The 56,310-nt window shown below is 70.8% G+C and carries 54 protein-coding genes and 2 riboswitches (2 of these 56 only partly in view); of the genes, 35 read left to right on the forward strand and 19 right to left on the reverse strand.

What is annotated here, in order from left to right; translation table 11 throughout:
• Positions 1-596, forward strand: the 3' portion of a protein-coding gene (locus ACZ6MZ_RS27205) for a carbohydrate kinase family protein (protein WP_389789094.1). 379 nt of this gene lie to the left of the window's left edge; 596 of the gene's 975 nt are visible here — the last part of the coding sequence; the start codon falls outside the window, past its left edge; the stop codon is at positions 594-596.
• A 36-nt stretch (positions 597-632) separates the two neighbouring features.
• On the opposite strand, the gene ACZ6MZ_RS27210 is transcribed toward ACZ6MZ_RS27205, so the two are convergent.
• Positions 633-2,015, reverse strand: coding sequence for an aminotransferase class V-fold PLP-dependent enzyme (locus ACZ6MZ_RS27210; RefSeq protein WP_469354925.1), 1,383 nt, complete (start codon positions 2,013-2,015; stop codon positions 633-635).
• Between the two features lie 270 nt (positions 2,016-2,285).
• On the opposite strand from ACZ6MZ_RS27210, the gene ctaC reads away from it, so the two are divergent.
• From ctaC to ACZ6MZ_RS27230, 4 genes are all read left to right on the forward strand, one after another.
• Positions 2,286-3,248, forward strand: a complete 963-nt coding sequence (gene ctaC, locus ACZ6MZ_RS27215; protein WP_384181666.1) for an aa3-type cytochrome oxidase subunit II — start codon at positions 2,286-2,288, stop codon at positions 3,246-3,248.
• Positions 3,245-4,984: an aa3-type cytochrome oxidase subunit I gene (ctaD, locus tag ACZ6MZ_RS27220; RefSeq protein WP_384181664.1), complete on the forward strand. Its 1,740-nt coding sequence runs from the start codon at positions 3,245-3,247 to the stop codon at positions 4,982-4,984. The genes ctaC and ctaD overlap by 4 nt, the downstream gene beginning before the upstream one ends.
• A complete protein-coding gene (locus ACZ6MZ_RS27225; RefSeq protein WP_384181662.1) occupies positions 4,981-5,379 on the forward strand; it encodes a cytochrome c oxidase subunit 4 in 399 nt (132 codons plus the stop codon). The genes ctaD and ACZ6MZ_RS27225 overlap by 4 nt, the downstream gene beginning before the upstream one ends.
• Before the next feature lie 174 nt (positions 5,380-5,553).
• Entirely contained in the window at positions 5,554-6,807 is a 1,254-nt protein-coding gene (locus tag ACZ6MZ_RS27230) for a L,D-transpeptidase (protein WP_384181660.1), read from the forward strand.
• Between the two features lie 72 nt (positions 6,808-6,879).
• On the opposite strand, the gene ACZ6MZ_RS27235 is transcribed toward ACZ6MZ_RS27230, so the two are convergent.
• The gene (locus tag ACZ6MZ_RS27235) at positions 6,880-7,281 is read right to left on the reverse strand and encodes a hypothetical protein (RefSeq protein ID WP_384181658.1); all 402 of its coding nucleotides are present in this window, start codon (positions 7,279-7,281) and stop codon (positions 6,880-6,882) included.
• 196 nt (positions 7,282-7,477) lie between these two features.
• Between ACZ6MZ_RS27235 and ctaE the strand changes: the two genes are divergently transcribed.
• From ctaE to ACZ6MZ_RS27265, 6 genes are all read left to right on the forward strand, one after another.
• The gene (gene ctaE, locus ACZ6MZ_RS27240) at positions 7,478-8,098 is read left to right on the forward strand and encodes an aa3-type cytochrome oxidase subunit III (protein ID WP_469354929.1); all 621 of its coding nucleotides are present in this window, start codon (positions 7,478-7,480) and stop codon (positions 8,096-8,098) included.
• 71 nt (positions 8,099-8,169) lie between these two features.
• Entirely contained in the window at positions 8,170-8,979 is an 810-nt protein-coding gene (qcrC, locus tag ACZ6MZ_RS27245) for a cytochrome bc1 complex diheme cytochrome c subunit (protein ID WP_384181654.1), read from the forward strand.
• The gene (gene qcrA / locus ACZ6MZ_RS27250) at positions 8,976-10,028 is read left to right on the forward strand and encodes a cytochrome bc1 complex Rieske iron-sulfur subunit (RefSeq protein ID WP_389789101.1); all 1,053 of its coding nucleotides are present in this window, start codon (positions 8,976-8,978) and stop codon (positions 10,026-10,028) included. Before qcrC ends, qcrA begins: the two co-directional genes overlap by 4 nt.
• A complete protein-coding gene (gene qcrB / locus ACZ6MZ_RS27255) occupies positions 10,025-11,653 on the forward strand; it encodes a cytochrome bc1 complex cytochrome b subunit (RefSeq protein ID WP_469354931.1) in 1,629 nt (542 codons plus the stop codon). Before qcrA ends, qcrB begins: the two co-directional genes overlap by 4 nt.
• A gap of 209 nt (positions 11,654-11,862) precedes the next feature.
• Positions 11,863-12,927: an anthranilate phosphoribosyltransferase gene (trpD, locus tag ACZ6MZ_RS27260; RefSeq protein ID WP_469354933.1), complete on the forward strand. Its 1,065-nt coding sequence runs from the start codon at positions 11,863-11,865 to the stop codon at positions 12,925-12,927.
• Positions 12,928-13,059: 132 nt separating this feature from the next.
• Positions 13,060-13,177: riboswitch (SAM riboswitch) on the forward strand.
• 201 nt (positions 13,178-13,378) lie between these two features.
• Positions 13,379-14,779, forward strand: coding sequence for an aminotransferase class V-fold PLP-dependent enzyme (locus ACZ6MZ_RS27265; RefSeq protein WP_469354935.1), 1,401 nt, complete (start codon positions 13,379-13,381; stop codon positions 14,777-14,779).
• Positions 14,780-14,812: 33 nt separating this feature from the next.
• On the opposite strand, the gene ACZ6MZ_RS27270 is transcribed toward ACZ6MZ_RS27265, so the two are convergent.
• Positions 14,813-15,094, reverse strand: coding sequence for an Lrp/AsnC family transcriptional regulator (locus tag ACZ6MZ_RS27270; RefSeq protein ID WP_384181644.1), 282 nt, complete (start codon positions 15,092-15,094; stop codon positions 14,813-14,815).
• On the reverse strand, positions 15,091-15,765 hold the full coding sequence (locus ACZ6MZ_RS27275; RefSeq protein ID WP_469354985.1) for a rhomboid family intramembrane serine protease: 675 nt from the start codon (positions 15,763-15,765) through the stop codon (positions 15,091-15,093). Before ACZ6MZ_RS27275 ends, ACZ6MZ_RS27270 begins: the two co-directional genes overlap by 4 nt.
• A gap of 177 nt (positions 15,766-15,942) precedes the next feature.
• On the opposite strand from ACZ6MZ_RS27275, the gene ACZ6MZ_RS27280 reads away from it, so the two are divergent.
• The 5 genes from ACZ6MZ_RS27280 (at position 15,943) to ACZ6MZ_RS27300 (ending at position 21,499) form a co-directional block, all read left to right on the forward strand.
• Positions 15,943-16,185, forward strand: a complete 243-nt coding sequence (locus ACZ6MZ_RS27280) for a hypothetical protein (protein ID WP_384181642.1) — start codon at positions 15,943-15,945, stop codon at positions 16,183-16,185.
• A gap of 36 nt (positions 16,186-16,221) precedes the next feature.
• Positions 16,222-17,586, forward strand: a complete 1,365-nt coding sequence (locus ACZ6MZ_RS27285) for an NYN domain-containing protein (protein ID WP_469354938.1) — start codon at positions 16,222-16,224, stop codon at positions 17,584-17,586.
• Positions 17,587-17,905: 319 nt separating this feature from the next.
• Positions 17,906-18,928, forward strand: coding sequence for a C40 family peptidase (locus ACZ6MZ_RS27290; RefSeq protein ID WP_384181638.1), 1,023 nt, complete (start codon positions 17,906-17,908; stop codon positions 18,926-18,928).
• 246 nt (positions 18,929-19,174) lie between these two features.
• Positions 19,175-20,221 carry a C40 family peptidase gene (locus ACZ6MZ_RS27295; protein WP_389789111.1) on the forward strand — a complete coding sequence of 349 codons (1,047 nt, stop codon included), beginning with the start codon at positions 19,175-19,177 and terminating at the stop codon, positions 20,219-20,221.
• A gap of 33 nt (positions 20,222-20,254) precedes the next feature.
• Entirely contained in the window at positions 20,255-21,499 is a 1,245-nt protein-coding gene (locus ACZ6MZ_RS27300) for a hypothetical protein (RefSeq protein ID WP_469354941.1), read from the forward strand.
• Here ACZ6MZ_RS27300 and ACZ6MZ_RS27305 read toward each other — a convergent pair.
• Positions 21,456-22,709 carry a glycosyltransferase 87 family protein gene (locus ACZ6MZ_RS27305; protein ID WP_469354987.1) on the reverse strand — a complete coding sequence of 418 codons (1,254 nt, stop codon included), beginning with the start codon at positions 22,707-22,709 and terminating at the stop codon, positions 21,456-21,458. The genes ACZ6MZ_RS27300 and ACZ6MZ_RS27305 overlap by 44 nt on opposite strands.
• Before the next feature lie 99 nt (positions 22,710-22,808).
• Between ACZ6MZ_RS27305 and ACZ6MZ_RS27310 the strand changes: the two genes are divergently transcribed.
• A complete protein-coding gene (locus ACZ6MZ_RS27310; RefSeq protein WP_469354942.1) occupies positions 22,809-23,966 on the forward strand; it encodes a glycosyltransferase family 4 protein in 1,158 nt (385 codons plus the stop codon).
• Positions 23,967-24,496: 530 nt separating this feature from the next.
• Here ACZ6MZ_RS27310 and ACZ6MZ_RS27315 read toward each other — a convergent pair.
• Positions 24,497-26,293, reverse strand: a complete 1,797-nt coding sequence (locus ACZ6MZ_RS27315; RefSeq protein WP_469354944.1) for an AMP-dependent synthetase/ligase — start codon at positions 26,291-26,293, stop codon at positions 24,497-24,499.
• A 231-nt stretch (positions 26,294-26,524) separates the two neighbouring features.
• Between ACZ6MZ_RS27315 and ACZ6MZ_RS27320 the strand changes: the two genes are divergently transcribed.
• The 6 genes from ACZ6MZ_RS27320 (at position 26,525) to ACZ6MZ_RS27345 (ending at position 31,511) form a co-directional block, all read left to right on the forward strand.
• Positions 26,525-27,301: a metallophosphoesterase family protein gene (locus ACZ6MZ_RS27320; RefSeq protein ID WP_384181628.1), complete on the forward strand. Its 777-nt coding sequence runs from the start codon at positions 26,525-26,527 to the stop codon at positions 27,299-27,301.
• Positions 27,302-27,411: 110 nt separating this feature from the next.
• A complete protein-coding gene (locus ACZ6MZ_RS27325; protein WP_384181626.1) occupies positions 27,412-27,861 on the forward strand; it encodes an SRPBCC family protein in 450 nt (149 codons plus the stop codon).
• Between the two features lie 5 nt (positions 27,862-27,866).
• Positions 27,867-29,054 carry an ArsA family ATPase gene (locus tag ACZ6MZ_RS27330; RefSeq protein WP_384334142.1) on the forward strand — a complete coding sequence of 396 codons (1,188 nt, stop codon included), beginning with the start codon at positions 27,867-27,869 and terminating at the stop codon, positions 29,052-29,054.
• Between the two features lie 91 nt (positions 29,055-29,145).
• The gene (locus ACZ6MZ_RS27335) at positions 29,146-29,643 is read left to right on the forward strand and encodes a DUF5304 domain-containing protein (RefSeq protein WP_386877854.1); all 498 of its coding nucleotides are present in this window, start codon (positions 29,146-29,148) and stop codon (positions 29,641-29,643) included.
• 65 nt (positions 29,644-29,708) lie between these two features.
• On the forward strand, positions 29,709-30,650 hold the full coding sequence (locus tag ACZ6MZ_RS27340; protein ID WP_384181620.1) for an ROK family glucokinase: 942 nt from the start codon (positions 29,709-29,711) through the stop codon (positions 30,648-30,650).
• A 108-nt stretch (positions 30,651-30,758) separates the two neighbouring features.
• Positions 30,759-31,511 carry an endonuclease/exonuclease/phosphatase family protein gene (locus ACZ6MZ_RS27345; RefSeq protein ID WP_469354948.1) on the forward strand — a complete coding sequence of 251 codons (753 nt, stop codon included), beginning with the start codon at positions 30,759-30,761 and terminating at the stop codon, positions 31,509-31,511.
• Between the two features lie 3 nt (positions 31,512-31,514).
• Here ACZ6MZ_RS27345 and ACZ6MZ_RS27350 read toward each other — a convergent pair whose 3' ends face one another.
• A complete protein-coding gene (locus tag ACZ6MZ_RS27350) occupies positions 31,515-32,078 on the reverse strand; it encodes a hypothetical protein (protein ID WP_384181616.1) in 564 nt (187 codons plus the stop codon).
• Complete coding sequence (locus ACZ6MZ_RS27355; RefSeq protein ID WP_384181614.1) at positions 32,071-32,850, reverse strand: alpha/beta hydrolase; 780 nt, start codon at positions 32,848-32,850, stop codon at positions 32,071-32,073. The genes ACZ6MZ_RS27350 and ACZ6MZ_RS27355 overlap by 8 nt, the downstream gene beginning before the upstream one ends.
• Before the next feature lie 149 nt (positions 32,851-32,999).
• Here ACZ6MZ_RS27355 and ACZ6MZ_RS27360 point away from each other — a divergent pair, with 149 nt between their 5' ends.
• From ACZ6MZ_RS27360 to ACZ6MZ_RS27375, 4 genes are all read left to right on the forward strand, one after another.
• A complete protein-coding gene (locus ACZ6MZ_RS27360; protein WP_389676635.1) occupies positions 33,000-33,734 on the forward strand; it encodes a lysophospholipid acyltransferase family protein in 735 nt (244 codons plus the stop codon).
• A gap of 236 nt (positions 33,735-33,970) precedes the next feature.
• Complete coding sequence (gene macS / locus ACZ6MZ_RS27365) at positions 33,971-35,149, forward strand: MacS family sensor histidine kinase (protein WP_469354949.1); 1,179 nt, start codon at positions 33,971-33,973, stop codon at positions 35,147-35,149.
• Positions 35,146-35,835, forward strand: coding sequence for a response regulator (locus ACZ6MZ_RS27370; protein ID WP_384192522.1), 690 nt, complete (start codon positions 35,146-35,148; stop codon positions 35,833-35,835). Before macS ends, ACZ6MZ_RS27370 begins: the two co-directional genes overlap by 4 nt.
• A gap of 156 nt (positions 35,836-35,991) precedes the next feature.
• Entirely contained in the window at positions 35,992-37,020 is a 1,029-nt protein-coding gene (locus ACZ6MZ_RS27375; RefSeq protein ID WP_389792213.1) for a 6-phosphofructokinase, read from the forward strand.
• Positions 37,021-37,523: 503 nt separating this feature from the next.
• On the opposite strand, the gene ACZ6MZ_RS27380 is transcribed toward ACZ6MZ_RS27375, so the two are convergent.
• Together ACZ6MZ_RS27380 and ACZ6MZ_RS27385 are read right to left on the reverse strand one after the other, a co-directional pair.
• Positions 37,524-39,482 carry an anthranilate synthase family protein gene (locus ACZ6MZ_RS27380; protein ID WP_469354950.1) on the reverse strand — a complete coding sequence of 653 codons (1,959 nt, stop codon included), beginning with the start codon at positions 39,480-39,482 and terminating at the stop codon, positions 37,524-37,526.
• Positions 39,483-39,598: 116 nt separating this feature from the next.
• On the reverse strand, positions 39,599-39,655 hold the full coding sequence (locus ACZ6MZ_RS27385) for a trp operon leader peptide (RefSeq protein ID WP_360166934.1): 57 nt from the start codon (positions 39,653-39,655) through the stop codon (positions 39,599-39,601).
• Between the two features lie 108 nt (positions 39,656-39,763).
• Here ACZ6MZ_RS27385 and ACZ6MZ_RS27390 point away from each other — a divergent pair, with 108 nt between their 5' ends.
• Together ACZ6MZ_RS27390 and ACZ6MZ_RS27395 are read left to right on the forward strand one after the other, a co-directional pair.
• Positions 39,764-41,116 carry a class II 3-deoxy-7-phosphoheptulonate synthase gene (locus ACZ6MZ_RS27390; RefSeq protein ID WP_384192528.1) on the forward strand — a complete coding sequence of 451 codons (1,353 nt, stop codon included), beginning with the start codon at positions 39,764-39,766 and terminating at the stop codon, positions 41,114-41,116.
• Between the two features lie 156 nt (positions 41,117-41,272).
• Positions 41,273-41,545: a (2Fe-2S)-binding protein gene (locus ACZ6MZ_RS27395; protein ID WP_469354988.1), complete on the forward strand. Its 273-nt coding sequence runs from the start codon at positions 41,273-41,275 to the stop codon at positions 41,543-41,545.
• Between the two features lie 63 nt (positions 41,546-41,608).
• Here ACZ6MZ_RS27395 and bfr read toward each other — a convergent pair whose 3' ends face one another.
• A complete protein-coding gene (gene bfr, locus ACZ6MZ_RS27400) occupies positions 41,609-42,088 on the reverse strand; it encodes a bacterioferritin (RefSeq protein WP_389792219.1) in 480 nt (159 codons plus the stop codon).
• 155 nt (positions 42,089-42,243) lie between these two features.
• Here bfr and ACZ6MZ_RS27405 point away from each other — a divergent pair, with 155 nt between their 5' ends.
• Complete coding sequence (locus ACZ6MZ_RS27405) at positions 42,244-42,876, forward strand: sulfite oxidase-like oxidoreductase (RefSeq protein WP_384192536.1); 633 nt, start codon at positions 42,244-42,246, stop codon at positions 42,874-42,876.
• Positions 42,877-42,912: 36 nt separating this feature from the next.
• On the opposite strand, the gene ACZ6MZ_RS27410 is transcribed toward ACZ6MZ_RS27405, so the two are convergent.
• The 5 genes from ACZ6MZ_RS27410 to thiO all read right to left on the reverse strand — a co-directional run bounded on the left by ACZ6MZ_RS27410 (position 42,913) and on the right by thiO (position 48,046).
• Complete coding sequence (locus tag ACZ6MZ_RS27410) at positions 42,913-43,767, reverse strand: deoxyribonuclease IV (RefSeq protein ID WP_469354953.1); 855 nt, start codon at positions 43,765-43,767, stop codon at positions 42,913-42,915.
• 5 nt (positions 43,768-43,772) lie between these two features.
• Complete coding sequence (gene pknB / locus ACZ6MZ_RS27415) at positions 43,773-45,710, reverse strand: Stk1 family PASTA domain-containing Ser/Thr kinase (protein WP_469354955.1); 1,938 nt, start codon at positions 45,708-45,710, stop codon at positions 43,773-43,775.
• Between the two features lie 120 nt (positions 45,711-45,830).
• On the reverse strand, positions 45,831-46,628 hold the full coding sequence (locus ACZ6MZ_RS27420) for a thiazole synthase (protein WP_386877847.1): 798 nt from the start codon (positions 46,626-46,628) through the stop codon (positions 45,831-45,833).
• 6 nt (positions 46,629-46,634) lie between these two features.
• Entirely contained in the window at positions 46,635-46,859 is a 225-nt protein-coding gene (gene thiS, locus ACZ6MZ_RS27425) for a sulfur carrier protein ThiS (protein WP_389792226.1), read from the reverse strand.
• A complete protein-coding gene (gene thiO / locus ACZ6MZ_RS27430; protein ID WP_469354957.1) occupies positions 46,856-48,046 on the reverse strand; it encodes a glycine oxidase ThiO in 1,191 nt (396 codons plus the stop codon). The genes thiS and thiO overlap by 4 nt, the downstream gene beginning before the upstream one ends.
• Positions 48,044-48,157, reverse strand: a riboswitch (TPP riboswitch). (Overlaps the previous gene by 3 nt.)
• Positions 48,158-48,287: 130 nt before the next feature.
• Here thiO and ACZ6MZ_RS27435 point away from each other — a divergent pair.
• The 5 genes from ACZ6MZ_RS27435 to ACZ6MZ_RS27455 all read left to right on the forward strand — a co-directional run bounded on the left by ACZ6MZ_RS27435 (position 48,288) and on the right by ACZ6MZ_RS27455 (position 52,754).
• On the forward strand, positions 48,288-49,508 hold the full coding sequence (locus ACZ6MZ_RS27435) for an NAD(P)/FAD-dependent oxidoreductase (RefSeq protein WP_469354958.1): 1,221 nt from the start codon (positions 48,288-48,290) through the stop codon (positions 49,506-49,508).
• A 79-nt stretch (positions 49,509-49,587) separates the two neighbouring features.
• Positions 49,588-49,953, forward strand: coding sequence for an Rv2175c family DNA-binding protein (locus ACZ6MZ_RS27440; protein ID WP_384192554.1), 366 nt, complete (start codon positions 49,588-49,590; stop codon positions 49,951-49,953).
• A gap of 96 nt (positions 49,954-50,049) precedes the next feature.
• Entirely contained in the window at positions 50,050-50,700 is a 651-nt protein-coding gene (thiE, locus tag ACZ6MZ_RS27445; RefSeq protein ID WP_389792232.1) for a thiamine phosphate synthase, read from the forward strand.
• Between the two features lie 133 nt (positions 50,701-50,833).
• Positions 50,834-51,748: a methylenetetrahydrofolate reductase [NAD(P)H] gene (gene metF, locus ACZ6MZ_RS27450; protein WP_384192560.1), complete on the forward strand. Its 915-nt coding sequence runs from the start codon at positions 50,834-50,836 to the stop codon at positions 51,746-51,748.
• 52 nt (positions 51,749-51,800) lie between these two features.
• Positions 51,801-52,754: a hypothetical protein gene (locus ACZ6MZ_RS27455; RefSeq protein ID WP_469354960.1), complete on the forward strand. Its 954-nt coding sequence runs from the start codon at positions 51,801-51,803 to the stop codon at positions 52,752-52,754.
• A 38-nt stretch (positions 52,755-52,792) separates the two neighbouring features.
• On the opposite strand, the gene ACZ6MZ_RS27460 is transcribed toward ACZ6MZ_RS27455, so the two are convergent.
• The 3 genes from ACZ6MZ_RS27460 to ACZ6MZ_RS27470 form a co-directional block, all read right to left on the reverse strand.
• Positions 52,793-54,301 carry a phytoene desaturase family protein gene (locus ACZ6MZ_RS27460; RefSeq protein WP_469354962.1) on the reverse strand — a complete coding sequence of 503 codons (1,509 nt, stop codon included), beginning with the start codon at positions 54,299-54,301 and terminating at the stop codon, positions 52,793-52,795.
• 484 nt (positions 54,302-54,785) lie between these two features.
• A complete protein-coding gene (locus ACZ6MZ_RS27465; protein WP_469354963.1) occupies positions 54,786-55,394 on the reverse strand; it encodes a TetR/AcrR family transcriptional regulator in 609 nt (202 codons plus the stop codon).
• Positions 55,395-55,468: 74 nt separating this feature from the next.
• Positions 55,469-56,310 carry the final stretch of a YhgE/Pip family protein gene (locus ACZ6MZ_RS27470; RefSeq protein ID WP_469354965.1) on the reverse strand. Its footprint extends 1,246 nt past the window's final position, so the window shows 842 of its 2,088 coding nt (coding positions 1,247-2,088); its start codon lies off the right edge, out of view; it ends in the stop codon at positions 55,469-55,471.

Here is a 56,310-nt window from a genome sequence, read left to right on the forward strand (position 1 = left end):
TCGAGCTGAAGAAGGTCGCCGACCGCGTCGGCGGTCTCGACCTGGTGCTGATCGGCGCGGACGACCCCGAGGCGATGCTCCGCCACACCGAGGAGTGCCGTACCCGCGCGATCCCCTTCGCCGCCGACTTCTCGCAGCAGATCGCCCGGATGAACGGCGACGAGATCCGCACCCTCCTCGACGGCGCCACCTATCTCTTCTCCAACGAGTACGAGAAGGGGCTCATCGAGTCGAAGACCGGCTGGACCGACGCCGAGATCCTCTCCCGGGTCGGCCACCGCGTGACGACCCTCGGCAAGCAGGGCGTCCGTATCGAGCGCGTCGGCGAGGACCCGATCGAGGTCGGCTGCCCGGAGGAAGACGCCAAGGCCGACCCGACCGGGGTCGGCGACGCCTTCCGCGCCGGATTCCTCTCCGGTCTCTCCTGGGGCGTCAGCCTGGAGCGCGCGGCCCAGGTCGGCTGCATGCTCGCCACCCTCGTCATCGAGACCGTGGGCACCCAGGAGTACACGCTGTCGCGGGCGCACTTCATGGAGCGCTTCACCAAGGCGTACGGCCATGACGCGGCGGCCGAGGTCCAGTCCCACCTGAGCTGACCGGCTGCCCGTAGGCCCTCCTAGGACCCGTAGCTTCTAGGACACCCGGCGGACCACATAGGCGGCACCGTGGTCCGCCGGCTGCTCACCCACATACTCCTGGCCGCGCATCTGGCACCACGCGGGAATGTCCAGCCGGGCCGCCTCGTCGTCCGAGAGGACCGTGACCGTCCCGCCCACCGGCACCTCGCCGATGACCTTGGCCAGCTCGATCACCGGGATCGGACAGCGCCGGCCGAGCGCGTCCACCACGAGCGACGGAGTCCCGCCCGAGCCGGCGGCGGAGACCGGGGCGCCGTACCGCTCGCGTACGCCGGACACCACCGCCGGCAGCACCTCCAGGAACCGGTCCACGTCGGCCTCCGGCGTCCCCCGGGGGAGCGAGACCCGGACATTGCCCTCCGACAGCACACCCATCGCCCGCAGCACATGACTCGGGGTCAGGGTGCTGCTCGTACAGGAGGAACCGGAGGAGACGGAGAAGTCCGCCCGGTCCAGCTCGTGCAGCAGCGCCTCCCCGTCGACATAGAGACAGGAGAAGGTGACGAGATGGGGGAGCCGTCGCTGCGGATCGCCCACCACCTCGACATCGGGGACCAGCTCGGGCACCCGGGTCCTGATCCGGTCGACCAGCGCGCGCAGCCGCAGGGCCTCGTCCGCCGCCTCCGCGCGTACCGCCCGCAGGGAAGCCACCGCGGCCAGGATCGCCGGAATGTTCTGGAAGCCCGGTACCCGCCCCGACTCCCGCTCGTCGGCCGGACCTTGAGGCGCGAACCTGACACCCTTGCGTACGACGAGAAGCCCGGCCCCCGCGGGCCCGCCCCACTTGTGCGCGCTCGCGGTCAGCAGCGACCAGGCGCCCTCCACCGGCCCCCACCCCAGCGACTGCGCCGCGTCCACCAGCAGCGGGACACCCCGGCTCCGGCAGGCCTCGGCCACCTCGGCCACCGGCTGCTCCGTCCCCACCTCGTGATTGGCGGACTGCAGACAGGCCAGCCCGGTGTCCTCGCGCAGCGCCTCGGCGTACGCGTCCGGCGACACCGCCCCGTACCGGTCCACCGGCACCTCGGTCACCGCGCCGCCGGTCGCCGCCTCATGGGCCGACGCCGCGTGGAGCACCGAGGAGTGCTCCACCGCCGACACCACCACCCGGCGGCCGGCCCGCCGCCGCCCCGCCAGGGCGCCGGACATGCCGGAATGCACCGCATGCGTCCCCGAAGGAGTGAAAACCAATTCGTCGGGGCGGCAGCCGACCGCCTCCGCGGCGGCCTCGCGGGCGGCGTCCAGCAGAAGCGCGGCCCGCCGGCCCTCCTGGTAGAGCCGCGCGGGGTCCGCCCAGCCCTCGTCCAGGGATGCCTGGAGGGCCTGGCGGGCGACCGGATGCAGGGGAGCGGAGGAGGCGGCGTCGAAGTAGGGCACCCTGCCACGCTAACCCCGGCCACCCGGAGCGTGCGTGAGAAGTCCCCCGGAACTGGCTGGTCGGAGGCGTGGGAGGCGCCTGCGGAAGGGCGTGCTCCACCCCTTCGGGGAGTCGGGCGGCGCGTTGGGCACCCTCCCCGCGCGACCCCAAATAGCGTCCAGTAGGGTTTGGTCCGCATAAACATCCAAACCCCTGCCCGCGTCAGGGCCGGCGACCGACCGAGACGGCCGCAGCCGGCCGCGCGGGCGAGACTCTCGGGAAGGCGCTACGTGAGTCCCAACGGCTCCGACCGCTCGTCGCGGCGCCCGATGCGGCGGAAGCTGCCGCAGGTGCTGACTGCGGGCCTGATCCTGGCGACCGCCACCGGTTGCACATACAAGGATTTCCCCCGCCTTGGTATGCCTACCCCGGTGACGGAAGAGGCCCCTCGGATCCTCTCCCTCTGGCAGGGCTCGTGGGCGGCAGCGCTCGTCACGGGCGTGCTGGTATGGGGTCTGATCCTGTGGAGCGTCATCTTCCACCGGCGCAGCCGCACCAAGGTGGAGGTACCTCCGCAGACCCGGTACAACATGCCCATCGAGGCGCTGTACACCGTGGTCCCGCTCATCATCGTCTCGGTGCTCTTCTACTTCACCGCACGTGATGAGTCGAAGCTCCTCACCCTCTCCGCCAAGCCGACCCACACCGTGAACGTGGTCGGCTACCAGTGGAGCTGGGGCTTCAACTACATCGAGAACGTGGACGGCGACGCCGCTACGGGCAACAAGCTCTCTCCGGAGCTCAACGCCATCCCCAACCGGTTCACGAAGGAATTCCCGAAGGGTGCCGAAGGCGTCTACGACGCCGGTGTCCCGGGCCAGCGGAACCCGCAGACGGGCAACCCGGGGCCGACCCTGTGGCTGCCCAAGGGAGAGAAGGTCCGGTTCATCCTGACCTCTCGTGACGTCATCCACTCCTTCTGGGTGGTGCCGTTCCTGATGAAGCAGGACGTCATCCCGGGTCACACCAACTCCTTCGAGGTGACCCCGAACCAGGAGGGGACCTTCCTGGGCAAGTGCGCCGAGCTCTGCGGCGTCGACCACTCGCGGATGCTCTTCAACGTCAAGGTGGTCTCCCCGGAGCGCTACCAGCAGCACCTGGAAGAGCTGGCCAAGAAGGGCCAGAACGGCTACATCCCGTCGGGCATCGCGCAGACGGATCCGGCCAGGAATGCGGAGACGAACAAACTGTGAGCATCCTCAACGAACCCCAGGGTGCCGCCGCAGCAGCTGACGACTCGTACGAGAGTGAGCTGCCGGTACGGCGCAAGGAGCCGGGCAATGTCGTCGTGAAGTGGCTGACCACCACGGACCACAAGACGATCGGCACGATGTACCTGGTCACGTCGTTCGCGTTCTTCTGCATCGGCGGTCTGATGGCGCTCTTCATGCGCGCCGAGCTGGCCCGTCCCGGCACGCAGATCATGTCGAACGAGCAGTTCAACCAGGCGTTCACGATGCACGGCACGATCATGCTGCTGATGTTCGCGACGCCGCTGTTCGCCGGATTCGCGAACTGGATCATGCCGCTGCAGATCGGCGCGCCCGATGTGGCGTTCCCGCGGCTGAACATGTTCGCGTACTGGCTGTACCTCTTCGGCTCGATCATCGCGGTGGCCGGCTTCCTCACCCCGCAGGGTGCGGCCGACTTCGGCTGGTTCGCCTACGCCCCGCTGTCGGACGCGGTCCGTTCGCCGGGTGTCGGCGCCGATATGTGGATCATGGGTCTGGCCTTCTCCGGCTTCGGCACGATCCTCGGCTCGGTCAACTTCATCACCACGATCATCTGCATGCGGGCCCCCGGCATGACGATGTTCCGGATGCCGATCTTCACGTGGAACGTGCTGCTGACCGGTGTGCTGGTCCTGCTGGCCTTCCCCGTGCTGGCCGCCGCGCTGTTCGCCCTGGAGGCGGACCGGAAATTCGGTGCGCACATCTTCGACGCCGCCAATGGCGGCTCCTTGCTGTGGCAGCACCTCTTCTGGTTCTTCGGCCATCCAGAGGTGTACATCATCGCCCTGCCCTTCTTCGGGATCGTCTCCGAAGTGATCCCGGTCTTCAGCCGCAAGCCGATGTTCGGTTACATCGGCCTGGTGGCGGCGACCATCTCCATCGCGGGTCTTTCGGTGACGGTGTGGGCGCACCACATGTATGTGACCGGCGGCGTACTACTGCCGTTCTTCTCCTTCATGACCTTCCTGATCGCGGTACCGACCGGGGTGAAGTTCTTCAACTGGGTCGGCACCATGTGGAAGGGCTCACTGTCCTTCGAGACACCGATGCTCTGGACGATCGGCTTCCTGGTCACCTTCCTCTTCGGTGGTCTGACCGGCGTCATCCTGGCCTCGCCGCCGATGGACTTCCACGTCTCCGACTCGTACTTCGTCGTCGCGCACTTCCACTACGTCGTCTTCGGCACCGTGGTGTTCGCGATGTTCGCCGGATTCCATTTCTGGTGGCCGAAGTTCACCGGCAAGATGCTGGACGAGCGGCTCGGCAAGATCACGTTCTGGACGCTGTTCATCGGCTTCCACGGCACGTTCCTGGTCCAGCACTGGCTGGGTGCCGAGGGCATGCCGCGCCGTTACGCGGACTATCTCGCCTCCGACGGATTCACCGCGCTGAACACCATCTCCACGATCAGCTCGTTCGTACTCGGTCTGTCGATCCTGCCGTTCTTCTACAACGTCTGGAAGACCGCCAAGTACGGCAAGAAGGTCGAGGTCGACGACCCGTGGGGCTATGGCCGTTCACTCGAATGGGCGACGTCCTGCCCGCCGCCGCGGCATAACTTCCTCACCCTGCCGCGGATACGTTCCGAATCCCCGGCGTTCGATCTGCACCACCCTGAGATCGCCGCTCTCGACCAGCTCGAGAACGCCGGCCACGGTGCCGGCGCCCTCGCCGGTGGCAAGGAGGCCGGGAAGTGAAGATCCAAGGCAAGCTCTTCCTGTGGCTGAGCGCCTTCGTCCTGATCGTCGCCATCGTGTACGGCGTGTGGTCGAAGGAGCCGGCCGGTACGACGGCGCTCTTCCTGGCCTTCGGCCTGAGCGTCATGATCGGCTTCTATCTGGCCTTCACGGCCCGCCGGGTGGACGCCCTGGCGCAGGACAACAAGGAGGCCGATGTCGCGGACGAGGCCGGCGAGGTGGGGTTCTTCGCCCCGCACAGCTGGCAGCCGTTCTCGCTCGCCATCGGTGGCGCGCTCGGCTTCCTCGGTATCGCGATCGGCTGGTGGCTGCTGTACTTCTCGGCGCCGCTGATCCTGATCGGCCTGTGGGGCTGGGTCTTCGAGTTCTACCGCGGTGAGAACCAGAACCAGTAGGACGCAGAGCGGTTCCGAGGGGCCCGGAGTCTCCCAGCAGGGAGAGTCCGGGCCCCTCTTCCATGCCGGAACCCGCTTCCGCTCAACCGCCCGGTTTGTTCCCATTTCTGCGCCGCGCCCCCCGTTTGCCTCACTCATCGCGCCAGGAGAGGCGAAAGTTCATACCGTGTGGTTATGACGCACAAGCCACGCTTTCGCACCGTTCTCAGCTGCACCTTGCTGGTCGTGTCCCTCGGGGCGAGCGCGACCGCGTGCGGTGGCGGCAGCGAGAGCCACCCGCTCTCCGTGAAGCCGTCCGACGCGACCGGAAAGATCGCCTTCAGTACGCCTGTGGGCAGAACCAAGGCGGACCCGGACAAGCCTCTCGAAGTCACCGCCAAGGCGGGCGAAGGCCGGATCACCGACGTCACCGCCGTCGACACGACAGGCCACTACCTGGCGGGCGAACTCGCCGCCGACGGCATGCGCTGGCACTCCACGGCGCCGCTGGCGGCCGGCACCCGTTACACCGTCAGGGTCGCCACGGAGAACAAGAACGGCGCTCCCGGCGCCAGGACACTCACCTTCGACACCATCCCCGCCAAGAAGAAACTGGAGGTCGAATTCGGCCCGGATTCCGGTGAGTACGGCGTAGGACAGCCCGTCACCGCCACACTCAGCGAGCCGGTCAAGAGCAAGGCGGCCAGGTCCGTCGTGGAACGCGCTCTGACGGTCCGCTCCAGCCCCTCCGTGGAGGGCGGCGCCTGGCACTGGGTGGACGACACGGAGCTGCACTACCGCCCCAAGGACTACTGGCCCGCGAACGGGACCGTCACCGCGACCAGCAACCTCCAGGGTGTGAAGGTCAGCAAACAGCTCTACGGCGACGCCACCAAGCCGATGAAGATGAGCACCGGGGACCGGATCGAGGCCATCGTCGACGCCTCGGCGCACTACATGACGGTCTTCCGCAACGGAGAAGAGATCAACAACATCCCGGTGACCACGGGCAAGCCCGGCTTCTCCACCCGCAACGGCATCAAGGTCGTGCTGGGCAAGGAGTACTTCGTACGGATGCGCGGCGCGACCGTCGGCATCGGGGGCGGTGAGAACTACGACCTGCCCGTCTACTGGGCGACACGCGTCACCTGGAGCGGTGAGTACGTACACGCCGCGCCCTGGTCCGTCGGCTCGCAGGGCTCGGCGAACGTCAGCCACGGCTGCGTCGGCATGTCCACGGGCAACGCTGCCTGGTTCTACGAGACCGTCCAGGAGGGCGACCTCGTCCAGGTCGTCAACAGCGCGGGCGACTACATGGAGGAGTTCGGCAACGGTTACGGCGACTGGAACATCGACTGGAGCGACTGGCGCGACGGCAGCGTCCTGCAGGCCGGGACCAGGGAGGGCAGCAGCCCCAACGACGCGGCGCGCCTGCGCCCCCAGGTCTGACAGCCGCACGGACAGCCGCAGGGTGCCCTCTCCCGGCCGGGAGAGGGCACCCTCTCAGAGGTCATCCCGCACTCAGGCTTCCACGGAGAGCCTGCCGCGCAGCAGCGCGGCCAGGGCGTCCGCGAAACCGACCGGCTCGACCGGAAGGGTCACCGCGGCGTCCGCACGGCTCCAGGTGGCCAGCCAGGCGTCCTGCGGGCGGCCGATCAGCAGCAGCACGGGCGGGCAGTTGAAGATCTCGTCCTTGATCTGCCGGCAGACGCCCATACCGCCCGCGGGGACCGTCTCGCCGTCCAGCACACAGACGTCGATACCGCCCCGGTCCAGGTGCTTGAGGACCGCGGGCAGCGTCGCGCACTCCAGGAACTCGACCGGTGGTACGTCGCCGGCCGGACGGCGTCCCGCCGCCAGACGCACCTGCTCGCGGGTGTTCGAGTCGTCGCTGTAGACCAGCACCGTGGCGGTCGGCTGCATTGTTCCTCCGTGACATCAGTGTCTGCGAGGGCTTCAGGGCTCCATTGCCATGAACCGCTGCGCGGATGCTACTCCGTCGGACAGCATGTCAGCACGGGTGAGCGCGACCCTTCGCCGGGCCGTTCGCGCTGGGCACACCCCATGGACACACCGAACACCACCCCCCGGAGTGAGGGCGGGATAAGCGACCGACATAATGTCGGTCGTGGCGACAGCAACGACAGTAGAAACCGGGCACGCGCACCCGTCGGTCAATCGGCCGAACCTCACCAGCGTCGGAACGATCATTTGGCTGAGTTCCGAGCTGATGTTCTTCGCGGCCCTCTTCGCGATGTACTTCACCCTGCGATCGGTGATGGGAGCGACGTACTGGAAGGAGATGGCGTCGCACCTGAACATCCCGTTCTCGGCGACGAACACCACCATCCTGGTGCTCTCCTCCCTCACCTGCCAGCTCGGCGTCTTCGCCGCCGAGCGGGGTGACGTGAAGAAGCTCCGATCGTGGTTCGTGATCACGTTCGTGATGGGTGCGATCTTCATCGGCGGTCAGATCTTCGAGTACACGGAACTGGTCAAGGCGGACGGCCTCTCGCTGTCCTCGGACCCGTACGGCTCCGTGTTCTATCTGACCACCGGCTTCCACGGTCTGCACGTGACAGGGGGTCTGATCGCGTTCCTGTTCGTTCTGGGCAGGACGTACGCGGCCAAGAGATTCACCCATGAGCAGGCAACCGCCGCCATCGTCGTGTCCTATTACTGGCACTTCGTCGATGTCGTCTGGATCGGCCTTTTCGCCACGATCTACTTGATCAAGTAGCCGGGCACCGCGCCCGAAGCGCACACAGTCCAGAAGCATCGACGCTGAAGATCCTGACACCGGGGTAATCCGTGAAAAAGCTCTCCGCACGACGACGCCATCCGCTGGCGGCGGTCGTCGTCCTACTCCTCGCGCTGGCGGCCACCGGGGGGCTCTACGCCGCGTTCGCGCCCGCGAGCAAGGCGCAGGCTGACGAGACCGCCCAGTCCCTCGCCATCGAGGAGGGCAAGAAGCTCTACTCCGTCGGCTGCGCCAGCTGCCACGGAGCCGGCGGTCAGGGTTCCTCTGACGGCCCGACCCTGGTCGGCGTCGGCTCAGCCGCCGTGGACTTCCAGGTCGGCACCGGCCGTATGCCGGCTCAGCAGCCCGGCCCGCAGGTGCCGAAGAAGAAGGTCATCTACTCGCAGAAGGAGATCGACCAGCTCGCCGCATACGTCGCGTCCCTCGGCGCCGGCCCGATCGTGCCGACCGCGAAGCAGTACAGCCCCGACGGCGCCGACATCGCCAAGGGCGGCGACCTGTTCCGTACCAACTGCACCCAGTGCCACAACTTCACCGGCGAAGGTGGTGCTCTGACCCATGGCAAGAGCGCACCGAACCTCGCAGGCGTGGATCCGAAGCACATGTACGAGGCCATGCAGACCGGCCCGCAGAACATGCCTTCCTTCCCCGACTCCACGATGCCGGAGCAGCAGAAGAAGGACATCATCGCGTACGTCCAGGCGGTGAACGGAGACGAGACCGAGAGCCCCGGTGGTCTCAAGCTGGGCGGCCTCGGCCCCGTCAGCGAAGGCCTGTTCGCCTGGATCTTCGGGCTGGGTGCTTTGATCGCAATTGCCATCTGGGTCGCGGCCCACACCGCTAAGGCCAAGAAGTCATGAGTAGCCAAGAGATTCCAGAAGAGACCCTGCCGAGCGAGCAGGGAGCCGCGCACGGCGCGGTGGAACGGGCGGACGACCCGTTCGCGGACCCCGGACTGCCGGCGCACCGGCCCCGGGTCCAGGACATCGACGAGCGGGCGGCCAAGCGGTCGGAACGCGCGGTCGCCTCCCTGTTCCTGCTGTCGATGCTCGCGACCGTCGCCTTCATCGCCTCGTTCGTGGCGTTCCCGGTCGACAAGAGCCTGTACATCTGGCCCCTCGGTCACATCAGCATCCTGCACTTCTCGCTGGGTATGACGCTGGGCATCGCGCTCTTCGGCATCGGCGCGGGCGCGGTCCACTGGGCCCGCACGCTGATGTCCGACGTGGAGACCGCCGCCGAGCGTCATCCGATCGAGGCCCCGCCCGAGGTCAAGGCGAAGGTCCTGGAGGACTTCGCGGCGGGTGCCGCGGAGTCCGGCTTCGGCCGGCGCAAGCTGATCCGCAACACGATGTTCGGCGCGCTCGCGCTGGTGCCGCTCTCCGGTGTGATGCTGCTGCGCGACCTGGGTCCGCTGCCCGAGAAGAAGCTCCGCTCCACGCTGTGGGCGAAGGGCAAGCAGCTCATCAACATGAACACCAACCTGCCGCTGCGCCCCGAGGACATCGTCGTGGGTTCGCTGACCTTCGCCATGCCCGAGGGCCTGCACGAGGACAGCGAGGAGTTCCAGGTCGAGATCGCCAAGGCGGCCCTGATGATCGTCCGGATTCAGCCGGACGAGATCAAGGACAAGCGCGAGCTCGCATGGTCCCACCAGGGGATCGTGGCGTACTCGAAGATCTGCACCCACGTCGGCTGCCCGATCAGCCTGTACGAGCAGCAGACGCACCACGTCCTCTGCCCGTGCCACCAGTCCACCTTCGACCTCGCCGACGGCGCCCGCGTCATCTTCGGCCCGGCCGGTCACGCCCTCCCGCAGCTGCGCATCGGCGTGAACGCTGAGGGCAACCTCGAGGCGCTCGGCGACTTCGCCGAGCCCGTCGGCCCTGCCTTCTGGGAGCGCGGATGAGTACCGCTACGGACGACAAGAACCGCAAGACGCCCGCAGGTGAGCGGGTCGCCGACTGGGCGGACGGCCGGCTGGGGATCTACGGCCTGGCCAAGGCCAACATGCGGAAGATCTTCCCGGACCACTGGTCCTTCATGCTGGGCGAGATCTCCCTGTACAGCTTCATCATCATCATCCTCACGGGTGTGTACCTGACGCTGTTCTTCCACCCGTCGATGAACGAGGTGGTCTACCACGGCGGTTACGTCCCGCTGCAGGGTGTGCGGATGTCCGAGGCGTTCGCCTCGACGCTGGACATCAGCTTCGACGTCCGCGGCGGTCTGCTGATCCGGCAGATCCACCACTGGGCGGCGCTGATCTTCGTCGCGGCGATGCTCGTGCACATGATGCGCGTGTTCTTCACCGGCGCGTTCCGCAAGCCCCGCGAGATCAACTGGGTGTTCGGCTTCCTGCTGCTCGTCCTGGGCATGTTCACCGGGTTCACCGGCTACTCGCTCCCCGACGACCTGCTCTCCGGCACCGGTGTCCGCTTCATGCAGGGCGCGGTCCTGTCCATGCCGATCGTCGGCACGTACCTGTCGATGTTCCTGTTCGGCGGGGAGTTCCCGGGCGGCGACTTCGTGGCGAGGTTCTACTCGATCCACATCCTGCTGCTGCCGGGCATCATGCTCGGCCTCGTGGTGGCCCACCTGATCCTGGTCTTCTACCACAAGCACACGCAGTTCGCGGGCCCCGGCCGTACGAACAGCAACGTCGTGGGCATGCCGCTGCTGCCGGTCTACATGGCGAAGGCCGGAGGCTTCTTCTTCCTGGTCTTCGGCATCATCTCGATCGTCTCTGCCATCGCCACGATCAACCCGATCTGGTCGATCGGCCCGTACCGTCCCGACCAGGTCTCCACCGGCGCCCAGCCCGACTGGTACATGGGCTTCTCCGAGGGACTCATCCGGTTCATGCCGGGCTGGGAGATCAACGCCTGGGGCCATACCCTCGTCCTGGGTGTCTTCATCCCGCTGATGATCTTCCCGTTGGTGCTGGTCGCCATCGCGGTCTATCCGTTCATCGAGTCCTGGGTCACCGGCGACAAGCGTGAGCACCACATCCTGGACCGCCCGCGTAACGTGCCGACCCGCACGGCGTTCGGCGTGGCCTGGCTGACGTGGTACTTCGTCCTGCTGGTCGGCGGCGGGAACGACCTCTGGGCGACGCACTTCCATCTGTCGATCAACGCGATCACCTGGTTCGTCCGGATCGCCTTCTTCGTCGCACCGGTCATCGCCTTCGTCGTCACCAAGCGGATCTGCATGGGTCTGCAGCGGCGCGACGCCGAGAAGGTGCTGCACGGACGCGAGTCCGGCATCATCAAGCGGCTGCCGCACGGCGAGTTCGTCGAGGTCCACACGCCGCTCGACCAGAGTGATCTGCACAAGCTCACCGCGCACGAGCAGTACCGGCCGGCCGAGATCGGCGCCACGGTCGACGAGAACGGTGTCGAGCGCAAGGTGTCGCCCGCCGAGAAGCTCAGGGCGAAGCTCAGCAAGAGCTACTACGGCGAGGGGAACCAGATCCCCAAGCCCACCGCCGAGGAGTACAAGGAGATCACCAGCGGCCACGGCCACCACTGATCCCAGCCGGCCTCCTGAGGTCGCCACCACCGAGGGCCCCGGCCCGGTCTCCCGCGAGGGAACCGGCCGGGGCCCTCGGCGTGACACGGTGCTGTCCGCAGTTCGGGCACCCGGTCTTACGACCAGGTCGTTACCGGCGGGTCGACGCCGATAGGCTTGCCGCAGGCCGCACAGGGCCGCGGACCGGCCCCAGACATCCAGGAGCGAGCATGAGCGCTGTTACCCCCGTCGGAGGCGACACCGTGGCGGCCCGCACCTGGCCGGGCGTACTGAACCCCCTGCTGCGCGGCGAGAACCTGAGCACGGACGACACCGCGTGGGCCATGGACCGCATCATGAGCGGCGAGGCCACCGACGCGCAGATCGCCGGATTCGCGGTCGCGCTGCGGGCCAAGGGGGAGACCGTCGAGGAGGTCTCCGGTCTGGTACGTGCCATGTACGCGCACGCCAACACCATTGAGGTGCCCGGGCGTACGGTCGACATCGTCGGCACCGGCGGCGATCTCGCCAAGACCGTCAACATCTCCACCATGTCGGCGATCGTCGTGGCCGGCACCGGCGCCAAGGTCGTCAAGCACGGCAACCGCGCCGCCTCGTCGGCGAGCGGCGCCTCGGACGTACTGGAGAAGCTGGGCGTCAATCTGGAGCTGACGCCGCAACGGGTCGTCGAGGTCGCCGAGGAAGCGGGGATCACCTTCTGCTTCGCGGTGAAGTTCCACCCCGCCCTGCGCTACGCGGCCAGGGCCCGCAAGGAGCTGGGCGCGCAGACCACCTTCAATGTCCTCGGTCCGCTCACCAACCCGGCCAGGGTCCGCGCCCAGGCCGTCGGCGTGGCGGACCTGCGGATGGCGCCGATCGTGGCCGGGGTGCTCGCCGACCGGGGCAACTCGTCGCTGGTCTTCCGCGGCGACGACGGACTCGACGAGCTGACCACCACGGCCACCTCGCGGGTGTGGGTGGTACGGGACGGAAAGGTGACCGAGGAGGCCTTCGACCCGCGGAACGTGGGCCTGGAGCTGGTGCCGGTCGAGGCGCTGCGCGGTGCGGACGCGTCGTACAACGCGGAGGTCGCGCGCCGGCTGCTGGCCGGCGAGACCGGCGCCGTACGGGACGCCGTGCTGCTGAACTCGGCGGCGGCGCTGGTGGCGCTGGACCCGACGGGGGACTCGCTGGACCTCCAGCTGGCGGCGGGGATCGTGCGGGCGGCGGAGTCCATCGACTCGGGCGCGGCGCGGCAGGCGCTGGAGCGCTGGGTCGCGGCCAGCAACGCCTGACGGACCGCCCCCGGCGAGGGCGGGGGCGGCCGCGCGCGGCGCGTGTCGCCGGGCGCGGCCACCCACCCCCGTGTCCCGTATCGCGGACGCCGGCTTGGGGGGTCAGGGGCGCTGTGCCATAATTTCGCCCAAGGTCATGAGTGACAGCGATTAAGGCCCCGGCTCGCTGTCCGGCAACCCTCCGTCCGTGGCGGGGTGCCCCGGGTGAAGACCAGGCCGTAGGCAGAGAGGTCTGCGGCAAGCGCGGACCCCTGCCACCTGGGGTCCTGGTCCTCAAGGGAGCAGTCTCGTGAGCAAGCGAATGCGATAGGGCTTCTCTGCCCGCTCTTCAACACACCTCCGCACAGTGCTCTCCGTGCGTCGAGGCAATCCCCGCTTCTGTCGTGGCACCGCTGTGCCGCCGGGCGGGTTCTTGAAGCCGTTCCGACTTGTCCTGCCGGGAGATACCGCCATGTCCGCATACCCGAACGCCGCCGCCACGACGACCCCGCCCGCCGACGACCCCGCCTGCGCCGCGCCGCTGGAGGTGCTCGGACGCGACGTCACCGTCCCGCTCGTCACCGGCGGCGAAGTCACCTACGCCGCGCTCGACTACGCGGCCAGCGCCCCCGCCCTCCAGCGGGTCTGGGACGACGTGGCCGCCTACGCCCCGTACTACGGCAGCGTGCACCGCGGCGCCGGCTATCTCTCGCAGCTCTCCACCGACCTGTTCGAGAGCAGCCGCCGTACGGTCGCCGATTTCCTCGGCTGCCGCCCCGGCGACCAGGTCGTCTTCACCCGCTCGACCACCGACTCGCTGAATCTGCTGGCGGCCGTGATCCCCGACGGCTGCGAGGTGTTCGTCTTCGAGACCGAGCACCACGCCGCGCTGCTGCCCTGGCGGGACGCCCGGGTGACCTGCCTGGACGCTCCCCGTACGCCGGGAGAGGCCGTCGCCGCCCTGGAGCGCGCGCTCGCGGGCCGGGACTCCCGTACGCCGGCGCTGGTGTGTGTCACCGGCGCCTCCAACGTCACCGGTGAGCTGTGGCCGGTGCGGGAGCTGGCCGCCGCCGCGCACGCCCACGGCGCCCGTATCGTCCTCGACGCCGCCCAGCTCGCCCCGCACCACCCGGTGGACATCGCCGGTCTTGACGTCGACTGGGTGGCCTTCTCCGGGCACAAGCTGTACGCGCCGTTCGGCTCCGGGGTGCTTGCCGGCCGCGCCGACTGGCTCCAGGACGCGGAGCCGTATCTCGCCGGCGGTGGCGCCAGCCGCACGGTGACCCGCCGTACCGACGGGGCGGTGGAGGTCGCCTGGCACACCACCGCCGCGCGGCACGAGGCCGGCTCGCCCAACGTCATCGGGGTGTACGCCATCGCCTCCGCCTGCCAGGCACTCACCGACGCCGGCTTCGACACGCTGGTCGAGCGCGAGCAGCGGCTCATCACCCGGGTGCGCGCGGGCCTGGCCGAGGTGCCCGAGGTCAGGGTGCTCTCGCTCTTCGGCGACGACGCGCCGCGGGTCGGCGTCCTGTCGTTCGTGGTCGAGGGCTGGAACAGCTCGCACTTCGCCGCCGCGCTGTCCGCGGAGTACGGCATCGGGGTACGCGACGGACTCTTCTGCGCCCACCCGCTGGTGCGGACCCTGCTGGGCAGCGACCCACAGGACCCGGGGGAGTGCGGCGCCCCGGAGGCCGAGCCGGGCGAGCGCTCGCTCAACGCGATCCGGGTCAGCTTCGGCGCGGGCACCCCGGACGAGCATGTGGACCGGTTCGTCGGAGCGGTGAAGGAGCTGGTGCGGGACGGCGCCCGGTGGAGCTACCGCACCGAGGAGGGCCGCTGCGTCCCGGACCGGGACGGCGCCGCCGTCTGAGCTCCGTACCGCGGCACGCCCTGAGCGGCGGCCCTACCCGTCGAGTCCGATGGCGAAGGCCGCTTCCAGGTCGTGCTGGGAGTACGTACGGAACGCCACATGCGTGTCGGTGGCCTCGACGCCCGCGATCTTGCTGATCCGGCCGGGGATCACATCCGCCAGATCGTCGTGCTTGGGGACGCGCACCATGGCGATCAGGTCGTACGTGCCGGTGACCGAGAAGACCTCGCTGACGCTGTCCAGCGCGGCGATCGACTCCGCGATCTCGGGGATCCGGTCCACGCTGGTCTTGATGAGCACGATCGCGGTGATCACGGTTGGCGTTCTCCCTCGGTGGCCGCGGTTTGGTCTCCCACTCTATCGGTACGCCAGTAGCGCACCCAGGCGTAGAGGAAGCCCGCGGCGAAGCCCACCAGATGCGCGAGATAGGCGACCCCCGGGCCCGCCTCCGCGTTCCGCGCCGCCAGCCACTGCAGCACGAACCAGAAGATCAGCACGATCCAGGCGGGGAAGCGCAGCGGCAGGAAGAAGAGAAACGGGAAGAGGCTGGTGACGCGCGCTGTGGGGAAGAGGAAGAGGAAGGCGCCGAGCACCCCCGAGATCGCGCCGGAGGCCCCCACCAGGGTCTGCTCCGAGGTGGCGTTGACCGCCGCGAACACGAACAGCGCGAGATAGCCGACGCCGAGATAGAAGAGCAGGAACCACGCCCGGCCCATCCGCCGCTCGACCATGGCCCCGAAGACGTACAGGAAGAGCAGGTTCCCCAGCAGATGCAGCCAGTTGCCGTGCACGAAGAGCGCGGTCAGCGGGGTGAGCAGGGCATGCGAGGAGTTGCCCGTCAGTTCGGCCGGGATGACACCCCACCGTTCGAAATACGCGCTCTGCGCGGCGAGGAGGGCGTCCCCGTTCCCGTACACCGGATGGAAGCCCGACAGCGGACTGACCAGGAAGGCCAGACAGCAGAGGCCGATCAGCCCATAGGTCACCACCGGTCCGCCGGCCACCGTCCGCCAATTGATCACTGACAGAGCATGGCGTACCGGCACCGAACGGTACAGAGTGCCTCGCCGCTCCCCGGGGGCCCGCCAGGCCGTAGGGTTGCGTGTCATACCGCCGCCGTTCGACGGCGCACCGCACGAGGGACGACGAAAGAGGACGGCAATATGACGACGGTTCCCCAGCCGACGGCGACCACCCGGTGGCGCTGCACCCTGTGCGGCAATCTCACGCGCTTCGACGTGACGCGTTCGTCGAAGGCCGTGGAGTACGTCCATCTGGACCTGGCCGGGGAACCGAAGGTCGAGGAACGCGAGGTGGTCAGTGAGACCATCGAGTCGGTGCGGTGTCGTTGGTGCAACGCGGTGGACCAGATCGAACTGGTGGACAGGCCGGGCGCCGGCTCCTGAGGGAGCCGCCCGAAAGGGGTAGTGGGGTGACGGATCGTGGAGCAGCCCGCGAGCGGTGCTGAGCCGGCCGGTGCGGCCGACGGTGACGCCGCGGAGGCGCTCGACCGCCCGCTCCCGGACGGGGTACGGCGCCGGGTCGTCGGGCTCGTTTCCGACGCCTTCGGCGGTCTGACCGTCACCGAACTCCCCGCGCAGCTGCGGCAGTACGCCCGGTTCACACCGAACAGGCGTGCCAAGTTCGCGGGCAACGCGATGGCCGCGGCGCTGGAGAGCGATCCGCTGTTCCGGCAGCGGATCGGGGAGCGGATCAGCCAGTCCCAGCCCGAGCTGGCCGCGGCTCTGGAGTCGGGATCGCCGCCCGCGGCGGCCGACCCGGTCGATGTGGCGGCGGCCGCGTACATCCTGCGTCCCCCCGGATGGGTGAAGTTGGTGGCGGCCGCGGGCGAGGAGGCCCAGCGGGCCCACGCCGAGCGCGCCGACGAGGAGGCCAGGCGCGAGCTGGAGCGGCTGCGCGAGGAGCTGGCCGCCGCCAGGGCTCAGACGAAGAGCGAGACCGAGCGGCTGCGTACGGAGCTGGAGGCGGCCCGCAAGGAGGCCGAGGCGCTCCACCGCAAGCTGCGCAGCGCCCAGAGCGATGTGAAGCGGGGCGAGGCCGCGCTGCGCCGTACGCACACGGAGGCCGAGGCGGTCAGGGCCGAGGCCGCCGCGCAGGTGTCGGCCGCCGAGAGTGAGACGCGCCGGATCAAGGCGCGGCTCGGCGAGGCGGAGTCGGCGGTCGAGGCGAGCCGCAGGGCCGCCCGTGAGGGCCGCTCGGTCGAGGACATGCGGCTGCGGCTGCTGCTGGACACGGTGCTGGAGTCCGCTCAGGGGCTGCGGCGCGAGCTGGCCCTGCCGCCGGCCGCCGCCCGTCCCGCCGACACGGTCGACGCGGTCGAGCCGGGCCGTATGTCTCCCAAGGACGTGGCGGCCCGCGCGCTCTCCGAGACCGATCCGGCGCTGCTCGACCAGCTGCTGGCGCTGCCGCAGGCGCATCTGATCGTGGACGGCTACAACGTCACCAAGACCGGCTATCCCACGATGCCGCTGGAGAAGCAGCGGCTGCGGCTGCTGGGCGGCCTCGCCATGCTCGCGGCGCAGACGGGCGCCGAGATGACCTGTGTCTTCGACGGCGCCGAGCTGGCGGCGCCGGTGCTGCTGGCCCCGCCGCGCGGGGTGCGGGTGCTGTTCTCCAAGGCGGGGGTGACCGCGGACGAGCTGATCCGCCAGCTCGTCCGGGCGGAGCCGCCCGGACGGCCGCTGGTGGTGGTCTCCACCGACCGGGAGGTCGCGGACGGAGTGGCGAAGGCCGGGGCGAGACCGGTCGCGTCCGCTTTGTTGCTGAAGCGGCTTTCGCGCGTCTAGGCAACTCATGCGGCCAATGCCGGAATTGACCGTCCGATGTGGGAGCGCAGTGTCAAATGTCCATCACTGCCCGTGTGATGTCTGTAAATTATGCGCTTACTGACTGAGATTTTCCTCGTGAGGATTTGAACTGATCACAAGTAGGTCACTAAGGTCAGGCTTCGAACCTTCGCGCGGTTGATCGCCCATCCGGGGTGACAGCGAAGGTACCGCCGATTTCGTGCAGTTCAGCCCAGTTCGCGGGGGAGTCGGACGCATGAAGCCGGGGCTTTCGTCCCCAGGGCCCGGTAGGCGGCAGAGGAAGAAGGAGCTCGCCTTCGTGGCGTCCCACCGTCGTCCCAAGCAGCCGAGCCGCGCCCGTGTGACCGTGCTCACCGCCACTGCCGCCGCTGCCGTTGCTCTGACGTCCCAGGCCGCTCACGCCGACCCGAAGCCGAGCAAGAGCGACGTCAAGGAGAAGGTCGACAAGCTCTACGAGGACGCGGAGAAGGCCACCGAGAAGTACAACGGGGCCAAGGAGGCGCAGGGCAAGCTCGAGAAGCAGGTCGACGCCCTCCAGGACAAGGTCGCCCGCGGCCAGGACGAGCTCAACGACCTGCGCGACGGCCTCGGTTCGATGGCCAGTGCCCAGTACCGCACCGGTGGCATCGACCCCGCCGTGCAGCTCTTCCTCTCCTCCGACCCGGACACCTACCTGGCCAAGGCGTCCACGCTCGACCAGGTCACCGCCAAGCAGGCCGAGGCGCTCCAGCAGATCCAGTCGAAGCAGCGGTCCCTCGCGCAGCAGCGCAAGGAAGCCCAGGAGAAGGTCAAGGACCTCGCGGACACCCGCAAGGAACTCGGCGCGAAGAAGAACGAGGTCAAGGGCAAGCTCGCCGCCGCGCAGAAGCTGCTCAACACGCTCACCGCGCAGGAGCGCGCCGCGCTCGTCGACGAGGAGTCGCGCGCCAGCCGCGCCACCTCCCGTGCGGACCTCGGCAACTCGGTGCCCGCCTCGCAGCGTGCCTCCGCCGCGTTCGCCGCCGCCCAGGGCAAGATCGGCACGCCGTACGTCTACGGCGCCAGCGGCCCCGGCTCCTTCGACTGCTCCGGGCTGACCTCCTGGGCGTACGCCCAGGCCGGCGTCTCCATACCCCGTACCTCCGAGTCCCAGGCCAACGCCGGTACCCGGATAGGGATGAGCCAGCTCCAGCAGGGCGACCTGGTTCTCTTCTACGGCGACCTCCACCACGTCGGCTTCTACGCCGGCAACGGCCAGGTGCTGCACGCGCCCAAGCCGGGTGCCAGCGTGCGCTACGAGTCGATCAACAACATGCCGTTCCAGTTCGGTGTGCGCATCTGACGCACGGCCCACCGCACGCCGCCGGCACCGCCCATTCGGGCGAATTCCGGTAACGGCCGCTCACCCCGCGCCCCGCCGATGACCTGTGGTCCACGGCGGGGCGTCACTATTGTGTGCGCGGGGCGGTCGTTGGCCGCACCGTGGTCGCGCGGTTACTGTCTGCTCCGCGTAGCTCCGGCCATCGGTCCGCCCGTCGGGCGGCAGGAGCGGCGTGAGTGCGTACAGCGGAAGGGAGTGCGGCTACCTGTGGTGTCCCATCGCCGCTCCTCACAGTCCGGCCTGGGCTTCGCTGCCCGCGGCAGCGCGGCGCTGGCCGTGTCCACCGCGGCGGCCACGGCGGTGGTGCTCGGCGCCGCCCCGGCGGGCGCCGACCCGCAGCAGACGCCCGCGGCCGTCCGGGCCAAGGTCGACCGGCTGTACGAACAGGCCGAGAAGGCCACCGAGCAGTACAACAAGGCGGGCGAGCGGGCGGGCCGGCTGCGGACGCTGATCGGCCAGGCCCAGGACCGAGCCGCGCGCGGCCAGGAACGTATCAACCGGATGCGCGGAGCGCTCGGTTCGGTCGCGGGCTCGCAGTACCGCTCCGGCGGCATCGATCCGGCCCTCGCCCTGCTGCTCTCCTCCGACCCCGACAGCTATCTCGACAAGGCCTCGGTCCTGGAGCGGGTGAGCGAACGCCAGGCCGGCGTCCTGCGCGAACTCCAGCAGGCGCGGCGGACGCTGGGACAGGAACGCACGGAAGCCGCGCACGGTCTCACCGAGCTGGAGCGCAGCAGGGCCGCCGTCGCCCGCCACAAGCGCGCCGTCGAAGGCAGACTGGCCGAGGCGCGGAGGCTGCTGAAGACCCTGCCCGCCGACGAGCGCGGCTCCTTCGACCGGGCCTCCCGCTCGGGCCGCGACGAGCTGACCGCGCTCGTCGGCGGCCTGCCCGGCGGCCTGCCGTCCTCGGCGCGGGCCGCGGCCGCGATGCTGGCGGCCCAGCGGGCCGTGGGCCTGCCCTACGTGTGGGGCGCCAACGGGCCCTCGCGCTTCGACTGTTCGGGGCTCACCCAGTGGGCGTACGCCCAGGCGGGCGTCGGACTGCCGCGCACCTCCCAGGCACAGCGGTACGCCGGCCGGCAGATCCCGCTGTCCCAGGCGCGGCCCGGCGACCTCGTGACGTACCGCGACGACGCGAGCCATATCGGGATGTACGCGGGCAACGGCCAGGTGATCCACGCGCCGTATCCCGGCGCCGCGGTGCGCTACGACCCGGTCGGCATGATGCCCGTCTCCTCGGTCACGCGCGTCTGATCCCCAGGCGGGACACCCCGTACGATCGGCCGGGTGGCAGGTCAGGGGCATACCGCGAGGGGACGGCACGGCGGCGCGCGCCGGCGCCCCGCCGTGCTGTGGCTCGCCGCTCTGCTGCTCGCGGCGGGCTGTACGGTCCCCGCCGAGCCCCCCGACGCCGCCACCGCGGAGATCCAGCTGACCCTGGACCGCTGGGCGGCGGCCGTCCTGGACCGGGACGAGCGCGCGTACCTGGCCGTTCTCGACCCCTCTGCGGGGACGCTGCGCGCCACCGGGCGCGGGGAGTTCGAGAACCTCGCCGAGATGCCGTTCAGCTCCTGGGAGTACCGGCTCACCGCGGTCCGGCACTCCGGCCACCGGGCCACCGCCCAGGCCGAGCTGCGCTACCGGCTCGACGGCTACGACAGCGCGCCGGTGTCGACGCCCCGCACCCTGGAGCTGGGCGAGCGCGAAGGACGCTGGTACGTGACGGCGGACCGGCCGGGCAAGGGCGGCGCCCAGCAGCTCTGGCAGCAGGGCGACGTACGGGCCGTACGCGGCGGCCACAGCCTCGTCCTCGGCGTCGGGCAGCGCGAGGACCGGCTGCGCGGGATCGCCGCCGCCGCGGACCTGGCCGTACCCGCCGTCGACGGTGCCTGGCCGGGCCGCTGGTCCCAGCGGGTGGTCGTGCTGGTGCCCGGCTCCGTGGACTCCATGGCGCGGCTGCTGGGGGCGCCCGCGGCCGGCTACCGGGGCATCGCGGCGGTCACCACCGGAGAGACCGGACACTCGGGCGCGTCACCCGCCGACCGGGTCATCGTGAACCCGGACGCGTACGGCGCCCTCGGCGACTTCGGACAGCGGATCGTCCTCACCCACGAGACCACACACGTGGCGACCCGAGCCGCCACCTCGGCGGCCACCCCGGTCTGGCTCTCGGAGGGCTTCGCGGACCGGGTCGCGTACCGCGGCACGGACCGGACCGCCGAGCAGATCGCCCCCGAACTGCAACGCGCCGTCCGTCTCGGCGAATCGCCTGCCACCCTGCCGTCCGACGAGGACTTCGCCTTCGGCGGCGATGCCGGCCGGCTGGCACGCTCGTACGAGAGCGGCTGGCTGGCCTGCGAGCTGATCGCCGAGCGCTGGGGCGAGAAGCGGCTGACCGACTTCTACCGCGCCGTGGGCGCGCACGGCCGCCGCGACGGCGCGGTGGAGAAGGCGATGCACGATGTCCTGTCCACGACGCCGGAAGACTTCACGGCGCGCTGGCGCGGCTATCTGCGGGAGCGGCTGGGCTGACGGCCGCTCCGCCGTCCGGCCGGCGCTCCCGGGGGCCGGGGACGGTCCGCCGCCACAGCCGGCGGCAGGCGATCAGCGTCGCGGCGACCAGCAGCCCGTTGCGTACGGCCAGCAGCAGGATGCCCACGGGCCCGCCGAGCACCACATGCGAGAACAGAATCGGGAACTCGACCAGCGTCACCGCGGTGGCGGCCAGGACCAGCAGCGCGGGTACCCCCATCCGGCTCGCCCGCAGCGCCAGACAGGCGGCCGCCAGGCCGACCAGCCACAGCATGTACTGAGGGCTGATCACCCGGCTCGTGGTGGTGAACAGCAGAACCGCGGCGAACGCCGCGTCGCACGGTGTGCTCGCGGTGAACTCGCGCGCCCTGAGCCGCCACACCAGCAGCCAGCAGAGGGCGAGCACGGACAGCCCCAGCGCCGCCCTGCTGACCAGCTCCACATACGGTCCGAGGAACTCCACGGAACCGTAGTTGAGCAGTACCTCCCCGTCCCAGCCGAAGCGCCTCGCCACCTGGAAGACGAGGCCGCCCAGCGACTCGATCTCGGTGCCCCGGTCGCGCTGGAAGGTGAGGAAGGCCAGCGCGCCCGGCATCACGGCGGAGCCCAGCGCGAGCAGCCCGACGGCGGTGACGGCCGCGGCGGCCCACGACCCGCGGGTGGCCCGGCCGCGCGGGGTGCCCACCAGCAGCAGCACCGGCCACACCTTCAGCAGCGCGCCGAACCCGGCGAGCGCGCCCATCAGCCGCGGCCGCCGGGCCCCGGCGAGCAGCGCGACCACGGCCACCGCCGTCACCATCAGGTCGTACCGGGCGTACGACGTCGGACCGAGCAGCGGCACCCCCGCCAGCCACACCCACGCCCCCCGCCGCGACCGGCCCGCCCGGCCGCCCGCGCGCAGCAGCAGCCCGAAGACCAGCGCGTCGCAGAGGAACGCCAGCACGAAGAAGGCCGAGGCGTAACCCAGGAACGGCAGCACCGCGGGGGAGCCGATCGCGAGCGCGGCCGCGGGCGGATACTGCCAGGTCACGTCGTCCAGCGGGAAGGTGCCGGTCTTCAGGATCTCGTACCAGCCCTGGTAGATCACCGAGACGTCGGAGGTGACGTCGGGCCCCGGCAGCGTGACCACCTTGAAGACACAGAGCAGCAGGGCGGCCCTGGTGAGGGCCCACACCGCGACCGGAAAGCGTGTGCCGCGCGCGCCCGCCATGACCACCTCGTCCGATTCGTACGTGATTGCGGAAGTCATGATGCCGGGCGGGGCTGTGCGCGGGCGATGAGGCAGGGCCGTTGGGTACTGTCTGCGGCGATGCACAAGACATTGATCGTGACCAACGACTTTCCGCCCAGGCCCGGCGGCATCCAGGCGTTCCTGCACAACATCGCGCTCCGGCTGGACCCCGAGCGGCTCGTCGTCTACGCCTCCACCTGGAAGCGCGGCCGCGAGGGTGCGGAGGCGACCGCCGCCTTCGACGCCGAGCAGCCCTTCATCGTCGTACGCGACCGTACGACGATGCTGCTGCCGACCCCGCGTGTCACCCGGAAGGCGACCCGGCTGCTGCGCGAACACGGCTGTGAGTCGGTCTGGTTCGGCGCGGCGGCCCCGCTCGGTCTGATGGCGCCCGCGCTGCGCAGGGCGGGCGCCCGGCGCCTCATCGCCACCACGCACGGCCACGAGGCCGGCTGGGCACAGCTGCCCGCCTCCCGGCAGTTGCTGCGGCGCATCGGCGAGTCCACCGACACGATCACCTATCTCGGTGAGTACACCCGCTCCCGCATCGCCGCCGCGCTCACTACGGAGGCCGCTGCCCGCATGGTGCGCCTGCCGCCCGGCGTCGACGAGAAGACCTTCCACCCCGGCTCGGGCGGAGCGGCGGTCCGGGAGCGGCTCGGGCTCACGGGGCGGCCCGTCGTGGTCTGTGTGTCCCGGCTGGTCCCGCGCAAGGGCCAGGACACCCTGATCCTCGCCCTGCCCGCGATCCTGGCGCGCGTGCCGGACGCCGTACTGCTGATCGTGGGCGGCGGACCGTACGAGCCGGAGCTGCGCAAGCTGGCGCGGGAGACGGGCGTCGCCGACGCCGTGCGCTTCACCGGCGCGGTCCCCTGGGCGGAGCTGCCCGCCCACTACGGCGCGGGCGACGTCTTCGCGATGCCCTGCCGCACCCGCCGCGGCGGCCTGGACGTCGAGGGCCTGGGCATCGTCTACCTGGAGGCCTCGGCGACGGGGCTCCCGGTGGTCGCGGGCGACTCGGGAGGCGCGCCGGACGCCGTGCTCGACGGCGAGACGGGCTGGGTGGTCCACGGCGGCGGCCCGCCGGCGGCCGCGGCGGCGGAGTCGGCGGACCGGATCGTCACGCTGCTCCAGGACCCGGAGCTGCGGCGCCGGATGGGGGAGCGGGGGCGGGAGTGGGTCGAGTCGCAGTGGCGCTGGGACGCCCTGTCGAACACGCTCGCGTCGTTGCTGTAGCGCGGGTGCGTTTCGCCGTCCGGCGAGGGGTGCGGGTTGTTCGTCGGGGTGCGGGTGCCGGGGGTTCCGGAGGTCCGTGTCCGGACTGCATGATTTACGGCGCCCTGCGGGCCGGTTGAACGGTGCGGCTTGTGGTGCGCCACAAATCACGCTTTACGTCCGGTCACGCACCTCCTGCACCCCCGACCCCCTCCCACCGGTGGCCCCCCGCCCGGCTTGGGGGGTGGGGGTGGGGGGTCTGTGCGGGTGGTGGAGGGGGACGGGTAGGGGTGGTGTCCAGGACGTAGAGCGTGATTTGTGGCGCTCGACAACGTGTCACCCGGGATCCGGTCCGCACGCGCCGTAAATCATGCAGTCCAGGACACCACCCCTGCCCGGCCCCCGGCGACAACCCGCACCCGAGAACCGGCCCCCGCCCAAGACAACCCGCACCCCGCCGGACGGCGCCCCGCACGCGGCGACAACCCGCACCCGAGAACCGGCCCCAGCCCACGACCACCGCACCCGGCCAACCGCCGGACGGCGAAACCTCAAGGCTGATAGATCGCTTCGATCTCGTCCGCGAAGTCCTTCGCCACCACGTTTCGCTTGAGCTTCAGGGACGGCGTGATGTGTCCCGCGTCCTCCGTGAACTGCGCCGTCAGGACGCGGAACTTCCGTACCGACTCCGCCTTCGACACCGCGGCATTGCCCTCGTCCACCGCGCGCTGCACCTCGGCCAGCAGCTCCGGGTCCAGGCGCAGTGTCGCCGCCGTCGATCCGGACGGCTTGCCGTGGTCCCGGGCCCAGCGGCCGAGGAACTCCTCGTCGAGGGTGATCAGCGCGCCGACGAAGGGCCGTCCGTCGCCGACCACCATGCACTCCGCGACCAGCGCGTGCGCCCTGATGCGGTCCTCGATCACCGCGGGGGCGACGTTCTTGCCGCCCGCGGTCACCAGGATCTCCTTCTTGCGGCCGGTGATCGCGAGATAGCCGTCCTCGTCGAGCGTGCCGATGTCACCGGTGTGGAACCAGCCGTCGGCCAGCGCCTCGGCGGTCGCGCTCTCGTTGTTCCAGTAGCCCGTGAACAGGTGCTCGCCGTGGAGCAGCACCTCGCCGTCGTCGGCGATCCGTACGACCGAACCGGGCAGCGGCTGCCCGACCGTGCCGATCTTCTGCCGGTCCCACGGGTTGAAGGCGGTGGCCGCGCAGGACTCGGTGAGGCCGTACCCCTCCAGCACCGTGAAGCCGATGCCGCGGTAGAAGTGGCCGAGTCGCTCGCCGAGCGGGGCGCCGCCGGAGATGGCGTACTCGCCGCGCCCGCCGAGTACCGCGCGCAGCTTGCCGTACACGAGCTTGTCGAAGATCTTGTGGCGGATCCTGAGGCCGAGGGACGGACCCTGCGGGGTGGACAGCGCCCTGCTGTACGCGATGGCCGTGTGCGCGGCCTTGTCGAAGATCCTGCCCTTGCCGTCGGCCTGTGCCTTGGCGCGGGCGGAGTTGTAGACCTTCTCGAAGACGCGCGGTACGCCGAGGATCAGCGTCGGCCGGAAGCTGGCCAGCTCCTCGGTGAGGTTCTTGATGTCCGGTACGCAGCCGAGCTTGATCGGCGCCATCACGGCCGCGACCTCGACGAGCCGCCCGAAGACATGCGCGGCCGGGAGGAAGAGCAGGACGGAGCACTCGCCGGTACGGAAGAGGGGTTTGAGGCGCTCCACCGCGTTGCCGCACTCCGCGAAGAAGCTGCGGTGCGTCAGCACGCAGCCCTTGGGGCGGCCGGTGGTCCCCGACGTGTACACGATCGTCGCCGGGTCGTCGGCCCTCGCCGTCGCGGCGCGCTCGTCGACCACCGCGTCGGTGATCTCCGCACCGGCCGAGGTCAGCTGCTCGACGCCGCCCTTGTCGATCTGCCAGATGTCGCGCAGGCCGGGCAGCCCGGGCCGTACCGACTCGACCGAGGCGGCGTGCTCCGCGCTCTCCACGATGACGGCGACCGCGCCCGAGTCGCCGAGGATCCACTGCACCTGCTCGGCCGAGCTGGTCTCGTAGACCGGTACGGTGACCGCGCCGGCGCTCCAGATCGCGAAGTCGAGCTGCACCCATTCGAAGCGGGTACGGGACATCAGCGCGACCCGGTCGCCGGGCCGGATGCCCGCCGCGATCAGGCCCTTGGCCGCGGCCCGCACCTCGGCGAGGAACTGGGTGGCGGTGACATCGGCCCAGGCGCCGGCCACCTTGCGGGCCAGCACCGCGACATCGGGATGCTGAGCGGCATTGCGGCGGATGAGATCCGTCAGGTTGCCGTCCGAGGGGACCTCGTACAGGGCCGGAAGGCTGAACTCGCGCAAGACTGCTGCTCCTCATCGGGCGCCGGCGCCACGGCTCTGTGTGCTGCGCCGGTTGCGGTCCAAGATCGGGCAGGTGCTCCGTGGAGCGCGACCGGACTGCCCGGACGTTACCCACCGGTACTTTTCGTCGGTACTTCGCGCACAGTAGTCCACACCTCTGACACCAGGGAAGTAACCGCAGGTCCGGCGCCCTCTACCGAGTAAGGGGAACAGCACCCTAGGGTGATCGTCATGCCTGGTGTGCGAGTCAACGTGATCAGCGACGTCCATGGGAACACGCAGGGCCTCGCGAGGGCGGGAGAGGGCGCCGACGCTCTCATCTGCCTCGGCGACCTCGTCCTCTTCCTCGACTACGCGGACCACTCGCGCGGGATCTTCCCCGATCTCTTCGGCGTCGAGAACGCCGACCGGCTCGTGGAGCTGCGCACCGCCCGCCGCTTCGACGAGGCACGGGACTTCGGGCGCGCGCTGTGGGCCGGCCTGAGTGTCGACCCGGCCGCCGCCATCGAAGGGGCGGTACGGCGCCAGTACGCCGAGCTGTTCGCGGCCCTGCCCACCCCGACGTACGCCACCTACGGCAATGTCGACATCCCGGACCTCTGGGCGGAGTACGCGGGACCGGGTGTCACCGTGCTCGACGGTGAGCGTGTCGAGCTGGGCGGCCGCGTCTTCGGCTTCGTCGGCGGCGGACTGCGCACCCCGATGCGCACCCCGTACGAGATCTCCGACGAGGAGTACGCCGCCAAGGTCGAGGCGCTCGGTCCCGTCGATGTGCTGTGCTCGCACATTCCGCCCGATGTGCCCGAGCTGACGTACGACACCGTCGCCCGCCGCTTCGAGCGCGGCAGCCGCGCCCTGCTGGACGCCATCCGCCGGACGAAGCCCCGCTACGCGCTCTTCGGCCATGTCCATCAGCCGCTGGCCGGCCGGATGCGCGTGGGCGCGACGGAGTGCGTGAACGTCGGTCATTTCGCCGCGACCGGACGGCCGTGGACCCTGGAATGGTGAGCGGTGCGCACGCGATAGCCTGCACACCACATACCCGGACCCACCACATACCCCTGACCGGCCTTCCCCTCGCTTCGCGGAGGAGAGACCCCATCTGGAGGAGCACGGCGATGGCGGAACACACCAGTTCGAGCATCACGATCGAGGCGGCACCCGCCGACGTCATGGGCGTGATCGCCGACTTCGGCCGCTATCCCGAGTGGACCGGCGAGGTGAAAGAGGCCGAGGTGCTCGCCACCGACGACAAGGGCCGCGCCGAGCAGGTCAGGCTGGTGCTGGACGCCGGAGCGATCAAGGACGACCACACCCTCGCGTACACCTGGACCGGGGACGACGAGGTCAGCTGGACGCTCGTCAAGTCGCAGATGCTGCGCGCCCTGGACGGCTCGTACCTCCTCGCGCCCGTCGCCGGCGGCGACCGCACCGAGGTCACCTACCGGCTGACCGTCGACGTCAAGATCCCGATGCTCGGCATGATCAAGCGCAAGGCCGAGAAGGTCATCATCGACCGCGCCCTGGCAGGCCTGAAGAAGCGCGTCGAATCCGCCCCCGGAGTCTGACCCCGATGCGTACGGTTCTCGTCACCGGACCCGGCGGCGCCGGCCGTACCACCATCGCCGCGGCGACCGCCCTGGCCGAGGCCCGGCGCGGCAGGCGCGCCCTGCTGCTCTCCGCCGACGCCCTCGGTGATCTCCTCGGCGCACCGGTGAGCGCGGACCCCACCGAGGTGCGGGACGGCCTGTGGGCCGCGCGCATCGACTCCGGCGAGCACTTCCGTACGGAACTTCTCGCACTCCAGGAGCGGGCGGCCGCCGGACTCGATCTTCTCGGCGCCCGCCCGCTGACCGGCGAGGAACTCACCGAGCTGCCGGGCAGCGAGCAGTTCGCCCTGCTCCACGCGCTGCGCCGGGCCGCGGACGGCGACTGGGACGTGCTGGTCGTCGACCTGCCGCCGGTACGGGACGCCCTGGCCGTACTCGCCCTGCCCGAGCAGCTGCGCCGCTATCTGCGCCGGCTGCTGCCCCAGGAGCGGCAGGCCGCGCGCGCCCTGCGCCCGCTGATGGCCCAGCTCGCCGGCGTGCCGATGCCGTCGCAGTGGCTGTACGACACCGCCGCGCGCCGGGACGCCGAGCTGGCCGAGGTCCAGTCGCTGATCGAGGACCGGACGACGACGGTGCGGCTGGTCGCCGAGCCGGGGCCCGCCGCGGCGGAGGCCGTGCGCACCGCCCGTACCGGCCTCGCCCTGTACGGCCTGCGGGCCGACGCGCTCGTGGCGAACCGGATACTGCCCCGCGACGAGGCCGGCCACTGGCTCGCGACACTCGTCGCCCAGCAGCGGAAGTGCCTGGACGAGTGGTACGAGCGAGCGGTGCCCGAGGCCGCGCTCCGCGAGGTGGGGCATCTGGGCCGCGACCCGCACGGTCCCGACGACCTCACGCTGCTCGACACCGGACTCGCCGCCGGACCGGACGACGCCGCCCCGGGCCCCGCCGGCGACCCCTGGTGGGTCGAGGACCGGATCGCCGAGGACGATCTGCTCGTCTGGTGCCTCCCGCTGCCCGGCGCGGTCAAGAGCGAACTGTCCCTGACGCGCAGGGACGACGAACTCCTGCTCACCGTCGGCCCGTTCCGCCGGATCGTTCCTCTGCCGTCCGCGCTGCGCCGCTGCACCGTCACCGGGGCCGCCCTCACGGACGGCGTGCTCCGGGTCAGATTCACCCCCGACCCCGGTCTGTGGCCGCGTACCTCCTGAACGACTCGCGGCCGTTCGGGTACCGTCGACGGTACGAACCCTTCCGCTGTCCATGGCGGAAGGACCGGTCCCTGACGCGCAGGAGAACCCCATGAGCGAAGCCACCGAGCGCCCCGCCGCCGACTCGGACGCCTGGGCCACGGCATGCGCGGAAGACCTCGAAGCGGAACAGGCCCGCCGCCGTGCCGCCTACGGCCGGCCGCCCGCCTCCGCCTCCGAGGAGCTGCGCAAGCTGGTCGACGCCGTCGCCGACAAGGTCTCCTCACTGCAGGGCCCGCTGTTCGGCATGGCCACCCAGGGCGCCGTACAGCAGTTCATCAGCCAGGCCAAGGCCGCCGTCGAGCCCGTGATCGAGCGCAACCCCGGAGTCTTCGACCATCTCGCGGCCGCGGGGAACGAACTGCTCGCCGCGTACCGCTCCGCCGTCGAGGGCCAGGAGAACCGCTGGACCCAGGACTCCGCGGCCCCGCCGTCCACGACCGCGCCGTCCGCGGGACCGGACGCCGCACACGAGACGAAGAAGTCGGAAGACCCCACGGACCCCAGGGACGAAGGACCTGGTCCGGGCGGTCACATCGACCTGGACTGACAGCCGCGCGCCCGCCCTCGGGTACGGTTGGCCCTAGCGGGGCTCGACCGAAAACTGAGGGACACATGGGACTCACCATCGGCGTCGACATCGGCGGCACGAAGATCGCGGCCGGCGTGGTCGACGAAGAGGGCACCATCCTGGAGACGCACAAGGTACCCACCCCGCCGACCGCCGAAGGCATCGTGGACGCGATCTGCGCCGCGGTCGCCGGCGCGGGCGAAGGGCATCAGATCGAGGCCGTCGGCATCGGCGCCGCCGGCTACGTCGACGACAAGCGCGCCACCGTCCTCTTCGCGCCGAACATCAACTGGCGGCACGAACCGCTCAAGGACAAGGTCGAGCAGCGGGTCGGCCTGCCGGTTGTCGTGGAGAACGACGCCAACGCCGCCGCCTGGGGCGAGTACAGGTTCGGGGCCGGGCAGGGCCACGAAGACGTCATCTGCATCACGCTCGGCACGGGGCTCGGCGGCGGCATCATCATCGGCAACAAGCTGCGCCGCGGACGCTTCGGTGTGGCCGCCGAGTTCGGGCACATCCGGGTCGTTCCCGACGGTCTGCTGTGCGGCTGCGGCAGCCAGGGCTGCTGGGAGCAGTACGCGTCCGGGCGTGCCCTCGTCCGGTACGCGCGCCAACGCGCCAACGCCACACCGGAGAACGCCGGGGTCCTGCTCGGTCTCGGCGACGGCACCCCGGACGGCATCGAGGGCCGGCACATCAGCGCGGCGGCCCGCGCCGGCGACCCGGTGGCCATCGACTCGTTCCGCGAGCTGGCCCGTTGGGCGGGGGCCGGTCTCGCCGACCTGGCCTCGCTCTTCGACCCGTCCGCGTTCATCGTCGGCGGCGGCGTCTCGGACGAGGGCGAGCTGGTCCTCGACCCGATCCGCAAGTCCTTCAGACGCTGGCTGATCGGCGGCGAGTGGCGCCCGCACGCCCAGGTTCTGGCGGCCCAACTGGGCGGCGAGGCAGGGCTGGTGGGAGCGGCGGACCTGGCCAGGCAGGGCTGATTCACCACGACTGTGCCCGCCGCACCCCGCGTGGGGGTGCGGCGGGCACAGCCATGTCCGGTGCCGGTGCCATCGCTCGGGCCGTGTGCCGCCCGCTATCTTGTGGGCATGGCGATGACCCCGCTGCCCGACTCCCGTACCGAGCCGGACGGTTCGGCCGTGATCCGGGTGCTCAGTTACAACATCCGCTCGATGCGCGACGACCGTGCGGCGCTGGCCCGGGTGATCCTGGCCTGCGCGCCCGATCTGGTCTTCGTCCAGGAGGCACCGCGGTTCTTCCGCTGGCGCAAGCACGCGGCCCGGCTGGCCGCCCGCACCGGCCTCGTGGTGCTCAGCGGCGGCGCCACCGCGTCCGGGCCGCTGCTGCTCTGCTCGCTGCGCACCACCGTCGAGCGGACCGAGGACATCCTGCTGCCGCTCACCCCCGGCCTGCACCGGCGCGGCTTCGCGACGGCGGTGGTACGGATCGGGCGGGCCAGGATCGGACTGCTCAGCTGTCATCTGAGCCTGCGGAGCGACGAGCGGTACGCGCAGGCGGGCATGGTGCTCGACCGGCTGAAAGCCATGGACGTACCGCACGCCATCGCGGCCGGTGACCTCAACGACCGTCCCACCGGCCGCAGTTTCCGGCGGCTGGCGGGGGAGCTCAAGGACTGCTGGGCGGCCCGGCCGTGGGGCGGCGAGTACACCTCGACGCCCGGGAACCCGCAGCAGCGCATTGACGCGATCTTCGCCACCGAGGGAGTCGAGGTCCTCGGCTGCGGGGTGCCGCGGGGACTGCCGGGCCTCAGCGAGGACGATCTGAGGGCGGCCACGGATCACCTTCCGGTGCTGGCCGCCCTCCGCGTCCCGGCGTCCTGAGCCTCAGACGACCGCGCCGCGGCCCGGGTCGTCGTCCTCCTCGTCGCCGTGCTGCATCCGCGCCACCAGGGTGGCGAAGCCGCCCAGGAAGCCGCCGATGCAGACCGTGGTCAGCCACCACGTCATGTCCCACCGCAGCAGGACGGCGACCAGCATCAGCACCGGGCCGCCGATCACCGCGAGCCAGGCGAACCGGGAGGTCACATCGGACTCCGGCAGCGGCGGCGGCTCCGGCGGGACGAAATGCCCCTCGTCGCCGTCGTCGAAGTCCTCCTCCCGCTCCTCGGGCACCTCGTAGTCGCGCGGACCACGGACACCCGGCGCGAAGACGACCGAGCCGCCCAGCGCGGGCTTCGTCTCCTCGGGGTCCTTCTCCGGGACCGCCGGGTCCTGGTCGGGTTCCGTCTTGTTCCGTTCGCTTTCCAGCAGGGCCAGATCGTCCACCGACTTGAACGGCTTGGCGCCCGGCGGGTCCGCCGGCTCGTCCCCGTACGCGGCGACGATCGCCGCCCAGGCGGCGTCCTCGTCGATCGGCTGCGGCTCGCGGTCCGCGTCATGCTCAGCCACCGGTCGTGCTCCCCTTCTTCCCGACACTCGGAGCGAGGCGGCCGATGAACGCGTGACTCTCCTCGAAAATCCGCTCCGCGTCATGGTCCAACGTCGCCACGTGGTAGCTCTGTTCCAGCAGGACTTCCCGGACATCCCGCGACGAGACCCGGCCCAGGATCCGGGCCGAGTCGGCCGGCGGCACCACATGGTCCTGCGGGCTGTGCAGCAGCAGCAACGGCTGGGTGACCTGGGGCAGCGCCGCGTCCACCAGCCGGAAGAACTGACGCAGGGAGTGAGCGGCGTGCAGCGGCACCCGGTCGTAACCGAGCTCCTCGCTGCCCTCCTTGGCGATGTCGTTCGTCAGCCCGCCGGTCGACGGGATCAGATGGCGCACGACGGGAAGGGCGTACGCGGCCAGGCCGTGCACCTTCATCCCCGGGTTCACCACGACGACTCCGCTGACCGCCGTCCCGTGCTTCTCGGCGAGCCGCAGCGCCAGCGCCCCGCCCATCGAGAGCCCGAGCACGAAAACCTGGCCGCACTTCTCCAGCAGCTCCCGCAGCTCCCGGTCCACTTCCGCGTACCAGTCCTGCCAGCCGGTGAGCTGCATGTCCTGCCAGCGCGTCCCGTGACCGGGGAGCAGCGGCAGGGACACGGTCAGCCCGCGCTCGGCCAGATACTCGGCCCAGGGGCGCAGCGACTGCGGGGAGCCGGTGAATCCGTGACAGAGAAGGACGCCGACCTCGCCGCCCTCGTGGCGGTACGGCTCGGCTCCAGGAAGGACCGGCACCAGGGTCTCCTGTTCGTGAGGCTCGGAATATGTACTTCACCGTACGCGACCGGACCGACACCGACCAGATCCGTCAGGCCCCCCATGCAGGAGAGCGCGAGCCGCCCACGCGTTAAGGTCTGTCGGACAGCACACAGGAGGCATTCGAGTTGATCTACGGCGCAATGAAGTTCTCCATCGGAGGGTCCTTGAAGCTTGCCTTCAGGCCCTGGGTGGAGGGCATCGAGAACATTCCCGCCGAGGGGCCGGCGATCCTCGCGAGCAACCATCTGTCGTTCTCCGACTCGTTCTTCCTCCCGGCCGTGCTCGACCGCAAGGTCACCTTCATCGCCAAGGCGGAGTACTTCACCTCGCCCGGGGTGAAGGGCAAGCTGACCGCGGCCTTCTTCAAGGGCGTCGGACAGCTGCCGGTGGACCGCTCCGGCGCGCGCGGCGCGGGCGAGGCGGCGATCCAGAGCGGGATAAAGGTCCTGGAGAACGGTGAACTCTTCGGTATCTACCCCGAGGGCACCCGCTCACCCGACGGCCGCCTCTACCGGGGCAAGCCGGGCGGCCTGGCACGCGTGGCCCTCGCCTCCGGAGCGCCGGTCATCCCGGTCGCCATGATCGACACGGAGAAGATCCAGCCGCCCGGCAAGGTGGTCCCCAAGCTGATGCGCCCGGGGATCAGGATCGGCAAGCCGCTGGACTTCAGCCGCTACCAGGGCATGGAGGGCGAACGCTTCATCCTCCGGTCGGTGACCGACGAGGTCATGTACGAGATCATGAAGCTGTCCGGCCAGGAGTACGTGGACATCTACGCGACGGCGGCCAAGCGCCAACTGGCCGACGCGGCAAAGGCGGCAGGGACGACGACGGGCGAGGAACGGCCGGACAGGGCCTAGCGCCCAGCCGCCGGCGAGTGAGCCGAGCACGATCGACCGTCGACAGTGGCTTAAAGCGTCCGGAGGCGAACTGAGCCCCAAAGAAGCGGCGAGTGAGCCGAAGGGGCGCGCCGCTGTCGAAAAGGAGAGCGCGCACAGGCCCCGAGGTACGAGGGGTCGAGCACGGTCGACTGTCGACAGGGGCTTAAAGCGCCCCGGAGGCGAGCCGAGCCTTAAAAAAAGGGGTGGGGGCAAGTATGTCGGTGGAGCAGCCGTTGTGGCGGGCGCTGAGCGCCTACCGGCCACTGACGATGGTCTACGCCGTCCTGTTGTTCGTCTTCGAGCGCCAGAGGTTCGAACGCCCCTGGGTCGCCGCCGCGTTCCTCGCGTTCCTCGCCGTCTGGACCCTCGCCACGCTCCCCAAAGTGGCGAACGCCGCGAGCTGCACCAAGCGCTTCCTCGCCGCCGATCTCACCGTTGCCCTCGCCGGCATCCTGCTCACACCGCTGGCCGACGCGCAGGCCCAGCAGATCGACGGCCCCACCCTGCCGTCGATATGGACCGCGGGCTCGGTCCTCGCCTTCGCGATCAAGGGCGGCTGGCGCTGGGCCTGCGTGGCCTCGTCCTTCGTCGCGGTCGCCAATCTCATCGAGCGCGCCCACCCCAGCCGGGACACGCTCCACAATGTGCTGCTCGTCTGGGTCGCCTCCATCGCCATCGGTTACGTCGTCGAGGTCGCCCGCGCCTCCGAACGCACCCTGGCCCGCGCCCTGGAGATCGAGGCCGCGACCCGGGAGCGCGAGCGGCTGGCCCGTGACATCCATGACAGCGTGCTCCAGGTGCTGGCGATGGTGCAGCGGCGCGGTACGGCCCTGGGCGGCGAGGCCGAGGAGCTCGGCCGGATGGCGGGGGAGCAGGAGATCGCCCTGCGGACCCTGGTTTCCAGCGGACTGGTGCCCACCACCCGTGCCTCGGAGGACGCCGCGTACGGCACGACGGTCCGCGGCGCCGAGCCGGGCGAGGACCCGGCGCCGTGCGACCTGCGCTCGCTGCTCGCGCCGTACACCGGCTCGAAGGTCACCTTCGCCGAGCCCGGCGCCCCGGTGCTGCTGGAGCCCGCGGCGGCCAGGGAGTTGGCGGCGGCTGTCAGTGCCGCCCTGGACAATGTCAGCAGACACGCGGGTACCGATGCCCGCGCCTGGATCCTGGTCGAGGACTGGCCGGACGAAGTGATCGTGACGGTCAGAGACGACGGTCCCGGCATTCCGGAAGGACGGCTCGCCCAGGCGGAGGGGGAGGGGCGCCTCGGCGTCGCCCTCTCGATCCGCGGCCGGCTCAGGGACTTGGGCGGTACGGCCGAGCTGATCTCGGTGCCGGGACAGGGCACCGAGGTCGAATTGAAGGTTCCACGGGGACGGGGGAAGGCGGAGCGATGAGCGAGCGGGGCGCGGCGGAGACGGGACAGCCGGTCAGGGTGATGGTGGTGGACGACCACCCGATGTGGCGGGACGCCGTCGCCCGTGATCTGGACGCGGCCGGTTTCGAGGTGGTCGCGACCGCCGGGGACGGTCCGCAGGCGGTGCGCCGCGCGAAGGCCACCACACCGCGGGTGCTCGTGCTCGACCTCAATCTGCCCGGTATGCCCGGGGTTCAGGTCTGCAAGGAGCTCGTCGGCTCCCATCCCGGACTGCGCGTCCTGGTGCTCTCCGCCAGCGGGGAGCACGCCGATGTCCTGGAAGCGGTGAAGTCGGGCGCCACCGGTTATCTGCTCAAGTCGGCCAGTACGGAAGAGCTGATCGACGCCGTGCGCCGTACCGCCCTCGGCGATCCTGTCTTCACTCCCGGCCTCGCGGGCCTGGTGCTCGGGGAGTACCGCAGGCTGGCCTCGGAACCGGCGCCCGCCGCCTCCGACGAGCCCAAGGCCCCGCAGCTGACCGAGCGGGAGACCGAGGTGCTGCGGCTGGTCGCCAAGGGGCTCTCGTACAAGCAGATCGCCGAGCGCCTGGTCATCTCCCACCGCACCGTGCAGAACCACGTGCAGAACACCCTCGGCAAGCTGCAACTGCACAACCGCGTCGAGCTGGTGCGCTACGCCATCGAGCGCGGTCTCGACGACGCCTGAGGCGTAGCCGGCCGTCCTCCGTCCCGGTGACTCCGCACAACCACCTCCAACCGCCCTCTGGTGCAACGCAATTCCTCCTGCGCACCATGCCGGAGTGACCTGAGTCACTTTTCTGTGGCGCGGGTACCCCACCGGCGGCGAAGGGAAGTGTTTTCCATGCGAGTCGGAGTACTGACCGGGGGCGGCGACTGCCCAGGGCTCAACGCGGTCATCCGCGCCATCGTCCGCAAGGGCGTTCAGGAGTACGGCTACACCTTTATCGGATTCCGCGACGGCTGGCGCGGACCGCTGGACGGCGACACCGTACGGCTCGACATCCCCGCGGTGCGCGGCATCCTGCCGCGCGGCGGCACCATCCTCGGTTCCTCACGCACCAATCCCCTCAAGGTGGAGGACGGCGTCCGCCGGATCAAGGAGACCCTCGCCGCGCACAGTGTCGACGCGCTCATCGTGATCGGCGGCGAGGACACCCTCGGCGTGGCCGGCCGGCTCTCGGCCGAGTACGGCATCCCCTGCGTCGGAGTCCCCAAGACCATCGACAACGACCTGTCCGCGACCGACTACACCTTCGGCTTCGACACCGCGGTCGGGATCGCCACGGAGGCGATCGACCGGCTGCACACCACCGCCGAATCCCATATGCGCGTCCTGGTCTGCGAGGTGATGGGGCGTCACGCGGGCTGGATCGCCCTGCACTCCGGCCTGGCCGGCGGCGCCAACGTCATCCTGATCCCCGAGCAGCGCTTCGACGTCGACCAGGTCTGCGCCTGGGTCACCTCGCGCTTCAAGGCGTCGTACGCCCCGATCGTCGTCGTCGCGGAGGGCGCGATGCCCAAGGACGGCGACGTCGTCCTCAAGGACGGCACACTGGACTCCTTCGGACACGTCCGGCTGTCGGGCGTCGGCGAGTGGCTGGCCAAGGAGATCGAGAGGCGTACGGGCAAGGAGGCCAGGACCACCGTGCTCGGCCATGTGCAACGGGGCGGCACCCCGAGCGCCTTCGACCGATGGCTGGCCACCCGCTTCGGCCTGCACGCGATCGAGGCGGTCCGCGACGGCGACTACGGCAAGATGGTCGCCCTGCGCGGCACGGACATCGTGCGCGTACCGATCGCCGAGGCGACGGCCCAACTCAAAACGGTCCAGCCGGAGCTGTACCAAGAAGCAGGCGTCTTCTTCGGCTGAAGCCGCCTCTTTTTTTGGGGCTCGGTTCGCCTCCGGGCGCTTTATGCCACTGTCGACGGTCGATCGTGCTCGGTTCGCTCGTTCCTCACGAACCTGTGCGCGTTCTCCCTTTCGACAGCGGCGCGCCCTTCGGCTCACTCGCCGGCGGTCGTGGAGACGGGCGGTCGTTACGCGGAGGCAGCGGCCCTCGTGCCACGGGCGCGCGTGTCCCCACCTTCCCCGGGCGGGGCCGAGCGGGCTGGCGGGCCACCGGCGGGAGGGGGTCGGGGGTGCAGGAGGTGTGTGTCCGGACGTAGAGCGTGATTTGTGGCGCACACCAAGCCGCACCCGGCAACGCACCCGCACGCGCCGTAAATCATGCAGTCCGGACACGCACCTCCGGAACCCCCGGCACCCGCACCCCGACGAACAGCCCGCACCCGCACCCCCCGCCGGACGGCGAAACGCACCCGCACCACGACGAACGGCCCGCACCCGCACCCCCCGCCGGACGGCACCCCGCCTCAACGACCCCCCGCCGGACGACCCCCCGCCGGACGGCGCACCGCCGGCAGGCGCACCGCGGCCGCCAGCAGGGCCGCCACGATCTCCGGACCGTTCAGCGTCAGCACCGACTCCGGGTGGAACTGCACCGACGCGAACCCCGGCCCCCGCACCGCGTGCACCTCCCCGCTCTCCCCGTCGCGGCTCACCTCCACCCCGCGCGCCGCCAGTTCCGACGCCGCCGCGTCATCGCAGCGCGCGGTGAAGCTGTTGTAGAAGCCGACCGTCTCGTCCCGTCCGAAGAGACTGATCGTGGTCTGCGCGCCCTGGTACGGGACCTGCTTGCGTACGGTCTCCAGGCCCAGTTCCGCCGCGATCAGCTCATGGCCGAGACAGACACCCAGCAGACCGTGACGCCGGTCGCGGATCAGCTCGGCGGCGAGCGCGCGCAGCAGCCGCATCTTGGGGTCGGCGGCGTCCGCCGGGTCGCCGGGGCCCGGCCCCAGCACCACAGGACCCTCGTGCGCGAGAACCGCGCCGCGCAGCCCCGGCTCGTCGTAGCGCCGTACCGTCACCTCCAGCCCCGAGGACCGCAGCACATGGGCGAGCATCGCGGTGAAGGTGTCCTCGCCGTCGACGACCAGCGCGTGCCCGGTGAGGATCGCGGGACCGGTCCGCATCTTCAGCCAGAACGGCGAGAGGTCCGCGCGCCTGGCGTCCAGCGCGGCCCGCACCCTCGGGTCGTCGGCGAGCCGGGGCCGTACGGACTCCTCGCGCGGCCGCCCGGGACGTACCCCCAGCGCCGCCAGCACCCCCGCCGCCTTGGCATGGGTCTCGGCGACCTCGCCCGCCGGGTCCGAGTGGCGTACGAGCGTGGCCCCGACCGGCACCCGCAGCCCGCCGTCGCGGTCGATGTCGGCGGTCCGGATCAGAATGGGGGAGTCGAGGGTCTGCGCCCCGCCGGCGTCCCGCCCGATGAGCGCGAGCGCGCCCGCGTAGTAGCCGCGCCCGCCGGCCTCATGGCGTTCGATGACGCGACAGGCGTTCTGTACGGGAGAGCCGGTGACCGTCGCCGCGAACATCGTCTCCTTGAGCACCTCGCGCACATCCAGCGAGGAGCGGCCGCGCAGCTCGTACTCGGTGTGCGCGAGATGCGCCATCTCCTTGAGCCGGGGGCCGATCACCACCCCGCCGCGGTCGCCGACGGTGCACATCATCTTCAGCTCCTCGTCGACGACCATGGAGAGCTCCTCGGTCTCCTTGCGGTCGCCCAGGAAAGCGAGCAGCCCCTCCGGGCTCGGCCCCTCGGGCGGGTAGCGGAAGGTCCCGCTGATCGGGTTCATCACGACGGTCCCGCCGCTCATCCGGACATGCACCTCGGGGCTGGCCCCGACGAGGGTGCGCTCCCCGGTGTCCACGACGAAGGTCCAGTACGCGCCGCGCTCACCGGCCAGCAGTCGCCGGAAGAGCGCGAGCGCGTCGGCTCTGCCGAAGCCGGGGACGCGGCCCTTGAAGGTCCGCCGGATGACGAAGTTCGCGCCCTCGCCCCGGCCGATCTCGTCCTTGATGACCCGCCGCACGATCTCCGCGTACCGCTCGTCGTCGATGTCGAAGGCCCCGTCCTCGACCCGCACCTCGTGGCCGGGCAGGACGTCGAGCAGCTCGCCGAGGGGCAGTTCGTACGTCTCGTCCGCGACCAGCACGGACAGCGGCGTCCCGTCGTCCCGTACGTCGAAACCGCGCTCTCGGATCTGCCGGAACGGCACCAGGGCGAGCGAGGTCCTGGCGCCGTCGGGCAGGTCGGCGAGCCGGTCCGCCTCGTGCACGGATCCGATCAGCAGCTCCACGGTGTCGTGGTCCCGGCCGGGCGTGCGCCGGCGCAGCAGCGCGAACGGCGGACAGCCGTCGTCCAGGAGTCTGCCGATCAGCGCGTCGAGAGGCAGCTCAGAGTGGAGAGGCAGGTCAGGGGTGTGGGACATCTGCGGTGTTCCTTCCGGTGGGAGGAACGGCCCGCTTCCCGGTCCGACTCCCGAACCCGGAAAACACGGAAGGCCGCCCCTCGGGCGGCCTTGGCGATTCGTGGTGCGCGCGTGAATCAGTGGGCCGCCGGACGAGCGGTCCACCACCAGGTCTGATTCGAATGCGCGAACATGAGGCGCACGATAGCGCACCCGCCGCGTTCCACACCGCGCGAGGTCGCCGCGTTCCACACTGTGAGAGTTGCCGATGGCACGGCCCGCGACCACGTAATCTGGAGCGCGTGACAGTGAACGCTCAGAACCCCGCGACCCCTGTGCCGTCCTGGCACGATCTTCCCGCTGCCCAGCAGCCGGAGTATCCGGACCAGGCAGCCCTGCGTGAGGTCGTGGCCGAGCTTGAGTCGTATCCGCCGCTCGTGTTCGCGGGCGAGTGCGATCAGCTGCGCGCCCGGATGGCGGCCGTCGCCAAGGGCGAGGCGTTCCTGCTGCAGGGCGGCGACTGCGCCGAGGCCTTCGACGGCGTCTCCGCGGACCACATCCGCAACAAACTCAAGACCCTCCTCCAGATGGGCGCCGTCCTCACCTACGCGGCCTCCGTGCCCGTCGTGAAGGTCGGCCGGATCGCCGGGCAGTACTCGAAGCCGCGCTCCAAGGGGACCGAGACCCGCGACGGCGTGACCCTGCCGACGTACCGGGGCGACTCGGTCAACGGCTTCGCCTTCAAGGAGAAGGACCGGATCCCGGACCCCGAGCGGCTCAAGCGGATGTACCACGCGTCCGCCGCGACGCTCAATCTGGTCCGCGCCTTCACCACGGGCGGCTACGCCGATCTGCGCCAAGTGCACGCCTGGAACCAGGACTTCGTGAAGTCGTCCCCGTCCGGGCAGCGCTACGAGCAGCTCGCGCGCGAGATCGACAACGCGCTGAACTTCATGAAGGCCGCGGGCACCGACCCGGCGGAGTTCCGCACGGTCGAGTTCTACTCCTCGCACGAGGCGCTGCTGCTGGCCTACGAGTCGGCGCTGACCCGGGTCGACTCCCGTACCGGCAAGCTGTACGACGTCTCCGGCCACATGGTCTGGATCGGTGAGCGCACCCGTCAGCTGGACGGCGCGCACATCGAGTTCGCCTCGCAGATCAACAACCCGATCGGCATCAAGCTCGGCCCGACGACGACGGTCGACGAGGCGCTGTCCTACATCGACCGGCTGGACCCCGACCGTGAGCCCGGCCGGCTGACCTTCATCGTCCGGATGGGCGCCGACAAGGTCAGGGACAAGCTCCCCGAGCTGGTCGAGAAGGTCACGGCCTCCGGTGCCACGGTGGCCTGGGTGACGGACCCGATGCACGGCAACACCTTCGAGGCGGCCTCCGGCCACAAGACCCGCCGCTTCGACGACGTGCTCGACGAGGTCAAGGGCTTCTTCGAGGTCCACAAGGGCCTCGGCACCCACCCGGGCGGTATCCATGTCGAGCTGACCGGCGACGATGTCACCGAGTGCGTGGGCGGCGGCGACGAGATCTTCGTCGACGATCTGCACCAGCGCTACGAGACGGCCTGCGACCCGCGGCTCAACCGCAGCCAGTCGCTTGACCTGGCGTTCCTGGTCGCCGAGATGTACCGCGACCAGTAGGAGCCGGTTCCCGGCGGACGACGACGGGGCGCGGATCCATGTGATCCGCGCCCCATTGTCCCTTCCCGGGCTTTTGTGTCTCCGGGACGGCGGGTAAGGTTAGGTTTGCCTCACCGACGCGGTCGGAGTGGCTTGAGCCAACGACCCCGCCGGGAGGTGAACCGCGTGTACGTCTGCTCGTGCTTCGGTATCACCGAGACGCAGGTCAAGGAACACGCGGCAGCGGGTGCGTGCACCCCTCGCCAGATCGCGTCGGCCAGCAAGGCCGGCACCGACTGCGGCTCGTGCGTACGCCAGATCCAGTCGATCCTCGGGCGGGGCGCCTGCGCGCGCCGTGAGCTGCTCGACCAGCGCGGGCCCGCCCTCGCGGTGGCGCCGGATCCGGACCGGACCCCCGCGACCCCGCTCGGCCTGGGCGAAGCCGCTTAGGTCCTGTCCGGACTGGCTGCCTGTCCGGACTGGCCGTCTGTGCGACCTGGCCGTCTGTGCGGCCTAGCTGTCCGGCTGCTCGATCAGCTGGGCGATGTAGAGCGGCTCACCGAGCTTCGCCACCAGCTCCAGCTGGGTGTCGAGATAGTCGATGTGGTGCTCCTCGTCCGCCAGGATCGATTCGAAGATGCCCTTGGACGTGTGGTCGCCCTTGGCCCGCATGACCTCGATCCCGCGCTTGAGGCGGTCGATCGCCTCCACCTCGACCTCTCGGTCGGCCTGGAACATCTCGGTGACGGTCTGGCCGACCCGTACATGGAAGAGCCGCTGGTAGTTCGGCAGGCCCTCCAGGAATAGAATCCGGTCCGTGAGCAGCTCGGCGTGCTTCATCTCGTCGAACGACTCGGCCCGGGTGTATTTGGCGAGCTTCGTCCAGCCGAAGTTCTCCTGCATCTTCGCGTGCAGAAAGTACTGATTGATCGCGGTCAGTTCGGCGGTCAGCTGCTCATTGAGGAATTCGAGGACCTCGGGGTCGCCCTGCATCGCTGAGGCTCCTTCCAGGCGTGACGGGAGGCGGAATGCGCGCATCCTCGCACCGTGATCAGAGACCGTCCAGTAAGTGCATGCTTAGTATGGCTTGCCTGAATTAGTTCATACCTGGTCAGGACCACCCCTCCTGGTCTGTCACCATGGAAGGCATGGGTCAGCCGGAGAGCCGGGAATATCAAGAGCCGGAACTGTCCGAGCTACCACCGGGGCAGCGCCTGCAGCGCGGCTGGCCGGTCACTCATTACGGACCCGTACCCAAGTTCAAGCCGGACCGCTGGGAATTCCGTGTCTTCGGCGCCACCGCAGACGGTGACAAGCACTGCTGGAACCACGAGGAGTTCTCGGCGCTTCCGTTCTCCACGGTCGTCGCCGATCTCCACTGCGTGACGAAGTTCAGCATGGTGGGTGCCGAATGGGGCGGCGTGCCCGCCCGTACGGTCCTCGGCCTCGCGCCGCCCGCACCGGGCGTCACGCATGTGATGGTCTGGGCCGAGTACGGCTTCAGCTCCAATCTGCGGCTCGCCGACTTCGTCTCGGACCGTACGATTTTCGCCACCCACAAGGACGGTGAGCTGCTCACCGCCGAGCACGGCTTTCCGGTACGGCTCGTCGTCCCGCAGCTGTACGCGTGGAAGGGGCCCAAGTGGGTCCGGGGCGTGGAGTACATGACCGCCGACCGCCGCGGCTTCTGGGAGGAGCGCGGCTACCACAACGTCGGCGACCCGTGGACCGAGCAGCGCTACTCCTACCAGGAGCTCCCCGGGGACGGCCCCGAGCTCTAGACGAGTCGTTCCGAAGTCCCGTCTGCCCGGCGGCGGTCAGCCGTCGCGCAGCTTCTTCAGCCGCTCCACGTCCGCCGTGTGTCCCTCCTTACCGCCCGGGGTCTCGATCACCAGGGGGACGTTCTCGGTCGCCGGATGCGTGAACAGCTCACGGAACGGCTCCTCGCCTATCTCTCCCGCGCCGATGTTCTCGTGACGGTCCTTGTGCGCGCCCGCCACGTCCTTGGAGTCATTGGCGTGGATCAGTTTGAGCCGGCCCTCGCCGACCGTGCCCACCAGCAGATCCAGCGTCTGCCGCATGCCGTGCGGTCCGGTGAGATCGTGCCCGGCCGCGAAGATGTGGCAGGTGTCCAGGCAGATGCCCAGCTTGGGGTGGGAGTCGAGCGCCTCGAAGTACGGGCCGAAGTCCCAGGTCCTCGAACAGAGCGAGAAGCCCTGCCCCGCGGTCGACTCCAGCAGCAGGAACGGGTCGTCGTCCTGGGTCAGCTCGTCGAGGAGCGGCAGCATCCGCTCCCGTACCTGGGCGAGCGCCACCTCGCGGGGGCGGCCGCCGGTCGCCGAGCCGGTGTGCACGACCACGCCCCGCGCGCCGATCTCCCGGCCCCGGCGCAGGCTGTGCCGCAGGGAATCCACCGACTTCTCCGCCGTCGCCTCGGTGTGCGAGCCGAAGTTGATCAGATACGGGGCGTGCACATACACCGGGATCCCGCCGGCCGCGCACTCCGCGCGGAACTGTTCGTCCTGCGCCGGATTCCCGGTCGGCGTCGCCCAGCCACGCGGATTGGCGACGAAGACCTGGACGGTCTCGGCGCCCAGCTCACGGGCGTAGGCGAGGCCGGTCGTGGCGAGGCCGCCGGCCACGGGTACATGGCCGCCGACAGGGTTGCGCATAGCTCCTAGAGTCCCTTGGTCTTGATGGTGATCGTGCTGCCCTCGGGGGCGGCGCCGCCGCCTTCGACGGACTGCTCGGCCACCGTGTCGTTCAGGAAGGGGAAGCTGCGGTCGACCTCGACCGCGAAGCCCGCCTTTTCCAGCCGGTTCCTGGCCTCACCGATCGTCTGTCCCGTGACATCGGGGACGGAGATCATCCGCGGGCCCTTGGACACCGTCAGGGTGACCGTGTCGCCACGGGCCAGCTGGGAGCCCTCGGCCACCGACTGCTTGGCGACGGAGCCCGCCTCCACCGGCGAGTTCACCCGCTCGGAAGCGATCTTGATCTTGAGCCCCGCGTCTTCGAGCGCGGCGGTGGCGTCGTCGACGCTCTCGCCCGTCATGTCCTCGACATCGACAGGGCTGCCCTTGCTCACCACGAGCGCGACCCCCGAGTCGGGCCGTGCGTCGGCCCCGGCCGCCGGGTCCGAGCTGATCACGGCGCCCTGCTCGATGTCGTCGTCGAAGGACCTGCTGACGGCCCCGCCGGCCAGACCGGCCTTCTTCAGCATCCGTCTGGCCTCGGCGAGGGATGTGCCCGCCAGGTCGGGGACCTGGACGATCTCCGGACCGCGCGAGATGACGATGGTCACAGGACCGCCGCCGCGGACGCGCGCGCGGGGCTCGGGATCGCTGCGCATGACCGTGCCGCGCTGGAAGGTGTCGCTGAAATCCTTGCTGACCTTCGCGTCGAGGCCCGCGTCGTCGAGGCGCTTCTCGGCCTCCCGCTGGCTCTGGCCGAGCAGCGAGGGGACGCGGGTGAACTGACCGGAATTGATGTACCAGACGCCCGTCCCCACCCCGAGGACCAGCAGCACGGCGACGATCATGGCGACCATGCCCCGGCGGGGGACGGCCCTTCGGTGGTCCGTCGCGCGCGGCGGACCGCTCGGCCGGTCCGGAGGCGCCATCTCCAGCCGGCTGGTGTGGCGGACCGGCGACTCGTCCCGCCCCCGGTCCGCCGGCCCCTCGGCGGGGAGGGCGCGCGGGATCACTGTCGTACGGCTGTCCGCGCCGTCCTCGGCCTTCGCCTGCGGCGGTACGGCGTCCAGCTGCGCGTCACTGAGCGCCGCGCGGACCTCACGGGTGAGGGCGAGCAGCGCCACCGCGTCGTCGGGACGGATGTCGGGGTTGCGCGCGGTCGCCGTCGCGACCAGCTCGTCCAGCGCGACGGCGAGACCGGGGACGGCGGCCGACGGCGCGGGCACGTCCTCGTTCAGATGGCGGTAGAGGACCTGGGCGGGGGTGTCGCCCCCGTGGGCCTTGGCGCCGGTCAGCATTTCGTGGAGCACGACCCCGCAGGCGTACACATCGACCCGGGTGTCGGACGTGCCGTACTCGATCTGCTCCGGTGCGAGATACGACACCGTGCCGAGGACGGTCCCGCTGGTGTTGGTGACATCGCCCACGGCCCGTACGAGCCCGAAGTCGGCGACCTTGACCCGTCCGTCGTCCCCTATCAGCACATTCTCGGGCTTCATGTCGCGGTGGACGAACCCCGCGCGGTGGGCGGCGCCCAGCGCGGCGAGCACGGGCTCCAGGATGTCCAGAGCCGCCCGCGGCTGCAGAGCGCCACGCTCGCGCAGGACATCACGCAGCGTGCAGCCCGCGACGTACTCCATCGCCAGGTAGACGTACGCGCCCTGCGCGCCCTGGTCGAAGACCGCGACCACATTGGGATGCGACAGCCGGGCCACCGATTTCGCCTCGCGGATGAAGCGCTCCACGAAGGTGACGTCGGCGGCCAGCGCGGGGTGCATCACCTTCAGGGCCAGCACCCGGTCCAGCCGGGTGTCGACGGCCCGGTAGACCGTGGCCATGCCGCCGACGGCGATGCGCGCATCGACGCGGTAGCGGCCGTCGAGCACCTGCCCGACGATGGGGTCCTGAAGGGTCGTATCCACGCAGATGAGTCTACGAGCCGCCACGGACACTCCCGAAGCCCCGGTTCGAACCGGGCACGCTACTGCAGCCGACCTGTGACGCTTCCCGGGGCGTGGCGGTGCTGTACGGGGGCGCCTGGGTCAGGCGAACGCGGGCCGTTCCGGGTCCAGCGTCGCCACCCCCTCGGTGGGGGACGACGCCGTCGCGAAGTGGCGGCGCGGGATGCGGCCCGCCCGGTACGCCAGCCGCCCCGCCGCCACCCCGTGCCGCATTGCCTCGGCCATCAGCACCGGCTCCTGCGCGCGCGTCACCGCCGAGGCGAGCATCACCGCCGCGCACCCCAGCTCCATGGCGAGCGCCGCGTCCGAGGCGGTGCCCGCCCCCGCGTCCAGGATCACCGGCACGCGCGCGTGCTCCACGATCAGCTGGAAGTTGTGCGGATTGCGGATGCCCAGGCCGGAGCCGATCGGCGAGCCCAGCGGCATGATCGCGGCGCACCCCACGTCCTCCAGTTTTCTGGCGAGCACCGGGTCGTCGTTGGTGTACGGCAGGACCGTGAAGCCGTCGTCGACCAGGGTCTCGGCGGCGTCGAGCAGCTCGATCGGGTCGGGCAGCAGCGTGCGCTCGTCCGCGACCACCTCCAGCTTGATCCAGTCCGTGCCGAGCGCCTCGCGCGCGAGACGGGCGGTGAGGACCGCCTCCCCAGCGGTGAAGCATCCGGCGGTGTTGGGCAGGGCCCGGATGCCCAGGGAGCCGAGCACGGACAGGACGGATCCCTGGACCGTCGGGTCCAGGCGTCGCATGGCGACCGTGGTGAGTTCGGTGCCGGAGGCGATCAGGGACCGTTCCAGGACGTCGAGGCTGGGCGCCCCGCCCGTCCCCATGATCAGCCGGGATCCGAACGAGCTGGAGCCGATGGTGAGCCGGTCGTCCGCCATGGGCGCTCAGCCTCCCTGGACGGCGGTCAGGACTTCCACCCGGTCGCCGTCCCCGAGCAGAGTGCGGGACCAGCGGGTACGGGGGACCACCGTCTCGTTGACGGCCGCGGCGACGCCCGAGGGGGCGGGGGTGAGGGCCGCGACGAGGATGTCGAGCGTCGTGGCCGCCGCCAGCTCGCGCGGCTCGCCGTTCACGGAGACGCACACGACGTCGGGGTGCGTACGGGTCATGCGGGCTGCTCCTGACGTACGGACGCGGCGGGGGCGAAGCGCGCGGGGGTGAAGGGGCGGGCCTCTTCCGGAAGCTCGCCGGTGGTCAGCACGGCGGCCATCACGTCGCCGGTGACGGGCGTGAGCAGCACCCCGTTGCGGTGGTGGCCGGTGGCCAGATGCAGACCCGGCAGCGCCGTGGGCCCGAGCAGGGGCGCGTTGTCCGGCGTTCCGGGGCGCAGCCCGGCGCGGGTCTCGGTGAGGGGCAGTTCGGTGATGCCCGGGACCAGTTCGTGCGCGTCCCGCAGCAGCTCGTACACCCCGCCCGCGGTGACCGTGGTGTCCCAGCCGAGCTCCTCGCTGGTGGCGCCGACGACCAGCTCGCCGTTCTCGCGGGGCACCAGATACACCTGGCTGCCGCGCACCACGGCCCGTACCGTCCGGGACAGGAACGGCGCGTACGCACGCGGCACCGTCAGCCGCAGGACCTGGCCCTTGACCGGCCGCACCGGCGGCAGCACGGCGTCCGGCACCCCCGCGAGCCGGCCGCTGAGGCTGCCGGCCGCCAGCACCACCTGGTCCGCGACCGTCGCGCGGCCGTCGCTCAGGACGGCGCCGGTGGCCCGGTCCCGTACGACGGTGAGCCGGTCGGCCCAGGCGCGGTGGAAGACCACTCCGGCCCGTTCGCAGGCCGTCAGCAGGGCCGCGGCCAGCCGGCGGGGATCGGTCTGGTGGTCGCCGTCCACCCGCAGCCCGCCGCGCACGCCCGGCGCGAGCATCGGCTCAAGGCGCCGGCACTCGCGGCCGGTGAGCCACTCGGAGGTGAGTCCCGAGCGGCGCTGGAGGGTGTGGAGCTCGCGCAGCTGGGCGCGGTCGTCGGCGTCGAGCGCGACGGCCAGGGTGCCGCAGGCGCGGTAGCCGGTGTCCTGGCCGCTCGCCGCCGCCAGCTCGGCGGCGAAGCCGGGCCAGCGCTCGGCGGAGGCGAGGTTGAGACCGAGCAGCAGCTGCTCGCCGTGGTGCAGTTCGGTGACGGCGGCGAGCATGCCCGCCGCGACCCGCGCGGCCCCGCCGCCGGGATCGGGGTCGGCGACGACGGTACGCAGCCCGCGCTGCGCCGCCCGCCAGGCCGTGACCAGGCCGATGATCCCGCCCCCGATGACGAGGACGTCAAAACCGCTCGTACCGGATTCCTCATGAGACGACTGCATGGGCGTCCAGCCCCTCCCTTCGCCGGCATGACCCGGATCAGGTTCGTACGGTCGGAGGCCGCCTCAGCCTCCCTCTCAGCCCGGTGCGTCCGGACTCCCGCGAGGTAGTGTCGTCGGCCAGCCTAACGCCCGGCCCTCCGCGCGGTAAGGGAGCGTCCGGCGCGGCCCGTTCGCGGGCACGGACCCGGCAGCGCGAAGGACCAGCCATCCTGACGGCTCGTCAGCTGTTTAAGGTGACCGGGTGAGCGAGCAGCAGAGACAGACGGAACAGCCGCATGTGGTCGTCGTCGGTGCCGGGATGGCGGGGGTGCAGACCGCCGTGGCCCTGCGCGAGAAGGGGTACGGCGGCCCGGTCACGCTGATCGGCGCCGAACCGCACCCGCCCTACGACCGGCCCCCGCTCTCCAAGGCGGTCCTGCTGGGCACGGCGGAGAGTTCGGCCTTCGACATCGACTTCGAGGCGCTCTCCGTAGAACTGAGACTCGGTCTCGGGGTGACCGGGCTGCGTCCCGCCGCGCGGCAGCTCGACACCGCCGCCGGGCCCGTCCCGTACGACGTGCTGGTCATCGCCACCGGCGCGGAGCCGATCAGGCTGCCCGGCACGGAGGGCGTGCCCGGCGTCCATCTGCTGCGCACCCTGGACGACGCCGAGGGGCTGCGTCCCGCGCTGGAACAGCGGCACGACATCGTGGTCGTCGGCGCCGGGTGGATCGGCGCCGAGTTCACCACGGCCGCCCGCGAGGCGGGTTGCGCCGTGACGGTCGTCGAGGCGGCGGACCTGCCGCTCGCGGGCGCCCTGCCGGCCGAGGTCACCGCCCCCATGGCCGCCTGGTACGCGCAGAGCGGCGCCGACCTGCTGACGCACGCGCGCGTGGCCGGTGTCGAGCCCGGGACGGTCGTCCTGGCGGACGGCCGGCGGCTGCCCGCGGACACGGTGGTCGTGGGCATCGGAGCACGGCCCGCGACGGCCTGGCTCACGGGGTCGGGCATCGCCCTCGGCGCGGACGGGTCGATCACCGCGGACGAGCGGCTGCGGACCTCGCTGCCCGGGGTGTACGCGGTCGGGGACTGCGCCTCCTTCCCCTCCGCCCGCTACGGGGAGCGACTGCTCGTCCACCACTGGGACAACGCGCTGCAGGGGCCGCGGACGGTCGCCGCCCAGATCGTCGGCGAGACCGAACAGGTCTACGACCCCGTGCCGTACTTCTGGTCCGAGCAGTTCGGCCGTTTCGTCCAGTACGCGGGCCATCACGCGGCCGCCGGTACCCCGGTGTGGCGCGGCGATCCCGCGGGGGCCGCCTGGTCGGTGGTGTGGCTGCGGGACGGCGTGCTCATCGCCCTGCTCGCCGTCGGCAGGCCGCGCGACCTGGCGCAGGGCCGCAAGCTGATCGAGGCGGGCGCGCGCCTGGACCCGGAACGGGCCGCGGATCCGGCCGTACCGCTCAGGAAGGCCGTTCTCTGACCTACCTTCGCCGGCCGGGGACGAACACCTCCGGGTGCCTCGGCTACCGTCTGTCAGCCCGGGATGGCACGCTTGTCCTGTGACCGAGATTGACGCAAAGATCGATGCTCTCGTCCCCGCCTGGCTCCACCTGCCCGACATCGCGGAAATGCTCGATGTCGAGGTGACGCGTGTGCGGCAGCTGGTGAAGGAAGGCCAGCTGATCGCCGTGCGCCGCGGTGAGAACAGGACGCTTCAGGTGCCCGCCGCCTTCATTGACGGCAACAAGGTCGTCAAGGGCCTTGCCGGGACTCTGACGCTGCTGCGGGACGACAGCTTCTCCGACGAAGAGATGCTCGAGTGGCTCTTCACCCCCGACCCGACCCTGCCGGGCACGCCCGCGCAGGCGCTCAGCGAGAATCGCGGCACGGAGGTGAAGCGCCGGGCCCAGGCGCTTGCCGTCTGACGACATCGCCAGCCACGGTGTGCGGCGGCGCCGCGGTGACCGCCCAGCGGTCATGGCGCCGCCGCGCACCGCCGACCCAACGGGGGGACCTTCACCATGCCCACGCCTCATGCGTCGCTGTCCGATGCCCGGATCTATCTGTGCACGGACGCCCGCACGAGACAGCGGGACCTCCCTGAGTTCCTCGACGCCGTGCTCGCATCCGGGGTGGACATCGTGCAGCTGCGTGACAAAGGCATGGAGGCGGCCGAGGAGCTGGACCACCTCCAGGTCTTCGCCGACGCCTGCCGCCGCCACGGCACGCTGCTCGCCGTGAACGACCGCGCCGACGTGGCGCACGCCATCGGCTCCGGCGTACTGCATCTGGGACAGGGCGATCTGCCTGTCCCGGCGGCCCGCGCGATCCTCGGGGACGAGCTGCTGATCGGCCGCTCCACCCATGCCGAGGCCGAGGTGGACGCGGCGGTCGCCGAGCCCGGTGTGGACTACTTCTGTACGGGCCCCTGCTGGCCCACCCCGACCAAGCCGGGCCGCCACGCACCCGGTCTCGGCCTCGTGCGGTACGCCGCTTCGCTGGCGACGGAGCGCCCGTGGTTCGCGATCGGCGGGATAGACGCGGGCAATCTCGACCAGGTGCTCGACGCGGGCGCCCGCAGGATCGTCGTCGTACGGGCGATCACCGAGGCCGACGACCCGGCCGCGGCGACGGCCGCGCTGGCCGAGCGGGTGCGTGAGCGCGCTGTGTGAACGTCGGCGCGCTGTGTGACGCCGTGCGGACCACGGCGCCGCAGGTGTCCGAGGCGTGAACAGTGAACGGGCAATCCCGGCAAATCACCCCTGTCCGGTTGGGGGACCGCCAGGCCCTCGATAACCTGCACATATGGCCCTTGGCACAGCTTCGACCCGATCGGATCACGCGCGGACCGTGCGGGATCTGCTCGCGACCGGCACCTCGTACTCGTTCGAGTTCTGGGCGCCCAAGACCGAGAAGGGCGAGCGGAACCTCTGGAACGCACTGCGCCGGGTCGAGGCGGTGGCTCCGAGCTTTGTCTCCGTGACCTACGGCGCGGGCGGTTCCACCCGGGCGGGCACGGTCAAGGCCACGGAACAGATCGCCGGCGACACCACGCTCACCCCGGTCGCGCATCTCACGGCCGTCGGCCAGTCCGTCGCCGAACTGCGCAACATGGTCGGGCAGTACGCCGACGCCGGGATCCGCAACATCCTCGCCGTCCGCGGTGACCCGCCCGGCGACCCCATGGGCGAGTGGGTCGAGCACCCGGAAGGCGTGCGCTACGCCGCCGAACTGGTCCGGCTGATCAAGGAGTCCGGGGACTTCTGCGTCGGTGTGGCGGCCTTCCCCGAGATGCACCCGCGCTCACTCGACTGGGACACCGACATCCGGCACTTCGTGGACAAGTGCCGGGCCGGCGCCGACTACGCGATCACTCAGATGTTCTTCGACCCCGAGGGGTATCTGCGGCTGCGCGACCGGGTGGCGGCCGCCGGTTGCCAAACCCCGATCATTCCCGAGATCATGCCGGTCACCAGCGTCAAAATGCTGGAGCGACTGCCGCAGCTCAGTACCGCGGTCTTCCCGCCCGAGCTGAAAGAACGGATCCTCTCCGTCAAGGACGACCCCGTCGCTGTACGCTCCATTGGCATCGAGTTCGCGACGGAGTTCTGCGCAGGGCTGCTCTCGGAGGGCGTCCCCGGCTTGCACTTCATTACACTCAACAACTCCACGGCGACGCTCGAAATCTACGAGAATCTCGGACTGCACCAGCAGTCGTGACCGGCCGTATCCGCCCCTGTCCCGGGGTGGTGGCCGCAGGAGAGGGGCGGGCATGGGCTGGACGGTCCTCTACATCGCATTCGGCATCGTGGCGCTGTGGCTGCTGGGTGAGGTGCTGCTGCAGTACAAGGCGCGGCTGCGCTGGCGGCTCCTCGCCTTCGCCGGATTCATGTGTGTGGTCCTGGGCGTCCTGATGCCCTCCGTCTTCGTCATCGCCCTGGGCGCCCTCGCGTTCGCGGCGGGCCAGACATATGTGACGCTGTCCTTCCGCCGCGGCTTCTCGACGGGCTGGGCGATCGGCGGCAGCCCCGGAGCCAGCCGCCGCCGCAAGGCCGGCAGCGAGCCGGCCGAAGAGCGCGAGCCCGCCCTCGAGGTCTCGGATCTGGAGTTCGTGCCGGTGGCCCCGGCCGCCAACCCCGCATCGGTGTACGAGCCGCAGCCGCTGCCCGACGACACCGGGCAGTACGGCGTGTACAACGACGGTCCCCAGGAAGCGAATCCGCAGAATCCGCCGTACCAGCAGCCCGCGTACGGCGGCGGATACGACGCCTACCCCGGCTATGAACAGCCCGCGGACCAGGGGACCTACGCGGCTCAGGACGCCTACACGAGCCAGGACGCCTACGCGAGCCACCAGACCTACCCGGGCCAGGACGCCTACCCGCCCGGTCAGGACCCCTACGCGGGCCAGGACGCCTATCCCGGCCAGGACGCCTACGCGAACCAGTACCAGTACGGGAACGGCCAGCAGCAGTACGCCGCGTACTCCGACCCGTACAGCGACTCGGCCAACGGCGGCCAGCAGTACGGCTCGTACGACAGCTTCGGGGGCCAGCAGCCGTACGCCGACCCCTACACCGGCCAGCAGCAGTACAACGACACCCCGCCCGGCGGGGTCTGGGTTCCGCAGCAGCGCGACGGCGACCAGGGCCCGCCAATACCCCAGGAACAGCCCCCGCAGCCGGGCTACGACCCCGGCTACAACGACCAGCACTACCGCTACTGACGGACTACCGCTACTGACGGTTCGTCAGGAGCGCTCGCTCACTGCGAGCCGCGGAACTCCGCACCCTCCACGATCAGCCCGGCGACCAGCGACCCCGACATCCCGGCGTGCGGGAGCCCGCCGCCCGGATGCGCCCAGCCGCCCGCGAGATACAGCCCAGCCAGCCGCGTGCTGTTCGCCGGGCGCAGCAGCCGGCCTTCCAGCCCCGCCAGCGCGGGAGCCGGCACCGAGCCGCCCTCGGCCCCCGTCTGCGCCGCGGTGTCGGCGGGCGTCCGCACCTCGCGCCAGATCAGCCGCCGCCCCAGCTCCGGCACGGCCGCCCCGGCCGCCGCCACCAGCACATCGGCGTACCGCTCGCGCAGCGCTCCGTCGGACCAGTCGACCGGACCGTGCGGAGCGACCGTCGCGGTGACCGTCACCGCCTCATGATCCGCGTCGGGGCGTGTCCCCGCGTCGTCGGGCCGCAGCACCGTGACCGTGGGCCGCTCCGCCGTCCGCCCCGCGAAGACCTCGGCGGCCTCGGCGCGCGCGTCGGGGGAGTGCACCACCGTCCGGTGCGCGGCGTCCGCCTCCCGCGCACCGCGCAGCGCCAGCAGCACCGTGAACCGCCCGGGCACCGGCGCGCCGTCCGTCTCCCGCGGCCGTACGTCACCGTCGCCCCAGAGCTCCCGCTCCACGAGGCGTCCCGGCGCGACGCCCGCCACCACACGGTCAGCCGCGGCCACCGTGCCGTCCGCCAGCTCGACGCCCGTGGCCGCGCCGTCCTTCTCCGCGATCCGGGTCACCTCCGCCCCGAAGACGAACTCCACCTTGCGGGCCAGACACCGCTCGTACACCGCGCGCGCCAGCTCCCGCATCCCGCCGCGCACATACCAACTGCCGAAGGTCTGCTCCAGATAGGGCAGCAGCGCGGCGCTCGCTGGCGCATGCCGCGGATCGAGTCCGTACGACAGGGCGTATCCGTCCAGCAGGGCGCCGAGCCGGGGGTCCGTCAGTTCCCAGGCGCCGATCTCCGCGACCGTGCCGGCCCGGCGGGCGCCGCGCAGCAGCCGGCGCTGCCGCAGCGCCGGATACGGATCCTGTCCGAGCACCTGCCAGTCGGCCCACAGCGGCTCCTCAAGGAGCGGCCGGCGCGAGCGGTCCCAGGCCTCCCTGGCCCGGCCCAGGAAAGCGCCCCAGCGCTCGCCGGCGCCCGCGCCCAGCGCCGCGTCCAGGGCGGAGACCACACCCGCCCGGGACGCGTTCGGCAGCAGTACGTCGGTGCCGTCGGCGAAGACATGCCGGCTCGCCGGGTCGACCTGGTCGACCTGGACGGTCCGCTCCAGCGATTCCTTGCCGGTCTTGACGAACAGATCGCGGTAGACGGCCGGCAGATGCAGCAGCCCGGGCCCGGTGTCGAAGACGAAGCCGTCCCGCTCGAACCGGCCCACCGACCCGCCGTAGGTCGCCGAGCGCTCGTACACCGTCACCCGGTGGCCTGCCACAGCCAGCCGGGCGGCCGCCGCCATGGCGCCCATCCCGGCGCCGATCACCACAATCCGTGCCATGCCAGGGACTGTATCGACCCCCACTGACAGCGCGTGCCGGCGGTGGTGGCATCCGGTCGGTTCCGCCGTACTCGGCCGCCCGCTGGGGACCGGTACGGACGCCTGAGTACTCATACCTAGTGGGGGAGATGAGTAGGGACGCGGATGGGACTTCGCCCGCCGGGACGGAAGAGTGGGGACCACGGAAGGGGCGCGGCGCCCGTACCGCCGACACGGGGCGGCGGAACGGCGCGGCTCCCCTGACGCAACGGGGGCACGACGGAGGGCCCGGCGACCACGGGGGATCACGGGGAAGCGGGGCTCTCCGGCATCACGGGAAAGCGGGTACGGGGGAAACGGGGTACCGGGACACGGGGGAAACGCGCCGGTCCGGTGAGGCTCAGGAGAACTGAGTCCCGCCGGACCGGCGTACTTCTGCCGTGCGCGGGCCGGGTTCAGCGTCCGAGGGTTCCGCCGGCCGCCCGCCCCCTGGCCGTCCGCTCCCTCACCGTCCGCCGACCCGTCCGTGCAGCAGCCGCGAGAGCGCCGCGTGCACCTCGTCGATCGACCGCTCCGGCTGGAACGCCTGCCAGTCCAGGGCCGCCACCAGCACCATCCCGACCAGCGCCGCCGCCGTCAGCGGGATGTCGATCTCCTCGCTCAGCTCACCGCCCTCGACGGCCTCCCTGAGCACCGTCTCGACCACGGCGACCGCCTGCTGACGCACCACCAGCAGGGTCGACTGCCAGGCCCGGTTGGTGCGCCACAGCTCGGCGACGTACAGCTGGGTGAAGGCCGGATAGCGGTCGATGAAGGCCAGACCGGCCCTGATCATCGCGTCCAGCGCCTCGACCTTGCCGCCACCGCGCTCGTCCGTTTCGTCGGCGGCGGTCTGCAGGGACGCGGTGAGCAGCCCGACGCCGTGCCGCAGCAGCTCCTCGAACAGCTCCGTCTTGCTCTTGAAGTTGTAGTAGACGGTGCCCTTGGCGACCCCGGCGCGCTCGGCGATCTCGTCCACCGTCGTGGCCGAGAAGCCCTGCTCCGCGATGAGGGTCACGGCGGCCTCGTAGAGCTTCTGCCGGGTGGCCTGGCGGCGGGTGCTGCTGCTGTCCATGGCGATGATTCTCACAGGTCCGGTGATTCTCACAGGTCCGGCCCTCCCGGGTCCGCCGGGACCGCCGGGACCGCTCACAGGCTCAGCTCGGGGTGGAGCCGGTCGAAGGTCCACACCTGCTTGCGCCGCGCCGACACGGCGGTCAGCGCCAGCGCGCCGGCGGTGAACGCCGTGAGGACGGCGCAGGCCTGCCAGACCGGTCCGAGCCCGCCGCCCGTGATGAGTCTGCGCAGCGCGTCGACCACGTAACTCATCGGCAGATACGGGTGGATGGCGCCGAAGAACCCCGGACTGGTCTGCACGGGATAGGTGCCTCCCGCCGAGGTCAGCTGGAGCATCAGCAGCGCCAGTACGAGAATCCGGCCCGCCGCTCCGAACCGGGCGCCCAGCCACTGCACGATCGCGGCGAAGCAGCAGGTGACCAGCGCCAGGAAGCCGACCGTCCCGGCGGCGTGCGCCATCTCCAGGCCGATCGCCCAGTGCAGTACGGAGAGCAGCGCGCCGACCTGCAGCAGACCGATCGCGGCGACCGGCAGCCAGCCGGCCAGGGCGATCCGCCAGGCGGCGGCGCCGGCGGCCAGCGCGCGCCGGTTCAGCGGCTGGATCAGCATGTACGCGACCATCGCGCCGACCCAGAGGGAGAGCGGGATGAAGTACGGGGCGAAGCCGGTGCCGTAGTTGGGCGCGGGGTGCAGTGACCGGGACGCGAGCTGGACGGGGTCGGCCATCACGTCCGTCCGCCGGTCCCGGTCGCTCTTGTCGTAGTCGGGGATCCTGCCGACGCCGTCGTTGAGTCCTCCGGCCAGCTCGGCCGAGCCGTCGGCGAGTGTGAAGATCCCTCCGTCGAGCGTGCTCGCCCCGGTCGTGAGCTTGCCGACGCCGGTGTCGAGGGTGGCGGAGCCCTTCTTGGCGTCGG

The sequence above is a fragment of the Streptomyces sp. NPDC042201 genome (assembly GCF_055582185.1).

Coding starts and splice junctions, on each gene's coding strand:
- ACZ6MZ_RS27465 (WP_469354963.1), bottom strand. CDS start 55,394: ATGGACAGCAGCAGCACCCGCCGCCAGGCCACCCGGCAGAAGCTCTAC.
- thiO (WP_469354957.1), bottom strand. CDS start 48,046: ATGCAGTCGTCTCATGAGGAATCCGGTACGAGCGGTTTTGACGTCCTC.
- ACZ6MZ_RS27320 (WP_384181628.1), top strand. CDS start 26,525: ATGCCTGGTGTGCGAGTCAACGTGATCAGCGACGTCCATGGGAACACG.
- ACZ6MZ_RS27375 (WP_389792213.1), top strand. CDS start 35,992: ATGCGAGTCGGAGTACTGACCGGGGGCGGCGACTGCCCAGGGCTCAAC.
- trpD (WP_469354933.1), top strand. CDS start 11,863: ATGAGCGCTGTTACCCCCGTCGGAGGCGACACCGTGGCGGCCCGCACC.
- thiS (WP_389792226.1), bottom strand. CDS start 46,859: ATGACCCGTACGCACCCCGACGTCGTGTGCGTCTCCGTGAACGGCGAG.
- ACZ6MZ_RS27345 (WP_469354948.1), top strand. CDS start 30,759: ATGGCGATGACCCCGCTGCCCGACTCCCGTACCGAGCCGGACGGTTCG.
- ACZ6MZ_RS27455 (WP_469354960.1), top strand. CDS start 51,801: ATGGGCTGGACGGTCCTCTACATCGCATTCGGCATCGTGGCGCTGTGG.
- ACZ6MZ_RS27380 (WP_469354950.1), bottom strand. CDS start 39,482: ATGTCCCACACCCCTGACCTGCCTCTCCACTCTGAGCTGCCTCTCGAC.
- macS (WP_469354949.1), top strand. CDS start 33,971: ATGTCGGTGGAGCAGCCGTTGTGGCGGGCGCTGAGCGCCTACCGGCCA.
- ACZ6MZ_RS27335 (WP_386877854.1), top strand. CDS start 29,146: ATGAGCGAAGCCACCGAGCGCCCCGCCGCCGACTCGGACGCCTGGGCC.
- ACZ6MZ_RS27420 (WP_386877847.1), bottom strand. CDS start 46,628: ATGGCGGACGACCGGCTCACCATCGGCTCCAGCTCGTTCGGATCCCGG.
- ACZ6MZ_RS27310 (WP_469354942.1), top strand. CDS start 22,809: ATGCACAAGACATTGATCGTGACCAACGACTTTCCGCCCAGGCCCGGC.
- ACZ6MZ_RS27340 (WP_384181620.1), top strand. CDS start 29,709: ATGGGACTCACCATCGGCGTCGACATCGGCGGCACGAAGATCGCGGCC.
- bfr (WP_389792219.1), bottom strand. CDS start 42,088: ATGCAGGGCGACCCCGAGGTCCTCGAATTCCTCAATGAGCAGCTGACC.
- ACZ6MZ_RS27280 (WP_384181642.1), top strand. CDS start 15,943: ATGACGACGGTTCCCCAGCCGACGGCGACCACCCGGTGGCGCTGCACC.
- ACZ6MZ_RS27370 (WP_384192522.1), top strand. CDS start 35,146: ATGAGCGAGCGGGGCGCGGCGGAGACGGGACAGCCGGTCAGGGTGATG.
- ACZ6MZ_RS27235 (WP_384181658.1), bottom strand. CDS start 7,281: ATGCAGCCGACCGCCACGGTGCTGGTCTACAGCGACGACTCGAACACC.
- ACZ6MZ_RS27330 (WP_384334142.1), top strand. CDS start 27,867: ATGCGTACGGTTCTCGTCACCGGACCCGGCGGCGCCGGCCGTACCACC.
- metF (WP_384192560.1), top strand. CDS start 50,834: ATGGCCCTTGGCACAGCTTCGACCCGATCGGATCACGCGCGGACCGTG.
- qcrA (WP_389789101.1), top strand. CDS start 8,976: ATGAGTAGCCAAGAGATTCCAGAAGAGACCCTGCCGAGCGAGCAGGGA.
- ACZ6MZ_RS27265 (WP_469354935.1), top strand. CDS start 13,379: ATGTCCGCATACCCGAACGCCGCCGCCACGACGACCCCGCCCGCCGAC.
- ACZ6MZ_RS27410 (WP_469354953.1), bottom strand. CDS start 43,767: ATGCGCAACCCTGTCGGCGGCCATGTACCCGTGGCCGGCGGCCTCGCC.
- thiE (WP_389792232.1), top strand. CDS start 50,050: ATGCCCACGCCTCATGCGTCGCTGTCCGATGCCCGGATCTATCTGTGC.
- qcrB (WP_469354931.1), top strand. CDS start 10,025: ATGAGTACCGCTACGGACGACAAGAACCGCAAGACGCCCGCAGGTGAG.
- ACZ6MZ_RS27405 (WP_384192536.1), top strand. CDS start 42,244: ATGGGTCAGCCGGAGAGCCGGGAATATCAAGAGCCGGAACTGTCCGAG.
- ACZ6MZ_RS27325 (WP_384181626.1), top strand. CDS start 27,412: ATGGCGGAACACACCAGTTCGAGCATCACGATCGAGGCGGCACCCGCC.
- ACZ6MZ_RS27230 (WP_384181660.1), top strand. CDS start 5,554: ATGACGCACAAGCCACGCTTTCGCACCGTTCTCAGCTGCACCTTGCTG.
- ACZ6MZ_RS27305 (WP_469354987.1), bottom strand. CDS start 22,709: ATGGCGGGCGCGCGCGGCACACGCTTTCCGGTCGCGGTGTGGGCCCTC.
- ACZ6MZ_RS27460 (WP_469354962.1), bottom strand. CDS start 54,301: ATGGCACGGATTGTGGTGATCGGCGCCGGGATGGGCGCCATGGCGGCG.
- ctaE (WP_469354929.1), top strand. CDS start 7,478: ATGTCGGTCGTGGCGACAGCAACGACAGTAGAAACCGGGCACGCGCAC.